Consider the following 56,277-nt stretch of genomic DNA (forward strand, 5'->3'; position numbering starts at 1 on the left):
GCAGCGGGAACAGCACGATCAGCGCGACGACGACCATCGCGAGGAACAGGACGGGGCGCCGGGTCGTCAGCCGGATCATGCGACCGTCGTCCGGAACGTGATATCGGCGGCGACCGTGCGATTGCCGCTGTCGGTGATCGCCAGCCGATCGACCAGCACCCCCTGCCCCTCCAGCCCGCCGATCCAGGCGAGCAAGGCGCCACCGCGCGCGGAATTGATGTGGACGTGCAGCTTCGCCCCTTCCGGCGCGACGCTGTCGAGCGTCAGCCCGGCGGCGCCGGCCGATTGCCGCACGATCGCCTCGATCGGGCCGGCCGCCGCTTCCGGGCGCGTCCGGCGCAGCGCTCGCACGGCATCGACCTGCGCACGCGTCTGCGCCAGCCGGATCGCCGCATCGGCGTTACGCTGCCGCGCCGACGACAGCGCCTCGGCGATCGGCCGCGACAGGCCCCAGACGAGCGTCACCGCGGCCAGCCCGATCATCGCGAGGATCAGCCATTTCTCGCGCCGGCTGCGGCCGTCGAACCAGGGACGGAACGTGGCGATCATCGCGGGCTCACCGTCAGCACGCCGGTGATCCGCCCGGCACTGCCGGTGAAGGTGCCGGCGTCGGCGACGAAACCGACCGCGGCCAGCCGGTTCTGGACATCGGCGATCTGGCCCTGGCTCTGCACCGCGAGATTGACACGCAACCGGCCGCTCGCATCGAACGCCATCCCCGTGACCTCCGCTCCCGGCACCGCCGCGACGGCGGCGGCGACGCTGGCGGCGGTCTGGCTGAACCCCGCGCCGCCACCGCGCAGCCGCGTCAGGCGATCGGTCAGCTGCTGCCCGGCATCGGTCACCGTCACGCCACGCGGCAGGCCCTGTTCCGCCAGCGCGTCGGCCTGCGCCTCCAGCGACGAAGCCGACAAATTGTAGCGCAGGATCTGCACCAGCGTGATCGCCAGCGTCACGCACAGGATCGCCGCGCCCAGCCACGCCAGCCGCCGCACCAGCAGCCATTCGATCGCCGCGCGCTGTTGCAATGCGAATGCGCCCTGCCGCAGGTCGAGCGCCGGGTCGGCGACGGCCGCCGCCACCGACGCCTCCAGCGCGGCCCGGTCGAGCGTCGCGACCGGGGCATCGCCGACGATCATGTCGGTCAGCCCCGGCTCCTCGGCGAACCCGCTCGACGTGCCGCGCAGCACGCGGCCATCGCCCAGGTCGCCGACGACATAGCCCTCGTCGGGGCGCGGCAGGAGCATCGGCGCGGGGATGATCGACCGCGCCACGAAACCGGCATTCGCCAGCAGCGCCAGCCATTCGACCATGCGAACGTTGGCGACGACGCCGATCGGCGACGCGACCACGCCTTCCTCCCGCCCAACCGCGACGTGCAGGTCGCCGAGCGGCGTGACGCTCGCTTCCGCCACCAACAGCCGGGCGGCGGCGATCGCCTGTGCCAGCGAGCGATCGGGCAAGTCGGCCCAGTGCAGCGTCACCGCGTCGGCGGGCGCGATCGCGACGATGCGCGTCTCCGCCGGCTGGTCCGGGCTCGGCAACCCCTCTCCACTGGCGGCGAGGGCGCTGTCCCGCGCGAGCAGCCAGCGCCACGGCGCATCCGGCGCGGCGGGCAGGAACAAAGCAAGCGTGTCGCTCATTCGCCGTCGCTCCACACGCGCCGCACGATTCGCGTCGGCAGGCGGCGGGCATCGACCAACGCGATCTGGCGCAGAGCGATGCGGCCGAGCGAGACGTCGCTGGTCACCCGAAACCACTTCGTCGTGACCGACGTGGTGGCGGCGGCATCGCCGGCATTGGCGCTGGCGAGCGGACCGCGGCTCCAGAACTCGCCCGCGCTGCTCCAGCCGAGCGGCGGTCGCGCCGCCAGCGCCTGGCGAACCTGATCGATCGAGACGCCACCCGGAGCCATCGCCGCGATCAGCGCGGCACGCTCGGGTTCGATCGTGTTCACGTTGATCGGTGCGGGATCGGTGTTGGGCAGCGCGCAGACATATCGGCGCAACCGGGTGTAAGCGTCGGGCGTGACCCCGGCAACGGCGCGGATCTCGCTCGCATCGACCATCATCGTGTTGGCGGTGCGATAGGCGGGCGTGCGGCCGGCATAGACCGCATCCTCCGCACCGCCGGGATTGGGGCTGCCGTCGCTGTCGATCCAGTCGGCGGTCGCCGCGGCGATACCGTCGCTGCCGGGGACGCCGATCAGAGTGAGCAGCCGCGCGAACTGCATCACCGCAGCGGGGCGCGTCACGTAATTGCCGTTCGGGTCCACCGTGACCAGGCTGTTGAGGTTGAAGCAATTGCCGGCATCGCGCACGCGTGCCGTCGCGATGCCGTCGGGGATCGGCAGCGGAAACGGCGTGTCGCTCCATCCGCCCGCCAGCGACACGCGCGACGGGTTCTGCTTGAGCACGGTATCGATCTTGACCAGCGCCATCGTGCCAGCGGCATCCGCCCAGGCGCGCGCCTGCGCCATCGACACGGCATTCGCGCCTTGCCGCGTCGCCAGATTGAGCCGCTCGAGCGTCGCCGCCGCGACCGCGCCGACCACCGCGACCAGCAACAGCACGGTCAGCAGCGCCGCGCCGCGCTCGCCTGGGCGATCAGCCCGCATTGATCGCCCCCGCGTTCACCGGATTGCCCGTACCAACCGCGAACATTTCGCGAAAGACCGTCCCGTCGCTTCGCGTGATCGTCAGTTCGATCGCGTCGGGCAGCTGCGTCCCCGGCTTGCCCTGCCAATTGTCGGTCCAGGCACCGCGCAGGCGATAGCGCAACGCGACGCTGGCGACGCGCGACAGCATCGCCGCCGGCGGCAACGGTCGTGCCCCGTCGAGCATCGGATAGGCGATCCGCCCGACCGTGCCGTCGTCGCCCAGCACATATTCGACCTTCTGCACGTCGGCCCGCGCCGCGCCGTCGATATTGTCCCAGCCGCCCCGCACCAGCCGCAGGAACGACGCGCCGTTGCCACCCTCCAGCGCGGGACGGACGTTACCGCCCATGTCGCGTGTCGTGCGCGGCATCGCCTGGGCAAGATCGCCCGCCAGGACGTTGTCGAACCGGTAGAGCGCGGCGATATCGTCGAGCTTGCGATTGGCCACGCCCTGCGCCCGCACGCTGAACGCGAGCAACGACGCCCCGGCCGCCGCGAGCAGACCGAAGATCAGCAGCGCGATCAGCATCTCGACCAGCGTGAAGCCGTTGTGGGCGGGGCTACCGTCGATCACCGTCCCGCTCCTGGCGTCGCGGTCGGCAGAGGAGCCGGCGTCGGCACGGGCATCGGCGGGCTGTCGCGCACCATGGTCAGCTTGGCGGCGGTGCCGGCGGCATCGGCGACCGCGACGTCGATCCGATAGACGCGATCGCCGTCGCCGAGCGGCGACACGATCCGTGTCCAGCGCCAGGAACGCCCGCCATTGGTCTCGCTGCCCTGTTCCGTCCCCAGCACCGGCACCCGGGCCGAGGTCATCGCCTCGACCGCGACGTTGCGCGCGACGATCCCGGCGAGTTGCGACCGGTCGAGCGCCGCCGCCCCGCGAAAGCTCGCCCCTTCCAGCCGGATCAGCGCCAGCGCCGCCAGGCTGAACACCGCCAGCGCCACCATCATCTCGACCAGCGTGAAGCCGCCGCTGCGCTCAGCCATCGACGCGCACCACGCCGTTCGCACCGATCGACACGCGCACCGACTGTCCTTCGCGGCGCAGTTCGATCCGAAGCGGGCGGTCGGCCATGCCGGTCGCGTCGAACACCACCCGGTCGCGGCCGTCGCTCGTCGTCGGCACCGCCGCGACGCCGTTCGACCATTGCGCGACCCGCAGCGGCTTGTCGTCGATCGGTTGCCAGCGTCCCGCCACGCGCTCGTCGAAGCCATAGCCGGCGGGGGTCACCCACACGCTGACCGGACGCGCGCCGACGATCGCGGCGTCGTGCGCTGCTTGCGTACGTGCCGCGAACCGCTCGGCATTGTCGCGGATGCGCCCGCGCGGATCGGGCATCGCGAGCACGACCGCGCCCGCCGCCAGCGCGACGATCACCAGCACGATCATCAGTTCGACCAACGTGAAGCCGCGTTGCGCGAAACGGCGCGTCGATTCGACCGAGGCGCCGACGCGCGTCACCTACTGCCAGCTACCGATATCGGCATTGGGCCCCTCGCCGCCTTCCTTGCCGTCGGCGCCGAGCGACCAGACGTCGAACGCGCCGTGCTGGCCCGGTGAGGCGTAAAGGTAGGGGTGACCCCACGGATCCTTCTCGATCTTCTTGATATAGCCGCCGCGCTGATACGCCGAGGGATCGGCGAGCCCGGCCGGCGGCGACACCAGCGCCTGCAACCCCTGGTCCGTCGTCGGATAGCTGCCGATCTGTAGCTGATAGGCGTTCAGCGCGCTTTCCATGGTCGAGATGTCGGCCTTCGCCTTGGTCACCTTCGCCTTGTCGCCGAACGGCACGACGTTGATGACGACGATCGCCGCGAGCAGGCCGATGATGACGATCACCACCATCAGTTCGACCAGTGTGAAGCCGCGTTCGGCGGAACGCCCAAAAGACGTGAAGCCGTGTTCGGCGGAACGCCCAAACGACCTGAAGCCCTCCTCATCGCCTCGATTTTTTCGATTACGCATGGTCACCTCATTGTCCGGCAAGGGTTTCGAGTTGCAGGATCGGCAGCAGGATCGACAGCACGATCGACGCGACGATGCCGCCCATCACGACGATGATGATCGGTTCGAGCAGCGACAGCGCGGTCGCGGTGAAGCGGTCGAACTCGCGCTCGAGATAATCGGCGGCGCGTTCGAGCATTTCGTCGAGCCGCCCCGACGCCTCGCCGGATGCCGCCATATAGGTCAATAGCGGCGGGAACACGTCCGACCGCCGCATCGCCGCCGACAGGCTGCCGCCGCCACGGATCGAATCGACGATCTCGTCGGTCGCGGCGCGCAGGCGCAAATTGTTGATCGTCCCCGCCGTCAGCGCCAGGCCGTCGAGCAGCGGCAGGCGGCTCGCCACCATCGTCGCCAGCGTCCGCGCCATCCGCGCGGCATGGAGGTCGCGGATCAGCCGGCCCAGGAACGGCAGGCGCAGCAACGCGCTGTCGAACGTCAGCTTGACCGCGGGATTCCTGAGCGACCGCCAGATCGCGACGCCGATCGCGGCGATCAGCAACAGCATCAGCCACCAGTAATGCGCCATCACCCACGACACGCCCATCACCGCGCGCGTCAGGAACGGCAATTGCTGGCCGACATTGTCGAACTGTTCGACCACCTGCGGCACGACGAAGATCATCAGCGAAGCGACGACCAGCACCGCGACCAGCGCCAGCACGGTCGGATAAGCGAGCGCGGTCAGGATCTTGCCGCGAATCTCCGCCTGACGTTCGAGCAGGACCGACAGCCGTTCGAGGATCGTCGGCAGCGTCCCCGACCCCTCGCCCGCCGCGACCATCGCGCGGTAGAGCGGCGGGAAGCTCTTGGGCTCGCGCGCCATCGCCTCCGACAGGCGCCGGCCCTCGACGACGCCGGCATGGACCTTCTCGACCACCGTGCGGACATTGGCCTGTTCGGTCTGGCGCGTGATCGTCCGCAGCGACTCTTCGAGCGGCGCCACGCGGTTGAGCGTCGCCAATTGGCGCGTGAACAGCGTCAGCGCCTTGCCGTTCATCCGCGGCGCACCGCCCATCTCGAGCCGGAACGCCGTGCGCGTGCGCGGCGGCGGGCCGACACCCGGCTCGATCCGCACCACGTACATCCGCCGCCGGTCGAGCGTGTCGCGCGCCGCGTCGATGTCCGGCGCGGCGATATGCCCCTTCTGCTCGCGGCCGCCAGTGTCGATCGCGATATAGTCGAAGTCAGCCATCGCCCACCAGGTCGGCGACCTCGACGCGGGACACGCGCACGGCTTCCTCGGGCGTGGTGAGCCCGTCGCGCACCAGCCGCCGCGCCGCACTCGCCAGATTGTCGCTGCGCGCGAAGGCGTGTCGCGCGATCGCGACTTCGTCGCCGCCTTCGTTGATGAGCCGCCGGATCGTCTCGTCGACCCGCACCGCCTCGAACACGCCGATCCGGCCCTTGAACCCGGTCTGCGCGCACTGCTCGCACCCGCGCGGCTCATAGACGAGCGAGCCGATTTCGATCCCCAGCAGCGTCGCCAGCGCCTCGTCCGCCGCGACGGGGCGTCGGCAATGTTCGCACAATTTGCGCACCAGCCGCTGCGCGATCACCGCGCGCAGCGTCGAGGCGAGCAGGAACGGCTCGACCTTCATGTCGCGCATCCGCGTGATCGCGCCGACCGCGTCGTTGGTATGGACGGTGGACAGCACGAGATGCCCGGTCAGCGACGCCTGCACCGCGATCTCCGCCGTCTCGCGGTCGCGGATTTCGCCGACCATCACGACCTCCGGATCCTGGCGCAGGATCGCGCGCAGCCCGGCGGCGAAGGTCAGCCCGACCTTCGGGTTGACCTGCGTCTGGCTGACCCCCTCGATCGCATATTCGACCGGGTCCTCGATCGTCAGGATGTTGCGCGTGCCGTCGTTGAGCAGGCGCAGGGCGGCATAGAGCGTGGTGGTCTTGCCCGATCCGGTCGGTCCGGTGACCAGGACGATGCCGTTCGGTTCGGCGAGCGCGCCGCGCAACAGCCGATCGCTCGCGCTCGCCATGCCGAGCTGTTCGAGGTCGATCCCGGCATTGTCCTTGTCGAGGATGCGCAGCACCACGCGCTCACCCGCCCGGCTCGGCAGGGTCGAGACGCGCACGTCGAGCAGCTTGCCACCCAGCGTCAGGCCGATCCGGCCGTCCTGCGGCACGCGGCGCTCGGCGATGTCGAGCCGCGCCATCACCTTGATGCGGCTGACCACGACGGGCGCGACGTGCGGCGGCATGCGCAGCGTCTCGCGCAGCACGCCGTCGATCCGCATGCGGACGATCAGGCCGGTCTCGTAGGGCTCGATATGGATATCCGACACGCCGTTGCGCGCGGCATCGGCGATGATGCCGTTGATGAGCCGGATCGCCGGCGCGTCGTCGGCGGTGTCGAGCAGATCGTCCGCGGTCGGCAGGTCGCTCGCCAGCATGTCGAGCTCGCCGATGCCCAGCGACCCCGCCGCCATCGCCGCCGCCTGCCCGTCCATCGCGTAGAAATCGCCGAGCAGCCGGTCGAACGCGTCGGCCGGCACCGTTTCGACCCTGAACGACCGCCCGAGCGCACGGCGCAGTTCGAGCAGCACTTTCGGATCGGCGCCGTCGCGCAACGAGACGATAGGCTCGCCCTGGCCGGGATCGAGCACCACGCCGAACCGCCGCGCGAACAGGTATGGCACGCCGACCATCTCGGTCATCGGCAATGGCGGGTCGGACGGCGCCGGCGCTGGCGCTACCTCCGCCTCGACCACGTCGCCGATCCGGATCACGTTCATTGGCGCCGGATCCGCGTGGTGGTCGTCTTGACGGTCGGCACCGAGATGCGCGGATTCTCGATATTGCCGGGGATCGGCGCCGACGGGATCGGTGCGGCCGCGCCCATGTAATCGCGCACCAGCTGGTCGATCGACGGCTCCTCGTCGGGCCGCTGCCCGGCCTCCTGCAACCGCAGATAGCCGTAGCGCTGCTCGGTCGTGCGGCGCAGATCCTCGGGCGTCTTCATGATGCTGGCGCGGATGAAGACCATCAGGTTGGTCTTGCTGCGCGACTTGCCCTTCGACTTGAACAGATTGCCGAGCACCGGAATGTCGCCAAGCAGCGGGATCTTCTCGATCGTGTTGCGCTCCTCGTCGCTCAACAGCCCGCCGATCACGGCAATGCGGCCGTCGTCGACGATCTGCACGGTCTCGAGCTCGCGCTTGTTGAGGATCAGGTCCGAATTGTCGCTGCTGACCGGCCCGGCGATCGAACTGACCTGGAGCCGGAGATAGAGCTTCACCGATCCGCCCGAATTGACCTGCGGCCGGACGTCGAGCGAGATGCCGACATTCTCGCGCTGGGTCGTGCGGAACGTGTTGTCGAAATTGCTCGACAGCGCCTGCCCGGTGGTGATCGGGATTTCCTGCCCGACCAGGCTGTGCGCCTGCTGGTTGTCGATCGTGATGAGGTGCGGCACCTGCAACAGGTTCGACGTGGTGTCGCTCTTCACCGCATTGATGATCGTGCCGAAGATCGTGTCGCCGATCTTCCCGCCGAACCCGCCGAACCCGCCCGACGAACTGAGGATCGAGCTGATCGCCGATTGCGCGAGCGTGTCGCTGGCGGTGTTGTTGGTGGTCGTGACGGTCGTCGTGCCGTTGACCGTCGTGGTTGTCGTCGCCAGCTGGCGCGCGCCGATGGCGCCGGCGATCTGGAGGATGTTGGGCGCGGAGTTGGAGAAGGTCGACGCCGCGAACGCCCCGCCGGTGATGTTGCCGAGCACGAACTGCGTGCCCAGCCGCGAGGCGGTCGTGTCGGACACTTCGGCGACGATCGCCTCGATCAGTACCTGTTCGCGGCGCGTGTCGAGCTTGGCGATGACGTCGCTCAACTGCCGCTGGACGTCGGCCGGCGCCGCGATGACGATCGCGTTGGCGCCGGTGAAGCGCGTGATGACCGCGGCGCTGCGTCCGCCCAGGCCGGTGATCGCGGGGGTGCCGCCGGCCGTGGTGGTCGCCTGCGCGACTTGCGTGGCCGCCGCGATCGGCGCGGTGACGGTGGTGCCGGCGGTGGCGCCGTTCCCCGACTGGTTGCCGTTGAGCGTGTTGGTCGAGGGGGTCAGCCCCTGCGATTCAGGCGGCTGCGTGACCGGCTGGCCGACCAGTTGCTGCAACACCGGCAGCAGCTGCGCGGCATCGGCATTCTCCAGGAACACGACGCGGATTTCCTGGCCCTGGCTCGCCTTGCGGTCGAGGTCGAGCGCGATCGCCGACAGCCGCGCGACGGTCTTCGCATCGCCGCGGATAAGGACGGAGTTCGAGCTTTCGACCGCGACCACGCTGGCGTTGAACGTGCCGGTGCTGGGCACGCCCGCGCTGCCGCCGCCGCCGAGCAACGAGGTCAGGACGGTCGCGATCTCCTTGGCGCTCGCATGCTGCAACGGCACGATTCGCGTCGCCGCCCCGTCTGTGTCGAGCCGGCGCAGCACCTCGCGCACGCGGCGAACGTTGTCGGCGAAATCGACCACGACCAGCGAGTTGCTGCCCCGATTGGCGCTGACCGACCCTTGCGCGCTGACCAGCCCGCGCACGCTGTCGAGCGCTTGCGTCGCGTCGATCGAGCGCAGGCGGATGATCTCGGTCACGAAGGCATTGCGATTGGCACCCGCCGACCCGACCCGGGTCGGCTGCGCCGCTGCGCCTTCGACCGGCTGGATGCGGAAGGCGCCGTTGCTCGTCGGCACCGCGACATAGCCGTTGGCGCGCATCGTCGAGAGGAAGGTCTCGAAATATTCCGACTTGCTCAGTGGCCGTTCGCTGACGACGGTCACCTTGCCCTGGACGCGGCTGTCGATGATGAAGGTGCGACCGGTGACGCGAGCGGCATCGGCGATGTACGCGCGGATGTCCGCATCGCGCACGTTGACCGTCGTCTGCGCGACCAGCGGCTCGGCAAGGGCCAGCGCCATCAGCGCGGCGGCAAGGATCGGCTTTCTCATTGGCCCCTTATCGTGACGGCGAGCGGCAGCGTCTGCTGGCCGCGCTCGACGGTAATCATCAGATCGCTACCCGGTTTGAGACCCGCCAGCGCGCGCTCGACATCGGCCGGGCCGTTGAGCTGGACCCCGCCCGCCACGGTGATGACGTCGCCGTCGCGCAAGCCGATCGAATGGAATGCGGTGCCGTTACCCTGGGGGTGAACGATCAGTCCGGCAATCCGGCCATCGGCGATCCGTGGCGAGAATGCGATGTCCGATCGGACCTGGCTGGCCGTGACGGTGCCCGGGTCGACCGCGCGGGTGTTCGGCACGCCCGGCGCCGGGGCCGACGCGGGGTTGGCCGAGGCGGGACCGCCCGATTGATCGATATAGAGTTCCTCGGGCACGCCGCCGCGCTCGATCGTGACGTGGTCGAACGCCACTGCCTTCAACCGCACGCCCGGCACGATCTCCTCGCCGACGCCGACGCTGTTCTGGACGCCGTCCGGCCCGGCGATGATCGCCGACGCCTGGCCCGACGCATCGTCGAGGCGCGTGCCGTAGAGCGTCAGTTGCAGCGACGTCACCGTCGTCGCCGGCGCGCCTGCGCCCGACACGCGGAAGAACGGATCGATCGTCGACAGGATCGAGCCGGGCGCCCCCCCGACCCCTGCCGGCGCGATCCGCCAGTCGCCGAGCGGACCGAGCGGCGTCACCATCGCATAGAACAGCCGCGCGCACTGCACTGCCAGCACCGCGAGCAGCACCAGTTCGCCCAGCGAATAGACGTTCACGGCCGGCAACCGGCGGAGCAGAGCCCGCGCGCGAGGATTGAATTTCAATCGCATGATGCGCTCGCCATCCCTCCGGCTAGCCCCGCAACGTATCCGAAGTGTGTCATCGTGGTACGTTTAGCCGAACGAGCGGCGCTGGCGACAACCATTTTTACCCCAGCGCGAAATCGGTTTTCGTGTCGAGTCTCAAAAGAGTCATCGAACCGTTACCCAACCGTCACCGTCCTTTCGCCGACCTGTCGCAATCCCGGCCTAACCGCCGCGACAGACGCACCGCGCCGGGACCGATTCCGGACGTGACGGTCGTCGCAAACGGGTTGTCGAGCGCAATGACGCGCCGACCGGGGAGATACAAAATGACGTTCGACCGAGGCTTTCGCCGTTATCTGCTGCTGGGCGGCGCCGCGCTGGCGCTGACCGCATCGCCGGCCATGGCACAGGAGGCCGCGAGCGGCCCGGCCGCGCCGACCACCGCTCCCGCCGCCGACGCGCCGCAGGAAGCCGGCGCGTTGCAGGACATCGTGGTCACCGCGACCAAGGTCGCGACCAACCTGCAGAAGACGCCGATCTCGATCAGCGTGCTGAGCACCGAGGCGTTGCAGGATCGCCACGTGCAGAGCCTGTTCAACCTGGCCGACGGCACCGTCCCGTCGCTGCGCGTCGCCACGTTCGAAGCTCGCCAGTCGGCGCTGACCATCGGTATCCGCGGCATCGTCCCCTACGACCAGAACCAGACCGCGCGTGACGGCGGTGTCAGCGTCTATATCGACGGGGTCGCGCTGGGTAAGACGCAAGGCCTCAACGCCGCGCTGTTCGACATCGAGCGGATCGAAGTGCTGAAGGGTCCGCAGGGCACGCTGTTCGGCCGCAACACCGAAGGCGGCGCGCTGTCGCTGGTCACCCGCGCGCCGACCGGCGAGTTCGACGGCCGCATCTCGGCCGGCCTGGGCAATTACGGCAGCCGCAGCAGCGAGGTCCATATCGACCTGCCGGCGTTCGCCAATGTCGCGATCAAGCTCGACGGCGTCTATCAGCACCAGGATCCGACCGTGAAGGACCCACTCGCGGGCTCGACCGGCTGGAACTATTACGACCGCAAGGGCGGCCGCATCGCCGCGCGCTGGAAGCCGGTCGACGGCTTCACCGCCGACATCGCGTACGACTATGCCAAGGACGACAACACGCCGCAGTTCAGCCAGCTGCTGAGCTACAACCCGAACGGCTATCAGGTCGGCACCTACACCAACCCGGTGAGCGGCGCCGTCGGGACGCAGCTATACCTGCCGACCGCCGTGAACGGCGCGGCAGTCACGTGCGGCGGCACCAGCGCCACGGTCTGCATCGCGCCGAAGGGCCCGCTGGTCAACGTCCACACCCAGCGTCAGACCAGCGCCGATATCGGCGTGCCGCAGCAGCCGAGCGTCGACATCACGCACGGCGTCTCCGCCAACCTGCGCTACACCGCGGCGCCGTGGCTCGAACTGCGCTCGATCACCGCATGGCGCGGCGTTTCGACCGACCAGTGGGACAATTCGGGCGGTCCGGCTCGCGTGACCTTCCAGCCGTCGGTGTCGGCGACGACCGGCCTGTTCAGCCGCTACAGCCTCTCGTTCCTGCGCCAGCACCAGTTCAGCCAGGAATTCCAGGCGGTCGGCAGCTCGAACGGCTTCAACTACGTGCTCGGCGCCTATTACTATACCGAGCACGCCACCGAATACGCCGCGACGCCGTCGAGCAACCAATGGAATGGCGACGGCACCGGCTACGTCATCCGCAGCCCGATCGTGACGGGCACGGTGACCTCGGGCAATTCGGGCTACCAGCCCTACGCGCCGTCGTGCAGCAACACGCTGGCATCCACCGTTCCGCAGTTCACCAACAGCTGCCAGTTCATCACGCGCGCCAGCGAAGCGTACGATCACAACTACTCGGTGTTCGGCAACCTGACCTACACGCCGGACGGAATGGACTCGCTCCACTTCACGGCCGGCGGTCGCTGGACCAAGGACAAGCGCCGCGGCCGGCTCTACGTGGTCAACAATACGCCGCAGGGGTTCACCTTCTCGAACAGCATCAGCCGGTTCGACCCGATGTTCAACGTCGCGATCGATGCGACGCAGGACGTCCATCTCTACGCCAAGTACTCGACCGGCTTCCGCGCCGGCGGCGCCAACGACCGCTCGCAGAGCTTCAACCAGTTCGGGCCGGAATCGGTCAAGTCGTACGAAGTCGGCGCCAAGATGGACTTCTGGGATCACAAGGGTCGTCTGAACCTTGCCGGCTACATCATGGACCGCAAGAACACGCAGTTCGACTTCGATATCTATGATACGCAGGCGGGCAGCCCGACGTTCAACAGCCACATCGAGCAGACGGTGAATGCGGGCAACACCAAGATCCGGGGTATCGAAGCGGATCTGACGTTGCGCCCGGTTCCGGAACTGACGCTGAGTGCCTCGTACGCCTACACCTACTGGAAGGCACCGTCGGCGGTGAACCCGACCTTGGGCGGCCCGGCGCAGCAGCTGTACATCGTCTACACGCCGAACAATGCGGCGTCGGGCGCGATCGATTACGAGGTGCCGGTAGCCGCTGGCGATACCAAGGTGCGCTTCCACCTCGACGCCAACTATGCGAGCAGCCAGTACAGCTTCCAGCTCGAGCCGACCAAGACCGACCCGAGCTTCGTGATGAACGGCCGCATCGCGCTCACCGACATCAATGTCGGCGACCGCAACAAGGTGACGCTGGCGTTCTGGGTGCGCAACCTGCTCGACCATACGTACATCTATCGCCGCTCGGCCGCGAACTCGTCGCCGGTGCTCAACTATTGCGGCAGCAACGGCCTGAACGGCACGGCGGCCTGCACGCCGAACACGCTGATTTCGACCAACTATGGCGGTATCCTCGGCGATTACGGCAACCTCAACCCGCCGCGGACCTGGGGTTTCGAGCTCAGCGCAAAGTTCTGATCTTCGGATCGGAGCCCAAAAGGGGGAAAGGCGGTGCGCGCAAGCGCGCCGCCTTTTTTGCGCAGTCGGCGAGACGAACTAGCAACGCTAGTTCGCACACCGACCAGCACGGCCGACGGCGCCAAAGGCGCCGGTCGACGACGCGGCTTCGCCGCGGCGCCAGGCGAGATGACGCCGTAACGGCGCTCACGATTGCCGACGGCCTCGCGGTCCCGCTACGCAGCCTTCCCCGGACGGCATACGATATCGGCCACACGGAAACGCGCCGCGGCAGAGCCGCGTCGTCGGACCTCGACAGAGCCGAGGCCGGCCGCGCTGGCGAACGTGCGGATCAGCTACGCTCATCCGTCTCACTCGTTGCGCGATGGTGGGCGCGACAGGGATTGAACCTGTGACCCCACCCGTGTGAAGGGTGTGCTCTACCGCTGAGCTACGCGCCCGATCGCCTGCCCCATTGCGGAGCCGCAAAAGGAAGGGGCGACGTCCAGCGTCGCCCCGATGTCGTCGCCTTAGGACGATCGGCGGGCCGTTGTCCAGCCCGTAAATGGGACCCATGACGGGGACTCGAACCCCGCAAACGATGCGTCGCCGAGACGCCCCGCCCCCGCCGACCGGGTCAGGGTCGCAAGCTCAGTTGACCGAGTCCTTCAGCCCCTTGCCCGCCTTGAACTTCGGCTGGCTCGACGCCTTGATTGTCATCGGCTCGCCGGTGCGCGGATTGCGGCCGGTCGAGGCCTTGCGCTTCGACACCGAGAACGTGCCGAACCCGACCAGGCGAACCTCGTCGCCCTTCTTGAGCGCGCCGCCGATCACGTCGAACACGGCCTCCACGGCCTTGGATGCATCGCCCTTGCTCAGGCCCGCCGTGTCGGCGACCGAAGCGATCAGCTCCTGCTTGTTCATCGGACTCGAAACCCCCGTTTTGAGTTTGTTGTTCTGAAAGAGACTCGCCTCCTTCCGGAGACAGGCGGCGCAGTAAGGCGATGGACTCGGGTCGAGTCAAACCGTTTCCATCGCGCCATCGTCTCGTCGCAGGATTATGCGGCAGACCGTTTCGGCCCTATTCCGGTCGATCTGCCGCCTGATCGAGATCAGTGATGCATTTCACCCGCGGGTGCGATCGGCGCCGGCGGTTGCGCCGCCAGCTCGTCCGCCTCGGTCCAGTCGATCGCTTCGAGCGGACCGGTCAGCGCCAGCCGCAGCACCTCGTCGACATGCTCGACCGGCACGATCGTAAGACCCTCGCGGATGTTGGCCGGGATTTCGGCGAGGTCCTTCTCGTTCTCCTTGGGGATCAGCACCGTCTCGATCCCGCCGCGCAACGCCGCGAGCAGCTTCTCCTTCAGCCCGCCGATCGGCAGCACCCGCCCACGCAGCGTCACCTCGCCGGTCATCGCCACCTCGCGCCGCACCGGCACGCCGGTCAGCGTCGAGACGATCGACGTCACCAAACCGATCCCGGCCGACGGCCCGTCCTTCGGCACCGCGCCTTCGGGCAGGTGGACGTGGATGTCCTTGCGCGCGAACAGGCTCGGCTTGATGCCGTAGGACGGCGAGCGTGCCTTGATGAAGCTCATCGCCGTCTCGGCGCTTTCCTTCATTACGTCGCCCAGCTTGCCGGTCAGCTTGATCGCGCCCTTGCCCGGCACGGTGACACTCTCGATCGTCAGCAATTCGCCGCCGACCTCGGTCCACGCCAGGCCCGTCACCGCGCCGATCTGGTGCTCGGTTTCCGACAGACCGTGACGGTACTTCTGCACACCGGCATATTCATGAAGGTTGTCGGGCGTGATCGTCACGCTGGTCGCCTTGCCCTCCAGGATCTGGCGCAGCGCCTTGCGTGCCAGCTTCGCGATCTCGCGCTCCAGCGTGCGCACGCCGGCCTCGCGCGTATAGCGCTGGATCAGCGCGCGCAGGCCCGCATTGGTCAGGACGAACTCGCCGTCCTTCAACCCGTGCGTCTCGATCTGCTTGGCGATCAGGTGGCGTTCGGCGATCTCGACCTTCTCGTCCTCGGTGTAGCCTTCGAGCCGGATGATCTCCATGCGGTCGAGCAACGGCTGCGGCAGGTTGAGCGTGTTCGCCGTCGTCACGAACATCACGTCCGACAGGTCGATGTCGATTTCGAGATAATGGTCGTTGAACTTGTTGTTCTGCTCCGGATCGAGCACCTCGAGCAGGGCCGACGCAGGATCGCCACGGAAATCCTGGCCCAGCTTGTCGATCTCATCGAGCAGGAACAGCGGGTTCGACGCGCCGGCCTTCTTCAGGTTGGTGACGATCTTGCCCGGCAGCGAGCCGATATAGGTACGGCGATGGCCGCGAATCTCGGCCTCGTCGCGCACGCCGCCCAGCGACTGGCGGATGAACTCGCGCCCCGTCGCCTTGGCGATCGACTTGCCGAGGCTGGTCTTGCCCACGCCCGGCGGGCCGACCAGGCACAGGATCGGGCCCTTCAGCTTGTTGGTCCGCGCCTGCACCGCCAGATATTCGACGATCCGGTCCTTGACCTTCTCCAGCGCGTAATGGTCCTCGTCGAGCACCGCCTGCGCCGCCGCGATGTCCTTCTTCAGCTTCGACTTCTTGCCCCACGGCAGTCCGAGCAGCACGTCGAGATAGTTGCGCACGACGGTCGCCTCGGCCGACATCGGCGCCATCGTCTTCAGCTTCTTCAGCTCGGCGGTCGCCTTGGTCCGCGCTTCCTTCGACAGCTTGAGCGTCGCGATCTTCTGGGTCAGCTCGGCGATCTCGTCGCCGTCGCCTTCCTCACCCTCGTTGCCGAGTTCGCGCTGGATCGCCTTCAACTGTTCGTTGAGGTAATATTCGCGCTGAGTCTTCTCCATCTGGCGCTTGACCCGCGACTTGATCTTCTTCTCGACCTGCAAGACGCCGAGCTCGCCTTCCATGAAGGCATAGACCATTTCGAGCCGCTTGGAGAGGTCGAGCTCGACCAGCAGCGCCTGCTTCTCGGCGACCTTGATCGCGATGTTGCCGGCGATCGAATCGGCCAGCCGCGACGCGTCGTCGATCTCGCCCATCTGTACCGCCGTCTCGGCCGGCAGCTTGCGGTTGAGCTTCGAATAATTCTCGAACTGCTCGACCACCGACCGCATCAGCGCGGTGACTTCCATGGTCGGCGCGACGTCCTGGTCGATCCGCTCGACCTCGGCGGTCAGATGATCGCCCGTCCCTTCCAGCGCCACCAGGTTGGCGCGCGCCTTGCCCTCGACCAGCACGCGCACGGTGCCGTCGGGCAGCTTCAGCAATTGCAGGATCGTCGCGATCACGCCCATGTCGTAGACGTCGTCGCGACCGGGATCGTCCTGACCGGGATCGAGCTGCGCCACCAGGAAGATTTCCTTGTCGGCGGCCATCGCGGTTTCCAGCGCGGCAACCGACTTGTCGCGGCCGACGAACAGCGGCACGATCATGTGCGGAAACACCACGATGTCGCGCAACGGCAGAACGGGGAAGGATTGGGTCGTCATGAACACTCCGGGAGCGCCGGACAGCGGCGCGTTTGCCCATCTATATGGGAAGCGTAAGCGTTCCATCAATCGCTGGCTGATCGCGGCGGCCGGTGGCGCGCTGGCGGCATCCGCGAGCGCGCAAGTCGCGTTGCCCAGGAAGGGCGAGCCGCCGCTGACCGCGCAGACGCAGCGGTCCGGCGGACCGATCGATCCCGATCAGGCCAAGCTCCAGTTCGACACCGCCGATCTGTCGTTCGAAATCCTGCCGACGACCGAGCAGTTGCGCGGCAAGGCGGTGCTGACCTTCACCGCCAGGGCGCCGCTCGATGTGCTGGTGATAGACCTCGACCGCAATCTGGGACCGCAAGCGATCGCGATCGACGGCAAGCCCCTGCCCCGCGCCGCGTTCGCCAATCCGGAAGGACGGCTGACGATCAAGCTGCCACGCCGCTATGCGACCGGGCAGAAGGTGGTGGCGACGATCACCTATGGCGGCACGCCGCACGTCGCGGTGAAGGCGCCGTGGGACGACGGCGTCGTCTGGTCGAAGACGCCCGACGGCCAATTGTTCTTCGCCACCACGACCGAGGGCTATGGCTGCGACATCCTGTGGCCGTGCCTCGACTTCCCGCAGGGCGAGCCCGGCCGCGTCGACCTCCACATTACCGTGCCCAAGGGGCTGAAGGCGCCGTCCAACGGCGTGCTGCGCGGCGTCGACACGCTGCCCGACGGGCGGACCATCTGGAACTGGTCGGTCAAGCACCCCAACACCTACGCGATCGCGCTCAATGTCGCGCCCTACGAGGTGATTTCGGGCGAGTATAAGAGCCGCTTCGGCAACACGATCCCGATGTATTACTGGTATCTGCCGGGCGAGGAGGCGAAGGCGAAGGCGCTGTTCGCCGAATTCGCGCCGACGCTCGATTTCTACGAGGCGAATGTCGGCCCCTATCCCTTCGGCGACGAGAAGATGGGCGTGGTCGAGACCCCGCACATGGGCATGGAGCACCAGACCATCAACGCCTATGGCAACGGCTACAAGAAGGCGCCGGAGGGGTTCGACTGGCTGTTCCAGCACGAATTCGGCCACGAATGGTTCGGCAACCAGCTCACCGCGGCCAATTGGGACGATTACTGGCTGCACGAGGGATATGAGGAATATATGCAGCCGGCCTACGGGCTGTGGCGCGAAGGCTTCGCTCGCTACGCCACGATGATGGACAGCCAGCGCAACAAGATCGAGAACAAGGTGCCGATCGTCCGCGGCCGCTGGATCACCGAGGAGGAAGTGTACGAGGCCGACAAGGGCGGCCCGGGACAGGACATCTATTACAAGGGCGCGTGGATGCTCCACACGCTGCGCTGGCTGCTCGGCGACAAGGATTTCTGGGACGTCACCCGGCTGGAAGTCTATGGCCGCCCCGACCCCCGCCCCGGCAATTTCGCGCCGCGCTACGGCTCGACCGCGGAATATGAGGGGTTCGTGAAACGCGTCACCGGCAAGGACTATCGCTGGTTCTTCGACGTCTATCTGCGCCGCGCGGCGCTGCCCGATCTGGTCGAAGCGCGCACCGGAACCACGCTGACCCTGATCTGGATGACACCCGACGACCTCCCCTTCCCGATGCCGATCGAGGTGATGGTCGACAACAAGCTACGCCGCATCGACATGCCGGGCGGCACCGCGACGATCGCCGTCCCCGCCGACGCGCACGTCGTAGTCGATCCCTATGCTCGCGTGCTGCGGCGATCGAAGGCGGTCGAGGATTATCAGGCCGGGTTGCGCAAGCCGTCTTAGGCTGCATGATCGCAGTGATGCACGATCGCTAGAGAGGCGCCGATGATCGCTCAAATCCCGCAAGATCCGGTCGGCTGGCCCAGCCTGCTGGTCATCGCCCTCGGTTTCGCGGCGTTTTTCGTCGCGCTCCTGGTCGCGCGATCGCGCGTCAGGGCGGCTCCTGCGGCCAACGTTGCGCAGATGGCGCCGATGACGCGGCTGTGGATCATTGTGCAGGGCGTTGGGATCGGCATTGCCGGGTTCGGCCGGATCGACGCGGCGCTCGACCCCGCCTCGCCGCGGGCGATCGCCGAAGCGATCGTCGTCGCGACCCTGATGTTCGGCGCGGTCGCACTGTTCAACGCCTCGTCCCGCGCGATGGGCAAGAACTGGGCGATCGTCGCCCAGACCCGCAGCGACCATCTGCTCGTCGAAAGCGGCCCGTTCAAATGGGTGCGCAACCCGATCTACGTCGCGATGTCGTTCTTCATGTTCGCGATGGCGATCGCGTTCGGCCACACTCGCAACCTGATCGTCGCGATACCGGTATTCGCGCTCGGCACCTGGATGCGCGTGGCGCGCGAGGAATATCTGCTTCGCACGCAATTCGGCGCGGCTTACGACGCCTATGCCAACCGCGTGAAGCGGTTCGTGCCAGGGGTTTTTTGAGGTTGTCGAGCGACCGGTTGGTTGCCTAATCGGGCGGTCGCAGCATCGACCAGAATTTCGGGCCGCCCTTCGGCACGTGCCACTCGCCGGTGACCGCGAAGCCGAGCGATTGATAGAGGCCGACATTGCTTTCGGTCGCGGTCTCCAGATAGGCGGGCATGCCATCGACCGCCACGCGGGCGAGACCTTCGCGGATCGAGCCCTTGCCGAGCCCCTGCCCCTGCGAACCCGGATCGACCCCGGCGATGTGGAGGTACCAGTGCCGCTGCGGCGGGGCATGCTCGTCGATCGCATCGGCGACGCGCAACGCGCGCGGGATCGCGGTGCCGAGCGCGCCGATCAGCGGCAGAGCATGGCGGAGCATGTAAACGAGGCTCGGCGGCGTGCGGCCCGGCGCCTGCCACAGGGTCGCCGCCTGCGAGTGGCCGGTGACGAGGCGCATCCCGGCCGAATCTTCATCTAACAACAGCGCGAACAGCCGCGGCAGGCGTTTCGTACGCACCACGGGATCGGGAAAGACGTACGACATCGCCGGATCGTCGGCGAACGCCCGCCCGAGCATCGCGGCGATGGCGGTGCGGTCGGCGGCGGTTGCCTCTCGGATCGCCGCCGCCGTCACGGATCAGGCCGCGTCGCCCGCCTTCTTCTTCTCGGCATAGACGCGGATCGGTTCCTTCGACCCGAGCACCACGTCCTTGTCGATCATCACCTCGTCGACCCCGTCCATGCCGGGCAGGTCGAACATCGTGTCGAGTAGAATGCCCTCCAGGATCGACCGGAGCCCGCGCGCGCCGGTCTTGCGATCGATCGCCTTCTTGGCGACGGTCGATAGCGCGTCGTCGGTGAAGCCGAGCTTCACGTCCTCCATGTCGAACAACTTCTGGTACTGCTTGACCAACGCGTTCTTCGGCTCGCTCAAGATCTTGACCAGCGCCGTCGTGTCGAGGTCTTCCAGCGTCGCGATCACCGGCAAACGGCCGACGAATTCGGGGATCAGGCCGAACTTCAGCAGATCCTCGGGCTCGACGTTCTTGAGCACTTCGCCGGTACGCCGCTCCTCGGGGCTCGCGACGAACGCGCCGAAACCGATCGACTTGCCCTGCTGGCGATCGGCGATGATCTTCTCGAGGCCACTGAACGCACCGCCGCAGATGAACAGGATGTTGGTGGTGTCGACCTGCAGGAACTCCTGCTGCGGATGCTTGCGGCCACCCTGCGGCGGCACGGAAGCGGTGGTGCCTTCCATCAGCTTGAGCAGCGCCTGCTGCACGCCCTCACCCGACACGTCGCGGGTGATAGAGGGGTTCTCGGCCTTGCGCGAAATCTTGTCGATCTCGTCGATATAGACGATCCCGCGCTGTGCCCGCTCGACGTTGTAGTCCGAGGCCTGGAGCAGCTTGAGGATGATGTTCTCGACGTCCTCGCCGACGTAACCGGCCTCGGTCAGCGTCGTCGCATCGGCCATCGTGAACGGCACGTCGAGGATGCGCGCTAGCGTCTGCGCGAGCAACGTCTTGCCGCAGCCGGTCGGACCGACCAGCAGGATGTTCGACTTGGCGAGCTCGACATCGGCGCCCTTGGCGCCGTGGTTGAGCCGCTTGTAATGGTTGTGCACTGCCACCGACAGCACGCGCTTGGCGCGGCGCTGGCCGATCACGTAATCGTCGAGCACGTCGCAGATTTCCTGCGGGGTCGGCACCCCGCCGTCCTTCTTGCTGACCAGCGCGGACTTGGTTTCCTCGCGGATGATGTCGTTGCACAGCTCGACGCATTCGTCGCAGATGAACACGGTCGGGCCGGCGATGAGCTTGCGGACTTCGTGCTGCGACTTGCCGCAGAACGAGCAATAGAGCGTGCTCTTGGAATCGCCGCCGCTGAGTTTCGTCATTCAAACTTTCCTTCGCCCCGACGGGGGCTTGAGCGTCGGGCAGTGTAACCCGACGCTCTTCATTACCACAATCACCAAAATAAGGCGTTTACGACGATCGCCTTTCGCCAGCGTTTACGCCGCCTGCGCTTCGTCCGCGGGCGCCGGGCGCTTGTCGAACACCTCGTCGACCAGCCCGAACGCCTTCGCTTCCTCGGCCTCGAGGAAATTGTCGCGGTCCATCGCGCGTTCGATCACCTCGATCGGCTGGCCGGTATATTTCGCATAGAGCGTGTTCATGCGGTGCCGGATACGCAGGATTTCCTTCGCCTGGATCTCGATGTCCGACGCCATGCCCTGCGCGCCGCCCGACGGCTGGTGGATCATGATCCGAGCATTGGTCAGCGCGACGCGCATGCCCGGCTCGCCCGCCGCCAGCAGGAAGCTGCCCATCGACGCCGCCTGGCCGATGCACACCGTGCCGACGCGCGGACGGATGTATTGCATGGTGTCGTGGATCGCCATGCCCGCCGTGACGACGCCGCCCGGCGAGTTGATGTACATGAAGATGTCCTTCTTCGGGTTCTCGGACTCGAGGAAGAGCAGCTGCGCGGTGATGAGCGAGGCCATATGGTCCTCGACCGGTCCGACGACGAAGATGATCCGCTCGCGCAGCAGCCGCGAATAGATGTCGAAGCTGCGCTCGCCGCGGTTGGACTGTTCGATGACGATCGGCACCAGCCCGCCGGTCACGGGATCGATCTGGAAGCCGGGAGGCGTGAACTGGCCGGTTTCGAACGGATTCATCATGGGAAGTCTCTTGGTCCTTATGCCCTGGTCCGCCCTACATCGGCGCTCGGGATGCGGGGCGCAAGGGGGCGGCTTGGTGAACGGAAGTTGGCGAAGGTGACGCGGCGCGGCCGGTCGACGCGCCGCCGGATGCAAGCCGTGCCGGCGGAGCATGACAGGGCAAGTCCAACATTGCCAGCCCGCTTGCGCCGGGACGCGGCCGTCGCCACCTTGTCGGAAAGGGAGAACGGTCATGAGCACAGTTCTGGTCACCGGCGGGTCGGGGTTCGTCGGCGGGCACGTCATCCTGCAATTGCTGGCGGACGGCCACATCGTGCGGACGACGGTGCGCAGCCTGGCGAAGGAAGCCGCGGTCCGCGACGCGCTGGCACAGGCGGGGGCGAGCGGTCTCGACCGGCTGAGCTTCTTCGCCGCCGACCTCGAACAGGATGCCGGCTGGGCGGAGGCGGTCGCGGGATGCGACTATGTCCAGCACGTCGCCTCTCCCTTCCCGATCGCCCAGCCCAAGGACGAGAACGAACTGATCCGCCCCGCCGTCGACGGCACGCTCCGCGTGCTCCGCGCGGCGCGCGACGCGGGCGTGAAGCGAGTCGTGCTGACCTCGTCGTTCGCCGCGATCGGCTATGGCCATGGCGACCGCGATGCCGACTATACCGAGGCCGACTGGACTGATGTCCAACAGCCCGCGGTTCAGCCCTATATGAAGTCGAAAACGCTCGCCGAACGCGCGGCGTGGGACTTTATCGGCTCGGAAGTTGGCGCCCCCGAGCTCGCGGTGGTGAATCCGGTCGGCATCTTCGGCCCGGCGTTGAATGGCGACCTGTCTACCTCGGTCGAACTGGTGAAGCGCGTGATCGAGGGCAAGCTGCCCGGCGTGCCCAGGCTCTACATGGGGGCGGTCGACGTGCGCGACGTGGCGGGGATGCAGGTCAAGGCGATGACCGCGCCGGAGGCGGCGGGCCAGCGGTTCCTGGCGGTCGCCGGCCCGGCGCTGTCGTTCCACGAAATGGCGGAGATACTGCGGCAGGGCCTGGGTCCGCGCGGCGCCAAGGCGAAGCTGCGGGAATTGCCCGACTGGCTGGTGCGGCTGGTCGCGATCGTCAATCCGCTGGCGCGCGAGGCGATCCCACGGCTCGGCATCCGCGCCAATGCCAGCAATGCCAAGGCGCGCGAAGTGCTGGGCTGGCGCTTCCGCTCGAGCGAGGAAGCGATCGTGGCGAGCGGGGAGAGTTTGTTCGCGCTCGGGCTGGTCGCCGAATGACTGCGTCCCTCCCCAACCGCCTCCCCGGCGAAGGCCGGGGTCCAGTTGCGACTGGCCTGATACTGGGCCCCGGCCTTCGCCGGGGTGGGATGAGCTGTCGATGAGCAGTCCGGACTCACCTTGGCACGCCCACATCTATTACGAGGCCGATGAACGCGCCGCTGCGATGACGCTGCACGACAAATTCGAGGAGATGACGGCGCAACCGGCCTCGCCGATCCTCTTCACCGGTAGCCTGACGGATCGCTCGGTCGGCCCGCATCCGATCCCGCAGTTCGAGATTCATTTCCGAGCGCGCGACCGCGATGCGATCGCGGCGACGATCGAACAATCGGGCCTGCGCGCGCTGATCCATCCGCTGACCGACGACGACCTCGCCGACCATACCAGCCTGGCACAGTGGATCGGCGAGCCGATCGCGCTCGACACCAGCGTGCTCGACCCGCCCGGGGTCAACCAAGGTGTCGCGCGGTTCGGGAAGAGCGACTTCTGACGGCGCGGGCGTCCGCGCCGACGCATCAATGCACCGTTTCGTGCAGGATTTCCCGCGCCCGCGCCGCGATCTCGTCCATCCGTTCAGCCGGAATCGCGAAATAGTTCATCGACCGGCGCGGATATTCGTGGCTGTCGATGAACACGTCGAGCGTCGCGGCGCGCGCCGCGCGCGAGATGCGGTCGGGGAAATAGATGCGGTAATCGCGCTCGTCGAACCAGCGCCACATCGCTTCCTTGGTGTAGCCGAGCACGTCGCCCGGGCCGCTTTCGAACATCACCACCGGGCGACAGCGGGCGATCACGCCCTCCGCCCCGCGCAGCACGCCGAGTTCGGCGCCCTCGACGTCGATCTTGATGACGTCGACATCGTCCTCGGTGATAAACGCGTCCATCCGCGCGACCGGCACGACGATCTCGGTCACGTCACCCTGCCGCTGCGACAGCGAACTGTACCCGCTCTGCGCATTGTCGATGAAGAAGCGCGTCTCGCCGTCACGGTCGAGCAGCGCGACGTTGTGCACCGTCACGGTCGGGAATTTCCTGCGCAGGTGCACGGCCTTGGCCGGGATCGCCTCGAACGCGATCACCTTGCCGCGCGAATTGCGCGCGACTTCGCCCAGCACCGATCCGATATGCGCGCCGACGTCGACGAACGTCTTGCCCGGCGTGCGCAGGTGCGTGATGAGTTGACTGGCGATCGAATTGTTGCGGCGATCGCCGATTTCCAGCGACCCGTCGAACGCGGATCGCACGAGTTCCCAGCGATCCCGCAGCCGTACCGCCGCACTGCCGAGTCCGGTACCGGCCAGCATTCGTTTCAGCATCCGGCCCCCACTAGCCTCCCGACGGCGCGGCCCTCCCCCAGGGCCTGGTCAACGGCGCCTATGCTTTATCTTATGTTAACCGCAAGTTAAACTCAGGCGAGCGGATCGAATACTTTCACGCACCCGGCGCGACATGCGCGAGATACGCCAGTCGCCGCACCTCGCGTCGCCCGCGCACCACCGTGTCGAGGATCAGCCCGGCGAACCCGTTGAGCGCCGCCAGCAGGACGAGGCCCATCGCCAGGATCGCGGTCGGGAAGCGCGGCACCAGATGCGTGTGGTAATAGGTGATCGCGAGCGGGATGCCGAGCATGACAGCGACCAGCGCGAGCAACCCGCCGATGATGCCGAAGAACAGCAACGGCCGCTCGATGCGATAGAGCGTCGCGATCGTCTTCATGATCCGCCAGCCGTCGCGATAGGTGCTGAGCTTCGACTCCGACCCTTCCGGCCGCGCGAAATAGCGCGTCTCGACCTCGCCGACCGGCATGCGCAGCTCGAGCGCGTGGACGCTGATCTCGGTCTCGATCTCGAACCCGCCTGACAGTACCGGAAAACTCTTCACGAACCGCCGCGAGAATACGCGATAGCCCGAGAAGATGTCGGTGAAGCTGCGCCCAAACAGGCCGGCGAGCAGCCCGGTCATCGCGCGATTGCCCATCACGTGCCCGCGCCGGTACGCCTCCGCCGCCTCGTGCACGCGGGTGCCGACGATCATGTCGAGCTTTTCGTCGATCAGCTTCGCAACCATCGCGGGGGCGGCGACGGGATCATAGGTCGCATCGCCGTCGGCCATGACGTAGATGTCGGCATCGACGTCGGCGAACATGCGACGGACGACGTTGCCCTTGCCCTGCATCCGCTCGCCGCGAACGATCGCCCCGGCCTCGCGCGCGACCGCGACCGTGCCGTCGCGGCTGTTGTTGTCGTACACGTAGATCGCCGCGCCCGGCAACGCGGCACGGAACCCCGCGACCGTCTGCGCGATCGCCGCCTCCTCGTTGTAGCAGGGCAGCAGGACTGCGATGCGTGGTTCGGACACGACAACCCCCAATCGTCACCCCGGACTCGTGCCGGGGTCCACCGGGAGGATCAGCGCAAGGCTAGCACCTCTTGCGCCCAGCTTGCGGCACCGTCGACCCCGGCACAAGGCCGGGGTGACGGATCGGCGTTATTTCTTCGCCGGCGCCTTCTTCGCGGCCGGCTTCTTGGCGGGCGCGTCGTCGAGCTTGGCGGCGTCGGCCTTGGCGGGCGCCTTCTTGGTCGCGGCTTTCTTCACCGGCTCGGCTTCGACCAGCTTGTCGTCGGTCGCGGCGGGCTCGGCGGCGGGCTTGTCGGCCTTTTTCGCCTTGGCGGCCGGCTTCTTCGCCGGCTCGGCGGTGTCGGCCTTCGCTTCGCCCGCATCCTTCTTGGCCGCGGCCTTCTTCGCCTTCGGCTTGTGGTTGTCGTGGTCGTGCGTGTGGGTGCCGGTCGCGAAGCCGTCGTCGCTCTCGATCGCGGCCTCCAGTTCCGCACGCGTCACGTCGCGATCGCTGATCGCGGCCTTGTCGAACAGGAAGTCGACGACCTTGTCCTCATAGAGCGGCGCGCGCAGCTGGGCGGCGGCCATCGGCTCCTGCTGGATGTACTGGATGAAGCGCTTCTGGTCCTCGGGACCGTATTGCTGCGCGGCCTGCGCGATCAGGCGGTTCATTTCCTGCTGGCTGACCTCGACGCCGTTCGCCTGACCGATCTCCGACAGCAGCAGGCCCAGCCGCACGCGACGCTCGGCGATCGCGTGATAGTCGTCGCGCTCCTTCTCCATCTCCGCCAGCGCGGCGGCGGGATCGGGCTCGTGCGTCGCTTCGTGCTTCAGCTGTTCCCAGATCTGATTGAACTCGGCCTCGACCATCGACGGCGGCACCGGGAAATCGTGGCCGGCGGCGAGCTGGTCGAGCAGCTTGCGCTTCATGTACGTCCGCGTCAGGCCGTTGAGCTCCTGCTCCACCTGCCCCTTGAGCAGGCCGGTCAGCTGCTCCAGGTCCTTGAGCCCGAGCGACGTCGCCAGCGCGTCGTCGATCTTAGTCTCGCCCGCGGTCTTCACCGACTTGACGGTCAGGTCGAACGTCGCCGGCTGGCCCTTCAGGTTCTCGGCCGGGTAATCGTCGGGGAAGGTGACGTTGATCGTCTTTTCGTCGCCCGTCTTAACGCCGATGACCTGGTCCTCGAACCCGGGGATCAGGCGACCGCTACCGATCTCGACGCCCATGTCGGTGCCGGTGCCGCCCTCGAACGCGACGCCGTCGGCGGTCTTGCCGACGAAATCGACCGTGACGAGGTCGCCCGACTTGGCCTTGTAGCCGTCCTTGGCGTCGTTCCACGTCTTCTGCTGCTCGGCGAACTTCTGGAGCTGCGCCTGGACCGCGGCGTCATCGGCCGGCACCGTCAGCCGCTCGAGCTTCAGGTCGTCGATCGACGGCGTCGGCACGTCGGGCAGGACTTCCATCTCGATCGTCAGGCTGGCGTCCTTGCCGGCCGCATATTCGTCCTCGAGCGCGACCGACGGCTGCATCGCGGGACGCAGGCGGTTGTCGGCGATCAGCTTCTGGATGCCTTCCTGGATCGCCGAGTTCAGCGCGTCCTGCGCCAGCGATTCGCCGTGCATCTTGCGGATCAGGTTGGCGGGCACCTTGCCGGGGCGGAAGCCGGGCATGCGCACTTGCGGCGCGACCTTCTTCACCTCGGCATCGACCTTCGCGTCGATCTCCTTGGCGGTGATGGTCAGGGTGTAGGCGCGCTTGAGGCCCTCGTTCAACGTCTCGACAGTCTGCATCTCTGGCCTTTTCAAATTTCGTAGAGAGCGCGGCGACCCCTTCGCTTGCGCTCGGGAGTTGCGTTGCCGAAAGCGTGCCCCGCACGCTTTCGAGTCAACGCAACTGGTGCGGGCGAAGGGACTCGAACCCCCACATCTTGCGATGGCAGGACCTAAACCTGCTGCGTCTACCAGTTCCGCCACGCCCGCATGGGACACCGCCGGTGTGGCGCGCGCTCTAGCCAATGCAAGGGGCCGGGGCAACCCGCATCGCGCGGATGCGTTGAAGCGGCTGAAAGGAAACCGAAATGGCCACCCAGCCGCCCCCCGAACTGCCGCCCCAGCCCAGCCAGCCCGGCCAACCCGACGCGCCCCCGCCGGAGATCAGCCCGCCCGGCCCCGACATCGACATCCCCTCCCCCGGCGAACAACCGACCGGCCCCGCCAACCCGCAAGGATGACCGACATGACCGACCGCGACCAACATCCCGACAGTCCGCCGCGGGATGAGAAACGTGACAAGCAGGGCAGCGTCGAGCAGGCGCTAGATAATGCCGACAACGCCTCCCGCGGCGAGGTGCGAAACCAGAACGACGACGCGCAATGACCGATCGCCCGCGACGCACTTGCTGCGTCGCGGGCGATCACCCTATCGCTTGCGCAAATCCACGATCCGGTCGCGGTCATATTCCAGTACGCCCGGGATCGGCGCCATCCGGCTGATCGTGACACCGTAATAGTTCGGCAATTTACCGACCGCATAGAAGTCGGCGGGTACGACCGGCAATGCCGCCACGCGCATATCCGGCTTCATGTCGGCGGATGGCGCGGAGAAGAATGCCGCGTCGCTGACCTGCATGGGTGCGGACGAATCGCCGTCAGGCCGCCTGCCCGGCAGATTTTCCCGGGCCCGCACGATGCCGAGATCGACGATCTCGCCCGCCTTTGCGGTAAAGCCGACGCTCCCCATGCAGAAGCATGTCCCCGCCACGCCCTGCCCCGGATTGACCATCAGCGGGCCGTACACGCGGTAATCCCCCGGCGCGACCGCCTCCAGATAGGTCGATGCACCCCCGTCGCCCTTGGCAAAGCGATTCAGCGGCCCCATCGCGACATCGGCCATCAATCCGAAGGGCGTGAACTCGAAATTGGCCTCGGTCGGCTCGACCGGCTTGTCGGGCAGCACCATGCCGGCCTGACCGTTGCGGCCGGACTTCGCATCCTGCACCGCCCGCTCATACGATGCCTGTTTCCGAACATATTTGTCATGGGCCTTGGCGAAGGCGTCGGCGCGAAGCTTGTCGTACGCCGCCTGATCCTCCGCACTGGGAATCCTCATCAGATACAGCGACATCGGCATGTCGGACCGCAGCATGATGTAGGCCTTGGTCTTGTCGAACGCGACCGTCGGGCTGTCCTTGACGACGGCGGCGCCGACGAACACGGGCGGCTTGTCCTTCGCCAGCGCCGGCAACGCGAGCGCGCAGGCGGCGAGCGCCGCGATGACGGTCATCTTCACAGCCCCAGATCCTTTCCCTGGACGACACCGGTCGATGCGACAGCGGCCTGTTGCCGAAGATAGACTTGGCGCTTCTCCTCGCTCACGCTGCCCAGCCCCTCCTCGAAGTTGAACGGCTCCCACACCGCCTTCGGCAGGCCGTAGCGGCCATAGCCCTTGAAATGCATGCAGGTGCGCATGTTGGTGCGGCGCGCCCGCCGCTTCTCACCCGACCCGAAGATCGCCGCCACCATCACGTTGGCGAGTGCGCCGCCGACCGCGCCGGCCATCGTGTATGTGTAGGGATAGGGCGCCTGCTGATACGCGATGCCGCTCTGCAATCCTCGCGCATAGCCGTCGCATTCGGCGAGATCGGCATAGGCCGTCGCGAAGGTCGTATTGTCACGGTGAAAGACGTAATATTTGTCGAAGTCCGCCGCTTCCGTCCCGTCTCCCTTGAAATCGAGCTTGGGCATCGTCACGGCGCTGCCGTCGCCCGCGGCGTCACCGCCCTTGGGCAGGCCGAACGGCGAGACGCTGTCCGGCAGATATGTGCGCGTGCCCGCGACCGCCGCATCCTGCGCGAACGCCGGCGACGCGCACAGCATCGTGGCCGCCGCGATCGCGGCGCAGTCTGGCGCTTTCATGTGCTTCCCCCTTTGCGTCATCGGCGAATCGCGATGACGTGCCCTCAGCCTATCGTGGCCGGTGGCCGAGGCAAGCGCGCGGGTTCAGGGCGTCCTCACCCGCCGCGCCGTCATCAGCTTCACCGGCGCGACCGGTACCTCGCCCTTGAACGATCCGCGCAGCGTCTTGGTCGGGCTGTCAGGGGCGTCGAAGATCTTGAGGACGACGTCCTGCCCTTCGACGACATGGCCCCAGGCGGCATAGCCGAGCTTGTCGGCGGGGTCGGCGCTGCCGGCGTCCATGCCGGGCTGGTCGCCGAGCATGATCGTGAACTCGCCGCGCGCGGTGCCGGGGGCGTTGCGCGGCGAGGACAGGGTGAAGTCGGTATGCTTGATCCCGGTCTGCGAGGTCGGCTCGTGCTTGATCGGCGGCAGCATCCGCTTGAAGTCGCCGTCGACGCCGAACTGGACGAAGCCGAAATGGTCGGCGACCTTCGACACCCGGTAGAACGTCACGCCGTCGAGCCGCTTCTGCTCGACATAGCGCAGGAAATTGCCAGCGGAGACGGGCGCCCGGCGCGTGTCGGCCTCGATCACGAAGCGGCCGACGCTCGTCTCGACCGCGACGCGCGGCAATGGCGGGGCCGGCGTGGTGGGGAGCGGCGTGGGCGACGTCTGCGCCAACGCCGGCAATGCCAACAACCCGGCAAGTATCGCCACCATCCTCGTCATTCGCGAACTCCTCTCGCGGCGAAGCCTAGGCCGCGGCGAGCAGGACCGCAACGATCAGACCGGGCGCCATTCGTAGTGCACGACGACCTGTCCGGGTTTGTCGGCGCGGGGGCCGATCGAGATCAAAGCCATCCCCTGCCGCTCGTAGAAGCGTCGCGCGCGGATATTGTCGGGTTGCGTCCAGAGCGTGAAGCCGCCGGGCATCCGGTGCCGGGCCTCGGCGAATAGCGCCCGGCCGACACCCCTGCCCTGCCACGCCGGTGCGACGAACAACTGGTCGAGCATGGGCGGGCGGATGGCCAGCATTCCCGCAATATGCCCGTCGATGGTCGCGATGGTGAGCATCCACCCGCGCGCGAGTTCCTCGTCGATCCGCGCACGCAGTTGCGGCACGTCGGGACCATCAGCATCGCTCAGCCCCGTCGAAAGCCAGCTCGCATGCCAGATCCGGGCGACCTCGTCATGGTCGCCGGGTGCGGCCGCGCGGATGGCGATGGAGGTCAGCCCAGCGCCTTCTTCAGCAGCTCGTTGACCACCTGTGGGTTGGCCTTGCCCTGCATCGCCTTCATCGTCTGGCCGACGAAGAAGCCGAACAGCGCTTCCTTGCCGCCGCGATATTGTTCGAGCTGGCCGGGATTCTTCGCCAGCACGTCGGCGATCACCGCCTCGATCGCACCGGTGTCGCTGGTCTGCTTCAGGCCGCGTTCCGCGACGATCTTGCCCGGCGCATCGCCGGTTTCCAGCATCACCTCGAACACCTGTTTGGCGAGGCTCCCCGACAGCGTGCCGTCGGCGACCAATGCGAGCAGCTCCGCCGCCTGACCCGGGCCGACCGGCGACTCGCCGATATCCTTGCCCAGCCGGTTGAGCGCACCGAACAGTTCAGACGACACCCAGTTCGCCGCCGCGACCGGCTTCGCGCCTTCGTCCAGCAGCGCGTCGAACCAGCGCGCCGTCTCGACCTCGGCGGTCAGCACGTTCGCCTGATACGGCGTGATCCCCGCCGCTTCGTACCGCGCGAGCTTGGCATCGGGCAGTTCGGGCAGGCTCGCCCGGCAGTCGGCCAGGAACGCCTCGTCGAGTTCCAGCGGCAACAGATCGGGGTCAGGGAAGTAACGGTAATCCTGCGCATCCTCCTTCGACCGCATCGACCGCGTGGTGCCGGTGTCGGGATTGAACAGCCGCGTTTCCTGAACGATCGCCCCGCCGCCCTCAAGCACGTCGACCTGGCGCGACGCCTCGTGCTCGATCGCCTGCATCACGAAGCGGATCGAGTTGACGTTCTTTGTCTCGGTTCGCGTGCCGAACGCTTCACCGGGGCGACGCACCGACACGTTGACGTCGGCGCGCATCGATCCCTGGTCCATGTTGCCGTCGCACGACCCGACATAGCGCAGGATCGAGCGCAACTTGGTGAGATAGGCGCCAGCCTCCGCCGGCGAGCGCATGTCGGGCTTCGACACGATCTCCATCAGCGCGACGCCCGATCGGTTGAGGTCCACGTACGACCGCGTCGGATGCTGGTCGTGCATCAGCTTGCCGGCGTCCTGCTCGACATGGATGCGTTCGACGCCGATCCGTTTGGTCGGCTCCGCCTCGCCCTCCAGCGCGATCTCGATCGCGCCCTCGCCGACCAGCGGGTGGTAGAGCTGGCTGATCTGGTAACCCTGCGGCAGGTCGGCATAGAAATAGTTCTTGCGGTCGAACCGCGACCAGGTGTTGATCTTCGCGTCGATCGCCATGCCGGTGCGCACCGCCTGGCGGATGCATTCGCGGTTCGGCACCGGCAGCATGCCGGGCATCGCCGCGTCGACCAGCGACACTTGCGTGTTGGGTTCGGCACCGAACGCGGTCGCCGCGCCCGAGAACAATTTGGCGTTCGAGGTGACCTGCGCGTGGACCTCCAGCCCGATGATGATTTCCCACTCGCCCGTGGCGCCACGGATGCGGTAGGTCGAGGGAGCAGCGGTGCTGAGAACGTCGGTCATGGCCGCGCAGATAGACACTGACGCCGTCGCTCTTCAAGCATTGTAGCTCGGGCCTCGCGGCTCACGCTGCCGCGGGCTGCTCGAACAGCGAGAACCCGCGCGGCAGGCGACGGGGTCGCTCGCCCTGCATCTGGCCGTCGACCGCGGCGATCGCGGCGATCAGGTCGGCGGGGCGATAGGGCTTGGCGAGGCAGCCGTGCGCGAAGGCGCGCCCGCCATCGGGGCATTCGCCGGTCGCGAAGATCACCGGGACGCCGCGTTGATGGGCGTGCCGCGCGAGATCGATGCCGCTGCCGTCGGCCAGGTTGACGTCGGCGAGCACCAGGTCGATCGCCTCGCCCTCCAGCACTTCGAGCGCCAGCGCCAGCCGATCGACCGTCGCGACCACTTCATAGCCGCCGTCGCTCAGCACATATTCGTTGTCGAACGCGATCAGCGGCTCGTCCTCGACGATCAGCAGCCGGGTGATGAGCTTCTTCCTGCGACCGAACACCATCGCCTCGTCCATCCCTGCCGGACAATCACCTTGCCGGTCTTGTCGTTACGCTACCGTCGCTTAACGCGCGGCAACGAGTCCGGGTGCAATTTTTCGCGTCACCCATGACGAAAAGGTATATTGGCGCGGCGATGCCCGGACCCAAGACCCCAGCCAACGCCCCCGCCGCAAAAAATTCCGACGATCAGCGGATCGCCAAGATGCTGGCGCGTGCCGGCGTCGCGTCGCGGCGCGAGATCGAACGGATGATCGCGGAGGGGCGCATCGCGCTGAACGGCGTCGTGATCGAAACGCCCGCGACGCTGCTGCCATCGCTCGACGGCGTGACCGTGGACGGCAATCCGGTGCAAGCGGCCGAAGCGGCGCGGCTGTTTCTCTATCACAAACCGGCCGGACTGCTGGTGACCGAGCGCGATCCGCACGGACGGCCGACGATCTACGACCGCTTGCCCAAGGGCTTGCCGCGCGTGGTGCCGGTCGGGCGGCTGGATTTGAATACCGAGGGGTTGTTGCTGCTGACCACCGACGGCGGGTTGAAACGGCAGCTCGAATTGCCCGCGACCGGGGTGGAGCGGGCCTATCGCGCGCGCGCCTATGGCAACGTGACACAGGCACAGCTGGAGGAGCTGATCGAGGGCGTCGAGATCGACGGCGTCCGCTATGGCTCGATCGACGCCAATATGGAGCGGCGGACCGGCGCCAACGTCTGGATCGAGCTCGTGCTGACCGAGGGCAAGAATCGCGAGGTGCGGCGCGTGCTCGAATATCTCGGGCTACAAGTCAGCCGGTTGATCCGCACGCGCTACGGCCCCTTCGTGCTGGGCGACCTGCCCCCCGGCACGGTCGGCGAGGTGCGCGGGCACGACATCGACTCGTTCCGGGCGAACCCGACACGCAAGGACCTGCCGCAACCGGCGCGCAAGCGTGAGCACGCGATAAGGCCGGTGGCGCCCCGCGCCGCTACGCCCAGGCGCGAACCGGAGCGGCCCTCGGTACGCCCCGCCAAGCCAGCCCGCCCAGTCAAGGCGAAGGAGCCGCGCCAACGGGCGGACGGCACGCTCGCGGTGCGCTCGACCGGCGCGCGCGCCGACCGTGCGCGCAGCCATCGCGCGACGAGCGGCGACGCATCCGCCAGACCGGCCGGTCGTCCCACGCGCGGCCCCGCCGGCGGGCGCGGCAAGCCCGGCGCGCGACCGCCACGGTCTCGCAAGTAATGCGCATCGTCGCCGGTCAGTGGCGTGGGCGGCCGCTGGTCGCGCCGAAGGGCGACGCGACTCGCCCGACCGCGGATCGGACGCGCGAGGCGCTGTTCTCGATGCTCACCAGCCGGATCGGCAGTTTCGAGGGGCTCGCCGTTGCCGACCTGTTCGCAGGGTCAGGCGCGCTAGGGCTGGAAGCTTTGTCGCGCGGTGCGGCGACCTGCACCTTCGTGGAGCAGGACAAGGCCGCGCTCGACGCGTTGCGCGCGAACGTCGCCAAGCTCGGCGCGACCGCGGATATCCGGGCGCAGTCGGTGCTGTCGCTCGGTCCGGCGACCAAGCCGCTCGACCTCGTGATGATGGACCCGCCCTACGGCACCGGCGCCGGCGCGGTGGCGCTCGACAAGCTGGCGCGGCTCGGCTGGATCGGCCCGGCGACCTGGGTGAGCATCGAAACGGCGCGCGACGAGCATGTCGAGGTGACGGACTTCGCGATCGATGCCGACAAGCTCTACGGCAAGGCGCGGGTGACGGTGCTGCGGATGGCGGTCGGTAACGACGCCTAAAATCTAGCCGCCTCCCCGGCGAAAGTCGGGGTCCAGCATCGGCGTCCAGGCAATGGCGCGATGCGCTCTATTACAATCGCCATCCCAACTGGGCCCCGGCTTTCGCCGGGGTGAGCGCTCCTATACTGGCGGTGTTCTAGGCCGCCGCCTTAACCTTCTTCGGCACGGGGTTCGAGAACACCATCTCGTTATCGACCGACCCGAACTTCAGCGCCATCAGGTCCTTGGCGTAGTTCTGGTGGACCTTCCACGGCTTGCGCGTGCCTTGCTTGGGCAGGACGTCGCGGGCGCGCTGGACGTAGCCGGAGGTGAAGTCGAGGAACGGCTCCTCCCCCACCGCACCGTGCGGGGTCGGCGTCGCCTGGCGCAGCCCGCGCTTCTTCATCGTGTTGAGCAGACGGCAGACATAGCCGCAGGTCAGGTCGGCCTTCAGCGTCCACGACGCGTTGGTATAGCCGAACGACGACGCCAGGTTCGGGATGCCCGAATACATCATGCCCTTGTAATTGGTCGTTTTCGACAGATCCTTCGCCTCGCCGTCGACCGTGAACTGCACCCCGCTCAGCAATTGCAGCTCGAGCCCGGTCGCGGTCACGATCACGTCGGCGGGCAGCGTCTTGCCCGACGTCAGCCTGATGCCGTCCGGCACGAAGCGGTCGATCGTGTCGGTGACGATCTCCGCCTTGCCGTCGCGGATGCTCGTGAACAGGTCGCCGTCCGGCACCAGGCACAGCCGCTGGTCCCACGGATTGTAGCGCGGCGTGAAATGCGTCTCGATATCGGCGTCGGGCAGCTGTTCGCGCACCATGCCGAGCAGGCGTTCCTTCGCCTTGTCCGGATGCTTGCGCATGCGGTTGAAGAAGAACATGCCGAGCAGGACGTTGCGCCACCGCACGATGCCGTAGGCGAGCTTCGCCGGGAGCTTGGTGCGGAGCCAGTTGGCCATCGCGTCCTCCGCCGGGCGCGCGACGATATAGGTCGGCGAGCGTTGCAGCATCGTGACGTGCGCCGCCTCCCCCGCCATCGCCGGGACCAGGGTCACCGCGGTCGCGCCGCTGCCGATGACGACCACTTCCTTGCCGGTATAATCCAGGTCCTGCGGCCAGAATTGCGGGTGGACGATGCGCCCGGCGAAATCCGCCGCACCGGCGAATTCCGGCGAATGGCCCTTGGCGTAATTGTAATAGCCCGAGCACATGAAGAGGAAGTTGCAGGTCAGCGTCACCGGCCCGCCGGGCGTCTCCGCCTCGACCGTCCACGTCGCGTCCGCGGTCGACCAGGCAGCGCGCTTGACCTGGTGGTCGTAGCGGATCTTGCGATCGATGCCGTGGTCGTGGGCGACCTGTTGCAGATAGGTGAGGATATTCGGCCCATCCGCGATCGCCTTGGGCTCGGTCCACGGCCGGAAGTGATAGCCGAGCGTGTACATGTCCGAATCGGAGCGGATACCCGGATAGCGAAACAGGTCCCACGTCCCGCCCAGCGCGGCGCGTCCCTCCAGGATCGCGTAGCTGCGGTCAGGGCACAGGGTTTGCAGGTGGTACCCCGCGCCGATGCCGGAAATCCCCGCGCCGACCACCAGGACGTCGAAATGCTCCATGCGCCTCACCTCTCCGCCATACCGGATATTCGATTGCGGCGCGGAAGGCAACTTACAGGCATGTCAGTAATCTCATCCGTCATCCCGGCGTAGGCCGGGATCGCCGGCGGTGGCGCAACGCGGCCAGCGGCCCCGGCCTTCGCCGGGGCGACGCCGGCATAATCAGAAATTCTTCTGATACTTCACGCTCGCGCCCGACCCGCCGAACGAGCTCATCTGCGACAGCACGCTCAGGCTCTTGGTCAGCGAAATCTCCAACTGCGTCGCGGTGAAGCCGCGGGCGTCGGTGATGATCTCGATATAGATGTTGCGCGTAATGTACTTGCCCGCGGCGAGCGCCGTCCCGCGCCCGGTGGCGTCGTCGGCGCCGAGGATGCGCAGGCGGTCGATCCCGACCGCGCCGCGCAGCTTGCCGAGCGGATTGACGCCCCCGCCCGACCCGCGCAGCGAATTGAGCGCGGCGGCGAGCTGAATCGCCTCGGTCGCCGACAGATTCTCCGGGCTCGATCCGAACAGCAGCCGGCTGAGCACCTCGTCCTGCGGCAGTTGCGGCGTCGAGGTGAAGGTGATCTGCGGATGCTGGCCGGTGCCGGCGATGTCGATGACGGCGGTGATGCCGTTGGTATCGGTCGTCGCCTCGATATCGAGATCGGGATCGGACAGCGCGTTGCCGCTGAAGCGGATGACGCCGCGCGCCAGGTCGAAACGCTTGCCGGCGAAGCTGTAGGTGCCACGCACCTCGTCCGCCCGGCCGTAGACGGTCGGCGCCGCGGTCGTTCCGCCGACGCGCAGGTCGATGCCCCATTCGGACTCGAGCCCCATGCCGCTGACGAACAGCTGGTTGGGCGCGTGGACGTGGAGGTCGAGCTTGAAGTTGCTCGGCGGCGCGGGGACGGTGTGCGGGCGCGGCAGGTCGCTCTTGCGGCGGACACCCTTCAGCTCAGGCACCTCGCCCTGCCCCTGATACACGACTTCGTAGCGTGCATCGGGGATGAGGATATCGCCCTTGATGAGACCGCCATTGGCGCCGTTGGTGACGCTGATCGTGCCGGTCGCGCTGGCGGCCAGCGCATCGCTGTCGGCAAGCGCGGCGTTGTTGAAGCTCGCCTGAAGGTCGATCGGGAAGCCGCTGTCCGCCGCCAGCCCGATCGAGCCGTGCGCGTCGACCGTGCCCTTGCCGGCCCGCGCATGCAGTTGCGTCAGTTCGAGCCGATCGTCGGTGAAGCGCCCGGCGATCTGCATGTTGGTCAGCTTCGTGCCGAACGCGGTGTTGATGTAGGTCAGGTCGTCCGCGCGGACGATACCGCTAAAATGCGGCGAGCCGAGCGTGCCGGAGAAGTCGGCCGCCACCGCAATCCCGCCCGACGCCTGCTGGTTCGCCAGCCCCGCGAGCGAGAACAGCACGCCGGCCGGACCGTTATACCGCACCCCGCCGGTCAGCGGCGAGGCGTAGAGGCGATCGGTCAGGCTCGCCCCCGCGCCGAGCGGCGCCAGCGTCGCCTGGAACCGGCCGACGGTATTCGCACCGCGCTTGACCAGCGCGCGGGCATCGCCCCCCGCCGCGGTCAACCGCGCGAGCAGGACGATGTCGACCGGCTGCGACACGACCGACGCGCTCGACCGGGTGAAGCCGGTGATCGTGAGCCGGGCGTCGACGTCGGGCACGGTCGCGGTCGGCGACTGGACGTAATCGACGCTGCCGGTCGCCGCACCGTCGATGTAGAGCCCGTTGGAGAAGGCGCTAACGATCGACAGATCGAGCTGGTCGAGCCGCGCCTGGATCGCGGTGGTGCGGCCGAACGTGCCGGCGATCCGCGCGCTGCCCTTGTCGAATACGATCTGGGTGGGGTTCAGCCGGTACTCGCCCGCCAGCGGCTCGATCCGCGCCGGGCTGGCGGTGTGGAACGCGATGCCGTTGGCCTTGCCCTGCAACGCGACCAGCCATTGCCTGGGCGACAGCCGCGCGTTCATCGCCAGGTTGAACGGCACCCCGCTCGACCCGTTGGCGACCGCCTGCGCGGTGCCAGCGCCATTCGCATAGTCGATCTTGGCGCGCGCCGAGGTGACCACGGTGTCGCCGTAGCGCAGGTTGGCGACCTGCACGTCGCCCAGCACGCGCGGCGCGTTGGGATAGAGGATGACGGTCGCGGTCGCGATCGCCCGGCCGATCGTGAAATCGGCCGCTCCCGGGATGCGCGCGTTATAGGCGTGCGCGGCGATGTCGGCCCGCTGCACGTCGCCCTGCGCCGCCAGAGTTGCGGTGCCGTTGACGCCCGATCCGCTGAACGCGAGCTTGCCCGCGAACGGCCCGGCGGCGGTCTGCTGCAACGTGCCGAGCAGGTTGACGCCGGCGACCTGCGTGCCCTGCCGCACCTCGACCGTCATCGTCTTGCCGACCTTGAGCAGCACGTTGGCGCCGAACGGCCCGTAATCGGTGCCGCCTTTCGCGACGATGGCATAGCCGTCGGCATTGCCGCGAATCGTCGCTTGCAGGTTGGCGAGCCCGATACCGACGCCGGGGCGCGGCGCGTTGACGACGATGACCGGCGCGGCGGCGCTGCCGGTGACGCGCGCGGTGATCGGACCGTACGCTTTCGAATAGCCGTCCGCGGTCACCGCCAGCGTGCCGTTGGGCAGGTACCGCCCGCCACCGCGATAGATGCTGAACTGCGGCGCGGTCAGTTTCAGGTTCTGGAAGGTGATGACGCCGTTCGTGTCGTAGCCGACGTCGCTCGACACCAATGCCTGCCCGCCGAGGAAGTTCTGCACGCCGTCGCTGAAGATGCGCCGCGTCTTCGCGACGACATGGCCCTTGATCCCGAAACCGCCCCTGGGCTCGGTCACCAGCTTCGCGTTGGTGGTCAGGTCGACGATGCCGACACCGTCGATGACATAGTCGTTGACCCGGCCCTTCAGCGCGCCGGTGTAGCGCCCGCTCGGCAAATCGGCGACGACGATCGCGGTGGCGTCGATCCGGTCCGACTTGATGCGCAGATTGTCGGACAGCAGCTTGCCCTTCGAATAAGCGAGGCTGCCGCCGATCGAGACGTTGTCGAGCAAGCCGCCGGTCGCCGCGTTCAGCCCGGTCACGCGACGCGCGCGAGCGTTGATCGGGACCATCACATGGTCGGCATCGACCGTCGCCTTGCCCGATGCGCTCAGCCCCTCGACGCCGGTCCCGTTGAACGACAGTACGGCGGCGGTCAGGCTGTAGCCGACCGTCGGCGTGACGAACGGGCCGTCGAGCGCCAGATGCAACGCGACGTCGCGGCCGGCCAGATTGGGCAGCATCGCGCCCGGCGTGAGCAGCCGAGCATCAAGCGTAAAATTGCCGAAACTGTTGGTGCCGAGGTCGATCAATCCGTTCGCCGCCACCGCCAGCGCCTGCGACGTCAACGTCATCCGCGTGTTCGCCTTGCGCTGGTCGAGCGTCGAATCGATATCGACCATCATCCCGCCCGCGGTCAGCCGCTCGACCGGTCCGGCCATGTACAGCCCCGGATGCGTCAGCCCGCGGATCGTGAAGCGCCCGTTCTGCGCGCCGAGATCGAGGTTGGCGAGGCTTTGCCCGCCCAGCGTCGCGAGACCCTTGCCGCGCCAGGATTTCCAGTCGCCCTGCCCACCGATCCGCACCTGGAGCGACGCCTTCACCCCGCTCATCGCCGCGACGACGCCGTCGCCCGGCGCATCGAGCACGACGTTGATGCCCAACCGATCCTTGTCGGGCACCGCATCGAGCCTCAGCCGCAGCTTGTCGCCGCCCAGGATGCCGGGCCCGCGCAGGGCGTCGGCATTCGCCACGATCTGCGCGCGGCGCTCGGCGATATGGACGCTGCCGTCGAACCGGATCAGGTGCGGATCGCCGGTCACCGACTTGGCCAGCACCAGCCGGTCGACGCGTAATTTGCCGATGTCGACGTTGATGTCGGGCAGGATCGGCGCGTTCGGATCGCCGGGCTTCAGCGCCGGCGCGCGCGTCATCGTCACCGTCTGCGCGCTCAGTTCGTTGATGTCGATGTGATTGCCGAAGAAGCGGAACGGGTTCCAGTCGAGCGTCGCCGAGGGCGAGGTCACGAACACGCCGTTGGGATCGCTGACGCGCAGGTCGAGCAGTTCCATCCGGCCATAGATCGACCCGCGGATTCGCCCGACCTTGATGTTCAGCCCGGTCTCGGTCGTGTAGCGCGCCAACTGCGACACGATGAAGCGGTGCCCCGGCGCGGTGTCGAGCACGACATAGACCAACGTCAGCAGCGCGAGCAGGCCGGCGAGCACGATCGCCAGCCAGCGCAGCACGCTTTGCCACCATGGCCGGCGGACGATCACGATCGTCTCGCCGGCGTCGTCGGCGGTCGCCTCGCCGGCCATCAGAACGCTTGCCCGATCGAGATGTAGAGCGCGATGCGGCTATCGCCCGGACGGCGGTTGAGCGGGGTCGCGACGTCGATGCGGATCGGCCCGAAATTGGTGTAGAAGCGCCCGCCGATGCCGGCGCCCAGCCGCCAGTCGTTGAACTTCGGCATGCTCGACGCATACGAATTGCCGCCGTCGAGGAACGGGACGATCCCGAAATTGCCGAAGCGATAGCGCGCCTCGAGCGCGAATTCGTTGAGGCTGCGCCCGCCGACCGGATCCCCGTTGGGATCGAACGGTCCCAGCCGCTGATAGCCGTAGCCGCGCACCGACCCGCCGCCGCCGCCATAATAACGCCGCGACGGCGCGAGGTCGTCGCGCTCGATCCCGACGATCGACCCAACCCGCACGCGTCCGGCGAGCACCAGGCTGGTGCTGACGGGGTAATACGCGCTCGCCTCCGCCAGGCTGCGCAGATACGGCCGCGCCGCGCCGCGCACCGACGTTTCCGGGCTCAGCGACAGCTTCACGCGATATCCGCGAGTCGGGTTGAGCAGGTCGTCCGACGTGTCGAACTGCCCCATCACCGGCAGGGCGGCGATGAAGTACGTCCCCCGCTGCCGGTCCATCGTCGCGAAATCGTAGGCGGTCTCGTTCGTCCCGGTCAGCTCGAAGCCGTAATAATAGGTGAACTTCTTCTGCCAGATCGGGGTCGAATCGTACGATACCCGCCCAATCAGCTGGATCGTGTTGGCGTTGAACGCATCGTAATTGGAGTGTCCGGCCGCCAGCGACAGCGTCAGCGTGCGGTCGCGTTGCAGCCAGTTGGAGCGGCGGAAGGTGACGCTCGCGCCCTGTTCCTGCGTGCCGCCGATCAGCGTACCGACGAACGCGCCCTCGGGCGGGAAAGCGTTACGCGCGGTGAACGTCCCCTCGGCGCGGAACCCCTGCCCTGTGCTGTAGCCGGCGGTGCCGGAGACCGAGCGCGTCTTGCCGATCGTCTGGTCGACCGCGATGTCGACGATCCGCGTGCCGTCGGGATTGTTGCGGCCGGTATCGACCGGCGCGACCGACACGGTCGAATACATGCTCGTCGCGACCAGCGCCTTGCGCAGGTCGTCGGTCAGGCGGGTGTCATAGAGGTCGCCCGGCTTGAACCGGCGCAGCACGCGGACATGCTTGGCGTTGAACGGCCGCCCGGTCACGACGACGTCGCCGAAGCGCGAGCGCGGGCCGAGATCGACCGGCAGCGTATAGTCGCCGGTGAAGGTCTTGTCGTCGAGCAGGATGTCGCGCGTGCCCAGCCGTGAGAAGGGATAGCCGGTCTGGCCGAGTTGCAGGCTGACGTTCGCCTCCGCCCCCTGGACGCGATCGGCCTCGATCGGATCGCCGGGGTTGAGGTTGAGGTTCTTGACGATCAGGTCGGTCGGCACGACCGGCCCGCTGTCGATCGTCACCGTGCCGAAGCGATAGAGCGGCCCCGGCGTCGCGTTGACCGTCACGCGCAGGCGGGTCTTGTCGGTCGGCACCGGCTCGATCGTCGAGATCGCGCTGCCGTCATAATAGCCCTGCGCCTTCATCAGGCGGATCGCGAGCGCTTCGTCCTCGCGCGCCCGGGCGCTGACCATCGCCTTGTTCGCCGCCTTGCCGCCTCCCTTCTTGAGCGACGACAGCGACTTGAAGCTGCCTTCCAGCCCCAGTTTGTCGAGCCCGACGACCGCGGTGTCGTAGCGGACCTCGGCAGCCTTGTCGGCGACGGTGTCGGCGACATCGTTGGGCTTCACATTGGGGTCGAGCGGCGGCAGCGGCTGGGCGAGTTCGGCGGGCGGCTCCGCGACCGGCGGCAAGGTGCCGGGTGCCACGTTCGGGGCGGGCGTCACCGGCGGCACCGTGCTCGCCGGCGGCGTGGCAGCGGTCTGCGGGGTGAACGGCGCTTCCTGCGGGATCGGTTCGAGCGGCGCGTTGATGTCGTTCGACAGCTTGGGCAGCGCGGCGTTGAAATCCTTGTCGTCGATTACCGGCGTGCTGCCCTGCGGATCGGTCGCCGGCGTCGGGATCGCGACGGGCTTTGATTGCTGCGGAGCGGCCTCCGTCGACGTGGGAGTCGGGGTCGGCGCGGCCTGCCCGGTCGCGGGCACGGCCATCTGCTGCGCGATGACGACGCCGGGGACCAGCGCGCCGATGGCCACCGCGACACAACGACTGGTAACGAAACGCGTCAACACGGCCCCTTTTCGGGGCTCTGGTTGCACGACCCCTCCAACACCGCCAACGCGCGACCGCGCATCGGGTTCATTCGAATTTTCCTGCCGCCTGCTCGATCCGGTCGAGCATCGCCGACAAGGCCGCGCGTTCCTCCGCCGCCAGCACGCCGAAGATCACCTTTTCGAACTCCAGCGCCTTGGGCGCGACCTGCTCGTAGAGCGCGCGCCCGGTCTCGGTCAGCGCCAGCAGGTGCGAGCGACGATCCCCGGCGTTGGGCGCCCGTACGACCAGCCCGCGATCGACCAGGGCCTGCGCCGCGCGGCTGACCGTCACCTTGTCCATCCGCGTCGCCATACCCAGCGCCTGCTGCGTCAGCGCACGCCCTTCCGCAATAACGGCGATCAGTCGCCATTCGGGAATCTTAAGTCCGAACATCCGGTCGTACGCGGTCGCGATCGCCGCCGACACGCGGTTGGACACGATCGACAGGCGGTACGGCAGGAAGGCGTCGAGCTTCAGGTCGGACATTCCCACCACGCTAGCGCCGCCCGCACGCTTCGTCACCCCGTCAAGGAACGAGCGGCGCGGTATCGTATTGAGGGTGGACCACCCCGTCGATCCGCGATATAGTTTCACCTGAAACCACTTCGGAGCGCAATCATGACCGACCGCCACGACAATCCGATGGGCCTCGACGGCTTCGCCTTCGTCGAATTCACCTCGCCCGATCCGGAGGCGATGGCGGGCTGGTTCGAGAAGCTGGGCTTCACGCATGTCGGCACGCACAAGTCGAAGAATGTCCGCCGCTACGCACAGGGCGAGATCAACTTCCTGCTCAACATGGACATGCAGGGTCAGGTCGCCGGTTTCCGCGAGGCGCACGGCCCTAGCGCCAACGCGATGGCGTTCAAGGTCGCGGACGACGAACAGGCGCTGAAGCTCGCGGTCGAGCGCGGCGCGGTCGCGGTGACGGGCAGCAACGGCCCCGGCGAACTCGATATCCCGGCGATCGAGGGGATCGGCGGCGCCAACCTGTATCTCGTCGATAGCAAGGACGACATCTGGGGTACCGACTTCGTGCCGACCGGCAAGGGCGTGGACGACAATTCGGTCGGGCTCGAGATCCTCGACCACCTGACTCACAACCTGCAACGCGGTCGGATGGATTACTGGGCGGACTATTACGAGCGCATCTTCAACTTCCGCCAAATCCGCTATTTCGACATCGAGGGGCAGGCGACCGGCCTGTTCTCGAAGGCGATGACCGCGCCCGACGACAAGATCCGCATCCCGCTGAACGAAAGCCAGGACGAGCATTCGCAGATCGAGGAGTTCATCAAGGACTATAAGGGCGAAGGCATCCAGCACCTCGCGCTGACCACCGACGACATCTTCGCGACGGTCGACAGGCTGCGCGCCAACGGCATCGTGTTCCAGGACACGCCCGACACCTATTTCGACCTGATCGACAAGCGCCTGCCGGGGCATAACCACGACGTCCAGGAAATGCGCAAGCGCAAGATCCTGATCGACGGCGCGCCGGAGACCGGCGGCGGACTGCTGCTGCAGATCTTCACCGCCAACATGGTCGGCCCGATCTTCTTCGAGATCATCCAGCGCAAGGGCAATGACGGCTTCGGCGAGGGCAATTTCAAAGCGTTGTTCGAAAGCATCGAACTCGATCAGATCAAGCGCGGCGTCGTGCCGGGCAAGGTCGAAGCGTAAAATCCTTCTCCCGCTGGGAGAAGGTGGCGCGAAGCGCCGGATGAGGGCAGCGATAGCGACCTGCCCTCACCCTTCCGCCGACTTCGTCGGCTCCCTCCCTCTCCCGACGGGAGAGGGAGTTTAGGCGAGGCACCATGGCTGACGCGAACTACATGACCGGCTTCGGCAACCACTTCGCCACCGAGGCCGTGCCCGGGGCCCTCCCCATCGGCCGCAATTCGCCGCAGCAGCCCGCCTTCGGTCTCTACACCGAGCAACTGAGCGGCACCGCCTTCACTGCGCCGCGCCACGAGAACCGGCGCACCTGGATGTACCGCTTGCGCCCGAGCGCCGCGCATCCCGCTTTCACGCCCTATGACGGCGCGCCGCGGTTCGCGCCGGGCGTGTCGAGGAAACCGCCCGCCCCCAACCGCCTGCGCTGGAAACCGCTGGCGGAGGCCGCCGACGCCGACTGGCTCGACAGCCTGACGACGATGCTGGTTGCGGGCCCCGACATCAGCAACGCTCCGCGCACGCAGGCCGGCGTCGCGATGCACCTCTATCACGCGACCCGCGACATGACCGATCGCGTGTTCGCGAGCGCGGACGGCGAATTGCTGATCCTGCCCGAACAGGGCGCACTACGACTGCTGACCGAGATGGGGCGGATCGACATCGCCCCCGGCCAGGTCGCAGTGATCCCGCGCGGCGTGCGCTTCCGCGTCGAGCTGAGCGACGGCCAGGCGCGCGGCTATGTCGCCGAGAACCACGGCCAGCCCTTCCGCCTCCCCGACCTCGGTCCGATCGGCTCGAACGGCCTCGCCAACCCGCGCGATTTCGAGACGCCGGTCGCCTGGTTCGAAGATGTCGAGCGCGACTATGCGCTGGTGCAGAAGTTCGAGGGGTCGCTGTGGACCACCAATCTCGGCCGCAGCCCGCTCGACGTCGTCGCGTGGCACGGCAATTACGCGCCGTATCGCTACGATCTCGCGAAGTTCAACACGATCGGCACGGTCAGTTTCGACCATCCCGATCCGTCGATCTTCACCGTGCTGACCTCGCCCAGCGACGTAGCCGGGACCGCCAATGCCGACTTCGTGATCTTTCCGCCGCGCTGGATGGTCGCCGAGGACACGTTCCGCCCGCCCTGGTTCCACCGCAACGTGATGAGCGAGTGCATGGGGCTGCTCTACGGCGCCTACGACGCCAAGGCCGACGGCTTCCGCCCCGGCGCGATGAGCCTGCACAACATGATGAGCGGCCACGGGCCCGACGTCGCGAGCTGGAAGGGCGCGAGCGAAGCCGACCTCAAGCCGCACAAGATCGACGGCACGATGGCCTTCATGATCGAAAGCCGCTGGGTGTTCCACTGCACCGACTACGCGCTGGAAACGAGCGCGCTGGACGAGGATTATGACGAAGTGTGGTCGGGGTTCCCGAAGGCGGAGGTGCCGTGAATTGGCGTTGGTATGCGCCCAGCCCCAAGCTTGGAAAGCTCAGGTTCATCCGACATCGATAGGCATGTCCGACACGAAATCGGGAGGTATTCATGCTGCCGTTGATTATGCTCGCCGCAACACATGCCGCTAGTTCCATACCGACATGCAGCAATCCCTCTCCAACAGCAGCTTTCGCGGTCAAGAAACTTCCGCAAGCCGTGCAAAAAGCTCTACCTTATCGCCTTGCCGATCCGGGCCAACCGTTCAATGTTTCCGATGCTATTGCCAAAGGCGATGAAGCTCGGCCATTTGCTCGTTTGATTTGCGGCTACCCCACTAAAGAGGGATATGTGATCGAGCGCGAACGGGGCGGTCGAGGATATAGTGTTGGTTCCATCCGGCTCGTCAAAACCGCGAGCGGTTACAAGGGCGTGTCCGGCTAGACGATACGGGCGCCAGCAATGCGGTGGATGTTCGATGTTCGCCACTGGCGTCGTCACTTCATCTGCCGCCGCGCACTCGCCATCGTCGCCTTCCCATACGGCGGCATGATCCCCGCGAGTTTCGCGACGTTGATCTTCGGCTGGCGATATACCGCCTTCGCATGGCTGAACGTCTTGAATCCGTCCTGCCCGTGATACGCGCCCATCCCCGACGGGCCGATGCCGCCGAACGGCAGTTCCTCGTTGGTGATGTGGAAGATCACGTCGTTGAGCGTCACCCCGCCCGAGATCGTGCGGTCGAGCACGCGGCGGCGCTCGGCATCGTCATGGCCGAAATAGTACAGCCCCAGCGGCCGGTCGCGGCGATTTACCTCGGCGATCGCGTCGTCGATGCCGCCGGCGTAGCGGCGCACCGGCAGGATCGGGCCGAAAATCTCCTCCTGCATGACCGTCATGTCGTCGGTCGCATCGCGAATGATGTGGAGCGGCATCTTGCGGCTGTTCGATCCGGCGAAGTCCTCATTGGCCGGGTTGACCGTCTCGATCGTCGCGCCCTTGGCGCGGGCGTCCGCCAGCCAGTCCTGCAACCGCTGATGATGCCGATCGTTGACGATCGACGTGTAGTCGGGATTCGCCAGCAGGGTCGGGTACATCGCCGACACCGCCGCCTTCAGGCCGTCGACCACCGCCTGCTCCTGGCCCTCCGGCACCAGCATATAATCGGGCGCGAGGCAGATCTGGCCAGCGTTCATCATCTTGCCGAGCGCGACCCGCTCGGTTGCCTGCGCGATGTCGGCGCCCTTGCCCACGATCACCGGCGACTTGCCGCCGAGTTCGAGCGTCACCGGCGTCAGGTTGTCGGCGGCGGCGTGGAGGATGTGGCGGCCGATCCCGGTTGCGCCGGTGAAGATCAGATGGTCGAACGGCAGTTCGGCGAATGCCTTCCCGACTTCCGGCCCACCGGAGAAGAAGACCAGTTCCTCCGCCGCGAAATAATCGGGGCAGACCTGCTCGAACAACGCGGCGGTACGCGGCGTGTATTCGCTCGACTTTACCATCGCGCGGTTACCCGCGGCCAGGATGTTGGCGAGCGGCGCCATCACCAGCTGCACCGGGAAGTTCCACGGCGCGATCACGCCGACCACGCCCTTGGGCTGATACTCGATCCAGCCCTTGCCGCCGAGCAGCCCGAGCGGAAACGTCACCGGCCGCCGCTCGGGTCGCATCCAGCGGTCGAGATGCTTGATGGCGTGCTTGATCGGCGCGATCGAAGCGGCGATGTCGGTGACCATCGACTGTTCGCGGCTGCGGTGACCGAAATCCTCGCTCAGCGCGTCGCAGAAGGCGTCGGCATGGTCGCGGATCATCGCGGCGGCCCGCGTCAGGCGATCCTTGCGGATCGTGGCGGAGACGGGGAGTTCGTCCTGAAACGCGGCACGCTGTGCGGCCAGAATCTGCTTCATTTCCATCCCCTGCCTCCCCGACTTATGACGCCCTCACGCGCACCCGATCATCCCGCCGACCGACACGACGATCGTATCCTGCCCCGCCCGGTCGATCCGCAGCGTCGAGTCCCCGACTCGCGCGCCGCCCGGCACGTCGTCGGCCGCCGCGACCTGGAGATCGAGCGTCGCGGTGACGTCGCCGCCGCGATACTCGTTGCTTTGCGAGAAGCCGTAGCCGCCGGTGCCGTGCTGCGCGGTCAGCGCGAAATCCTGCACCTTGCCGCCGATCGACAGACGCAGCACCGACGGATCGGCGACCGCCATCGCCACCAGCGCATGGCTTGGCCCGCGCGTCCACAGGAACGCGGCACAACCGCGCGCGGGCAGCTGCTGCGTCGGGATCGCGCCGATCGGCAGGCCGTCGACGCTGGTCGGCAGCGGCGGCGCGGCTGGCGCCTTCTTGTCCCGGGCGAGCGCGGGCGCGGCGACGAGCAGCAAGGCGAGCGGGATCAGCTTCATGCGCCATACGCTACCATGACGAGCCACACCGGGTAAGCCGCGATCGCGAGCAGCGCGCCGAGCGGGTAGCGATCGCTCGCCCCGACCGCCCGCCCGCGCAACCGGTCGATCGCGACGGCGCCCAGCCCCGCCACGCACGCGAGCAGCAACACGAACGGCAGCATCGCCCAGCCGACCCACAACCCGATCGCGCCGAACAGCTTGGGATCGCCACCCCCCATCCCTTCGCGCCCGCGCATGCGACGATAGGCGAACGCGATCGCCCAGAGCGACGCGAAACCGGCGACACCGCCGATCAACCGATCGCTCCAACCGGGCGGCACGATCGCGCCGGCCGCGAGGCCCGCCAGCGCCAGCGGCAGGACGAGCGCATCGGGCAACCACAACGCCAAGACATCGAGCGCGCCGAGCGTGAGGAGCAGCCAGCCGAACACCGCCCCCGCGACTCCCGCCCAGCCCGGCAGCGCGAATCCGCTGATGATGCCGAGGACCGCGCAGCCCAGCTCGATCTGCCAATGCATCGCCGCGATGCTCGCGCCACAACTCCGGCACCGGCCGCGCAGGATCGCCGCGCTCGCCAGCGGCACCAACTCCCACGCCGCCAGCCGCCGCCCGCACGCGTCGCACGCCGACCGGCCGCCGATCACCGACCGCTCCTGCGGCCAGCGGATCACCACCGTCGCCAGGAAACTCCCGACGATCGCGCCGAGGATGCCGAGCCCGACCGGCCAGCCCCACTCAGCCATCCGGCTTCTGGCGGATCAGGTAGCGGTAGACGCCGAACAGGTTGACCGCGAACAGCACGGCGTTCTGCGTACCCAGCGCGGCATCCTTCGACAACAGCGCGCCGACGATCCAGCAGATCGACGAGCCGACGAAGATGACGAACCCCCACCCCGTCACACGTCGCCCGGAATCGAGCGACGCCATCAGCGCGGCGACGATGCCGCTGATCGAGGCGGTCCATTTGAGGATGGTGATGATCGTCTGCATGCGACCGCACCTACGCGAAGCCGCCGCTCGCCGGCTTGACGCAGGGCAAATTGAATTGAGCGTCGCGCGCGCCTAGATCGCCACCAACCTGATGGGAGCCCCTGCCGCCATGAACGCCGATCCGATCGTCATCCTTTCCTACGCCCGCACGCCGATGGGCAGTTTCCAGGGCAGCCTGACCGGCGCCTCGGCGACGCAGCTCGGCGCGACCGCGGTCAAGGGCGCGGTCGAGCGCGCCGGGGTCGATCCCAAGGATATCGAACGCATCTACATGGGCTGCGTGCTCCCCGCCGGGCTCGGCCAGGCGCCGGCGCGGCAGGCGGCGATCCACGCCGGGCTCGGCGATCATGTCGAGGCGACGACGGTCAACAAAATGTGCGGATCGGGCATGCAGGCGACGATCATGGGGGCGGAGGCGCTGGCGGCCGGGTCGGTCGACCTGATCGTGGTCGGCGGCATGGAGAGCATGACCAACGCGCCGTATCTGTCGATGCGTCATCGCGGCGGCGCGCGGATCGGGCACGACGTGATGAAGGATCATATGTACCTCGACGGGCTCGAGGATGCGTACGAGCCCGGCAAGCTGATGGGCAGCTTCGCCGAGGATACCGCGCAGGAATATCAGTTCACGCGGCGGGCGCAGGACGATTACGCCATCGCCTCGCTGGAGCGCGCGCAAGCCGCCCAAGCCTCGGGCGCGTTCGATCGCGAGATCGTCGCGGTCGAAGTGGTGGGGCGCAAGGGTACCGACACGGTCTCGAAGGACGAGCAGCCGGCCAAGGGCGACGCGACCAAGATCCCGACGCTCAAGCCCGCATTCTCGAAGGACGGCACGATCACCGCGGCCAACGCCTCGTCGATCTCCGATGGTGCCGCGGCGCTGGTCCTGACGCGGCAGTCGGTCGCCGACACGCTGGGCAAGAAGCCCGTCGCGCGGATCGTCGCGCAGGCGGCGCATGCCCACGCACCGGCCAAGTTCACGACCGCGCCGGTCGCGGCGATGCAGAAGGCGCTCGACAAGGCCGGCTGGAGCGTCGCCGATGTCGACCTGTTCGAGGTTAATGAAGCGTTCGCGGTCGTCGCGATGATCGCGATGCACGACCTCGGCATCCCGCACGACAAGATCAACGTCCATGGCGGCGCGACCGCGCTCGGCCATCCGATCGGCGCGAGCGGCGCGCGCATCCTGACGACGCTGGTGTCGGCGCTCCAGACGCGCGGGCTGAAGCGCGGCCTCGCCTCGCTCTGCATCGGCGGCGGCGAAGCGACGGCGGTCGCGGTGGAACTGATCGACTAGTCGATCGTCTCGGTCGGATCGACGCCCCACAAGCGGCTGACCTCGACGAATCCGCCGCGGCCCATCACGTCGAGGTAGCACCAGCCGTTGCCGCACTTGCTGATGCGGCCGACCACCCCCGGCGCCGCGCGCCAGTTGACCTTGCCGGCGAAGCGGGGTGTGTCGCGCAGTTCGGCGATCTCGCCCTTGACCATCGCCGCGCGAGACTCGCTGACCAGGTTCGCCTGCATCCAGCCTTGCGTGCCGTCGGGATCCTCGACCTTGCGCCACTGCGCGCCCGACCCCTTTTCCTTGAACAGCTCGATCACCCGCACCGGCAGGCCTGGCCGAACATAGGACCAGCTGACCGGATAGGTGCGCCCCGGTCCGGTCCGCATCCGCACTTCCTTCGCCTGTAACGACGCGAAATACGGCGGTTTCTTGTCCACCAGCGCGGCGATCGCCGGCACCGCCAGCCCCGCCGCCGCCATCATCGTCACCACGCGCGCGATACGCTGCCGCATGTCTAATCCCCTGTTGACCAATCGAACGGCACCCTACCGTGTCCCACCGCCGCGCATCAACCGAGTTGACCTGCGTCGAAACGCTCGCCAAGCCTCGATCATGCCCAATTCGAGACGAAAACCGCGTGTGATCGTGACTCGCGAATTGAGCGATGCCGTGATGGATCGCATGGCCGAGCTGTTCGACACGCAGTTGAACCGCGAGGACGTACCGATGACGCGCGACGAGCTGATCGCCGCGCTGTGGGATGCCGACGTGCTGGTCCCGACCGTGACCGACGCGATCGACGACGAGGTGATCGAGGCGGCGGGCGAGCGGCTGAAGCTGATCGCCAATTTCGGCAACGGCGTCGACCATATCGACCTGAAGGCAGCGCGCGCGCGCGGTATCCTCGTGACCAACACGCCGGGCGTGCTGACCGACGATACCGCCGACATGACGATGGCGCTGATCCTGTCGGTGCCGCGCCGGCTGGCCGAGGGCGAGAAGCTGGCGCGGTCGGGCCAGTGGCGCGGGTGGAGCCCCGGCGCGATGCTCGGCCACCGGATCGGCGGCAAGACGCTAGGGATCGTCGGCATGGGCCGGATCGGCCAGGCGGTCGCGGCCCGCGCGCGGGCTTTCGGGCTGGCGATCCACTATCACAACCGCCACCGCCTGCCGGCGGCGCTGGAGGATGAACTCGGCGCGACCTGGCACGCTGACCTCGATGCGATGCTGGCGACGTCGGACTTCGTCACCATCCACACGCCGCACACCGACCAGACCGAGCAATTGATCGATGCGCGCCGCCTCGCCTTGCTCAAGCCCGACGCCTACCTCATCAACACCTCGCGCGGCACCGCGATCGACGAAGCCGCGCTGATCGACGCGCTGGAAGCCGGCCGCATCGCCGGGGCCGGTCTCGACGTGTTCGAGCACGAACCCGCGATCGACCCGCGCCTGCTCGCGCTGTCGAACGTCGTGCTGCTCCCGCATATGGGCTCGGCGACATACGAAGCGCGCATCGCGACCGGCGAGCGCGTCATTCGCAACATCCAGCACTGGTCCGACGGCCACCGCCCACCCGACCAGGTGCTTGAGGGCTGGGTCTGAGCGATTTCGTTCTCGTCGGCGCGCGGTTGCGCTTTCGCCCGTTTGCCGCCGACGAATTGCCCTTGCTGCAAGACCTCCACGCCGACCGCGCGGTGCAGCGTTACATCGAACCCGACGGCGTCGCATGGACGAACGAGGCTCTGGCGGCAAAACTCGCCTCCTATCGAGCGGATTTCCACGCGCATGGCTGGTCGAAATTCGCCGTCTTTGATGAACGTGCCACCTTCGTCGGACGCGCCGGATTCGCGCGCTTCGAGACGGGGGAACTCGAGCTCGGCTACACGTTTCGGCGCGATTGCTGGGGACGTGGCTACGCGACCGAAGCCGCGACGGCCCTGCTCACCTGGATTCGCGCCACCGCACCGAAGGAGCCGATCGTCGCGTTCGCGATGGTGGACAACGCCGCTTCGATCGCCGTGCTAACCAAGATCGGTCTGAGGCGCGAAGCCGACCGATTCGTCCACGGCGCGCCGCACGCATGGTTTCGGGACGTTAGGGCCTAGCTCAGCCCCGCCAGCCAGTCGGCGATCATCGCGCGGCCGGCGGCGACGGCGGGTGGGCCGAGGCGGTCGTGATCGGCGCGAAGGGCGTCGGGCGTCTTGCCGACTTCCGCGATGTCGGCGGCGTCGTTGGTCAGCCAATGGTCGAAGCGCTCGTCCTCGCCCATTTCGGCGTGGAACTGGAGCGCGAGCAGGTTACGGCCGCGCGCGAAGGCCTGCGCGTAGAGCGGCGTCGTCGCCAGCAGGTCCGCGCCGGCGGGAATGTCGAACGTGTCGCCGTGCCAGTGCAGCACATCGGTCCCCGCCAGATGACGGAGCGGCCCCGCCGTCCCGGCCGCGGTCAACGTCAGCGGCGCGAAACCGATCTCGCGCGCCGGCCCCTTACGCACACGCGCGCCCATCGCCGCCGCGATCAGCTGGCTGCCGAGGCAGACGCCGAGCGTGGGACGATCCGCCGCGATCCGCCGCCGCAGCACCGCGATCTCGTCGTCCAGCCACGGAAAGCGGTCGTTGTCGTACACGCCCATCGGCCCGCCCATCACGACGACCAGATCGGGCGCGAGGATATCGAGCTTCGCACACCCCGCATGATGCGCCGCGACGCGTTCGATTTCGTAGCCGGCCGCCTCGACCGGCTCGCGGTATCCGGCAATGCCTTCGTGATCGACGTGGCGAATGACCAGCGCGCGTTTCATTCGCGTGAAGCTAACCCGTGATGGTTAGCGCGCCATTAACCGCCATGCCCGCGCTCAGTCCCCGGTCAGGATACGATCGATCAACTGCCCGACGGTGGGCACGAAGCCGTTCGAATAGAACGGGTCCTTCTTGAAATTATACGCGCCGTGGCCGGCGAACATCAGGTTCTGGTCGGTCGGGCCGCCATGGGCGATGTCCTGCAACGTCTTCTGGATGCAGAAGCTGCGCGGGTCGGCGAGGCGACCGGTCGAGTTGGTCTCGCTGTCCGCCCAGCTCGAGAACAGGCATTGCGACAGGCAGCCCATGCAGTCGGCCTGGTCCTTGCGGATTTCCGCTTTCTCCGGCGGCGTCACGAAGACGAGCGTGTTGTCGGGCGTCTTCAGCGCATCGGTGAAGCCGTGCCCGAACCATTCGCGCGCGCGCAGCAGGTCGTTGCGCGTCACCCAGAAGTTCTTGCCCTTCACGCCCACGTCGAGCTGGAAGGTATGGTCGCCCGCTTCCTGTGTCGAGAAGGCGATCTGCCGCTCCGACCGCGCCTCCAGCGCGCGCAGGAACGGATTCTTGACGGCGCTCGAATAGAAACCGGTCGGCGAGAAACGGTGCAGCAGCACCTCGCCCGGCTCGATATCCATCAGCTTGGCCTTCCAGCCGTCCGGGATCGGGCTTTCCCGGGTCAGCAGCGGTCGCGTGCCGAACTGGAAGGCGATCGCGCCGAGCTCCGGATTGTCGATCCAGTCGTTCCAGTCGCGCAGATACCAAACGCCGCCGGCCATCACGATCGGCACCTCGTCCGGAATACCGCCCTCGCGCATCGTCTCGCGCAGTTCCTTGACGCGCGGATACGGATCCTGAGGCTTCAGCGGGTCCTCGGCGTTGGACAGGCCGTTATGCCCGCCCGCGAGCCACGGATCCTCGTACACCACGGCGCCGAGCAGTTCGGCGACCTTCGAATAGGCGCGCTTCCACAGCGCGCGGAACGCGCGCGCCGACGAGACGATCGGCAGGTAGTTGACGTTGTAGGAGGCCGCGATCTCGCTGAGCTTGTACGGCATGCCGGCGCCGCACGTCACGCCCGCGACGAGGCCCCGCGTCCGCTCCAGCACGCCGTGCAGCACGCGTTGCGCGCCACCCATTTCCCACAGCACGTTGATGTTGATCGCGCCCTTGCCGCCGGCGATGTCGAACGCCTTTTTGACCTGCTGCACCGCGCCTTCGATCGCATAGTCGATCAGTTCTTCGTGACGCTGGCGGCGCGTCAAAGCGTGATAGACCTGCGGGATGATCTTGCCCTCGGGATCGTAGCTGTCGGCATTGACCGCGCTGACCGTGCCGATCCCGCCGGCCGCCGCCCACGCACCGGCCGAGGCGTGGTTCGTCGCCGCCACGCCCTTGCCGCCTTCGACCAACGGCCACACCTCGCGGCCGTTGTAGAGCATGGGCTTCAGGCCTTTGAACACTTCGATCTCCTGGGACGATAACGCGCAGCTATAGCGGATGACGCCGGCTAAGCGAGCAAATACGACTTAGGCCAGCACGCCCGGACGACCCATCGCGGTTTCGTACAGGTCGCGATAGGCGGCGATCATCACCTTCTCGTCATAGTCGGCGACGGCCTTCGCGCGATTGGCCTTGCCGACGGCGCTGCGCGCGGCCGGATCGACGGCGAGCGCCTGCAACGCGTCGCGCAGCGTCACTTCGTTTTCGAACGGCTGGACGTACGGCCAGTTCTCGCGCGAGATCATGTGCGCGATGTCGCCGACCTGCGGCGCGACGATGGGCAGGCCCGCCGCCATCCCCTCGACCACCGAGATCGGGAACTGCTCGCTCAGCGACGACAGCGCCATGATGTCGAACAGCCCGACGAAGCGATGCGGATCGGGCAGGAAGCCGGGCATGACGAGTTGGTCGGTCAGCCCCATCTGGCGCGCCGCGAATTCGATCGCCGCACGTTCCGGCCCCTCGCCGACGATGACCAGCCGGATGCGCGCCGAACAGCCGCCGACCGCGCGGACCAATGCGGGCAGGTTCTTGACCGCACGCAGCCCGGCCAGCGCGCCGACCACGACTTCGCCCGGCTTGCGCTGGAAACCGGGGATCGCCTTCGGGTCGGGCTGTCGCGCGTAGAGCGCGGTCGCGATGCCGTTCGAGATGCGGTGGAGCTTGGGCGGGGTCAGCTTCCACCGTTGCCGCGCGATCTGCTCCAGCGTCAGCGAGGGCACGACGACCGCATCGACCGCACCGAACGCGATCCGGCGATAAAGCGTGCGCCGCGGCTTCAGGCGGGCCGCCTCGTCCACGTTGAAGCCGTCCTCGTGATGGACGATCGGCGGCGCGCCTTTGGCGAAGGCGCGTTTCGCCATCACCGCGTCGATCGCCCCCCAATTGTAGCTGAGCACCAAGTCGAAGCGGCGCATGAACTTCGCGATCGTCTCGAACCGGCCGACCGAGGGGCCACCGGTCAGCGGCGGCGGGTCCTGCGCGATCTCGTATTTGATACCCTTCGCGATCGCATCGCGGGCCGACAAGGCACCGGGCACGCCGGACACGATCGTGTGCCGCGCCCGGTCGCCGAACGCGTTCATCAACCGGACCGCGCGCGCTTCCTTGCCGCCGAGATCGAACGACGAATGCATGTGCAGAATGTTGATCGGCTGGGGCATGGATCGGCCCTACCCAGCTTGGCGCGCCGGGATCAAGTCGCGGCGAAGACGCTCTTGGGCACATGCGTTATCCGGCACGCCAGATCGGCCTCGCCGCTCGCCACGACATAATGGTCGCCGGCGTCCGCGATGCCGGTCGTGAACACGACGTTCTTCAGATACATCAGGTCGTCAATCGGCTGCGTCAAATCGGGTCGCGCTTCGAGCAGCGGGTCGTGGCTGGTGTCGATCACCGTCGACGGATCGTCGCGGTCGAGGATCGACCAATAGGTGCGATAGATGCCGACCATCTCCGACGGCTCGACCCCGTGCCACAGCGTCAGCCAGCCGCGGTCGGTCGCGACCGGCGGCGCTCCCCCGCCCATCCGCGCGGTCGCCAGCGTCGCCGCATG

54 protein-coding genes and 2 tRNA genes (2 of these 56 only partly in view) are annotated in these 56,277 nt (G+C 67.4%); 15 read left to right on the plus strand and 41 right to left on the minus strand.

Annotated features, from left to right (window positions below; translation table 11 throughout):
- The 12 genes from gspN to J0I47_RS05765 all read right to left on the minus strand — a co-directional run.
- A protein-coding gene (gene gspN, locus J0I47_RS05710) for a type II secretion system protein N (RefSeq protein WP_294045485.1) crosses the window boundary here: on the minus strand, positions 1-79 show its start. It extends 641 nt beyond the left edge of the window; 79 of the gene's 720 nt are visible here — the first part of the coding sequence; its start codon is at positions 77-79; the stop codon falls past the left edge of the window.
- Entirely contained in the window at positions 76-549 is a 474-nt protein-coding gene (gene gspM / locus J0I47_RS05715) for a type II secretion system protein GspM (protein ID WP_294045487.1), read from the minus strand. Before gspM ends, gspN begins: the two co-directional genes overlap by 4 nt.
- Positions 546-1,643 carry a type II secretion system protein GspL gene (gspL, locus tag J0I47_RS05720; protein WP_294045488.1) on the minus strand — a complete coding sequence of 366 codons (1,098 nt, stop codon included), beginning with the start codon at positions 1,641-1,643 and terminating at the stop codon, positions 546-548. The genes gspM and gspL overlap by 4 nt, the downstream gene beginning before the upstream one ends.
- The gene (gene gspK / locus J0I47_RS05725) at positions 1,640-2,617 is read right to left on the minus strand and encodes a type II secretion system minor pseudopilin GspK (protein ID WP_294045489.1); all 978 of its coding nucleotides are present in this window, start codon (positions 2,615-2,617) and stop codon (positions 1,640-1,642) included. The genes gspL and gspK overlap by 4 nt, the downstream gene beginning before the upstream one ends.
- On the minus strand, positions 2,607-3,233 hold the full coding sequence (gspJ, locus tag J0I47_RS05730; protein ID WP_294045491.1) for a type II secretion system minor pseudopilin GspJ: 627 nt from the start codon (positions 3,231-3,233) through the stop codon (positions 2,607-2,609). The genes gspK and gspJ overlap by 11 nt, the downstream gene beginning before the upstream one ends.
- Positions 3,230-3,649 carry a type II secretion system minor pseudopilin GspI gene (gene gspI / locus J0I47_RS05735; protein ID WP_294045493.1) on the minus strand — a complete coding sequence of 140 codons (420 nt, stop codon included), beginning with the start codon at positions 3,647-3,649 and terminating at the stop codon, positions 3,230-3,232. The genes gspJ and gspI overlap by 4 nt, the downstream gene beginning before the upstream one ends.
- Complete coding sequence (locus J0I47_RS05740) at positions 3,642-4,124, minus strand: GspH/FimT family pseudopilin (protein ID WP_294045494.1); 483 nt, start codon at positions 4,122-4,124, stop codon at positions 3,642-3,644. The genes gspI and J0I47_RS05740 overlap by 8 nt, the downstream gene beginning before the upstream one ends.
- Complete coding sequence (gene gspG, locus J0I47_RS05745) at positions 4,125-4,628, minus strand: type II secretion system major pseudopilin GspG (RefSeq protein WP_294045495.1); 504 nt, start codon at positions 4,626-4,628, stop codon at positions 4,125-4,127.
- Positions 4,629-4,635: 7 nt separating this feature from the next.
- Positions 4,636-5,862 carry a type II secretion system inner membrane protein GspF gene (gene gspF / locus J0I47_RS05750; RefSeq protein ID WP_294045496.1) on the minus strand — a complete coding sequence of 409 codons (1,227 nt, stop codon included), beginning with the start codon at positions 5,860-5,862 and terminating at the stop codon, positions 4,636-4,638.
- Positions 5,855-7,342, minus strand: coding sequence for an ATPase, T2SS/T4P/T4SS family (locus J0I47_RS05755; protein ID WP_294045892.1), 1,488 nt, complete (start codon positions 7,340-7,342; stop codon positions 5,855-5,857). The genes gspF and J0I47_RS05755 overlap by 8 nt, the downstream gene beginning before the upstream one ends.
- Before the next feature lie 74 nt (positions 7,343-7,416).
- Positions 7,417-9,621, minus strand: coding sequence for a type II secretion system secretin GspD (gene gspD, locus J0I47_RS05760; protein WP_294045498.1), 2,205 nt, complete (start codon positions 9,619-9,621; stop codon positions 7,417-7,419).
- Positions 9,618-10,448: a type II secretion system protein N gene (locus J0I47_RS05765; RefSeq protein WP_294045499.1), complete on the minus strand. Its 831-nt coding sequence runs from the start codon at positions 10,446-10,448 to the stop codon at positions 9,618-9,620. Before J0I47_RS05765 ends, gspD begins: the two co-directional genes overlap by 4 nt.
- 302 nt (positions 10,449-10,750) lie before the next feature.
- Here J0I47_RS05765 and J0I47_RS05770 point away from each other — a divergent pair, with 302 nt between their 5' ends.
- Complete coding sequence (locus J0I47_RS05770; protein ID WP_294045500.1) at positions 10,751-13,366, plus strand: TonB-dependent receptor; 2,616 nt, start codon at positions 10,751-10,753, stop codon at positions 13,364-13,366.
- Between the two features lie 365 nt (positions 13,367-13,731).
- Here the strand turns inward: J0I47_RS05770 and J0I47_RS05775 are convergent.
- The 3 genes from J0I47_RS05775 to lon form a co-directional block, all read right to left on the minus strand.
- Positions 13,732-13,806 (minus strand) — tRNA-Val (locus J0I47_RS05775).
- Between the two features lie 190 nt (positions 13,807-13,996).
- On the minus strand, positions 13,997-14,269 hold the full coding sequence (locus tag J0I47_RS05780; protein WP_294040435.1) for an HU family DNA-binding protein: 273 nt from the start codon (positions 14,267-14,269) through the stop codon (positions 13,997-13,999).
- 188 nt (positions 14,270-14,457) lie between these two features.
- Positions 14,458-16,854, minus strand: a complete 2,397-nt coding sequence (gene lon / locus J0I47_RS05785) for an endopeptidase La (protein ID WP_294045502.1) — start codon at positions 16,852-16,854, stop codon at positions 14,458-14,460.
- On the opposite strand from lon, the gene J0I47_RS05790 reads away from it, so the two are divergent.
- Both J0I47_RS05790 and J0I47_RS05795 read left to right on the plus strand, forming a co-directional pair.
- Complete coding sequence (locus J0I47_RS05790; RefSeq protein ID WP_294045503.1) at positions 16,853-18,634, plus strand: M1 family metallopeptidase; 1,782 nt, start codon at positions 16,853-16,855, stop codon at positions 18,632-18,634. The genes lon and J0I47_RS05790 overlap by 2 nt on opposite strands.
- 42 nt (positions 18,635-18,676) lie before the next feature.
- Positions 18,677-19,282, plus strand: a complete 606-nt coding sequence (locus J0I47_RS05795; protein WP_294045504.1) for an isoprenylcysteine carboxylmethyltransferase family protein — start codon at positions 18,677-18,679, stop codon at positions 19,280-19,282.
- Between the two features lie 25 nt (positions 19,283-19,307).
- Here the strand turns inward: J0I47_RS05795 and J0I47_RS05800 are convergent, their stop codons facing one another.
- The 3 genes from J0I47_RS05800 to clpP form a co-directional block, all read right to left on the minus strand.
- Positions 19,308-19,901: a GNAT family N-acetyltransferase gene (locus J0I47_RS05800; RefSeq protein WP_294045506.1), complete on the minus strand. Its 594-nt coding sequence runs from the start codon at positions 19,899-19,901 to the stop codon at positions 19,308-19,310.
- 3 nt (positions 19,902-19,904) lie between these two features.
- A complete protein-coding gene (gene clpX / locus J0I47_RS05805) occupies positions 19,905-21,170 on the minus strand; it encodes an ATP-dependent Clp protease ATP-binding subunit ClpX (protein ID WP_294045508.1) in 1,266 nt (421 codons plus the stop codon).
- Between the two features lie 114 nt (positions 21,171-21,284).
- Positions 21,285-21,959 (minus strand): ATP-dependent Clp endopeptidase proteolytic subunit ClpP, encoded by a 675-nt coding sequence (gene clpP / locus J0I47_RS05810; RefSeq protein WP_294045509.1) that lies wholly within the window; start codon positions 21,957-21,959, stop codon positions 21,285-21,287.
- Positions 21,960-22,191: 232 nt separating this feature from the next.
- On the opposite strand from clpP, the gene J0I47_RS05815 reads away from it, so the two are divergent.
- Entirely contained in the window at positions 22,192-23,220 is a 1,029-nt protein-coding gene (locus J0I47_RS05815; protein WP_294045510.1) for an aldehyde reductase, read from the plus strand.
- 100 nt (positions 23,221-23,320) lie between these two features.
- Positions 23,321-23,713 carry a DOPA 4,5-dioxygenase family protein gene (locus J0I47_RS05820; RefSeq protein ID WP_294045511.1) on the plus strand — a complete coding sequence of 131 codons (393 nt, stop codon included), beginning with the start codon at positions 23,321-23,323 and terminating at the stop codon, positions 23,711-23,713.
- Between the two features lie 25 nt (positions 23,714-23,738).
- On the opposite strand, the gene J0I47_RS05825 is transcribed toward J0I47_RS05820, so the two are convergent.
- From J0I47_RS05825 to J0I47_RS05840, 4 genes are all read right to left on the minus strand, one after another.
- Positions 23,739-24,539 (minus strand): FkbM family methyltransferase, encoded by an 801-nt coding sequence (locus tag J0I47_RS05825; RefSeq protein ID WP_294045512.1) that lies wholly within the window; start codon positions 24,537-24,539, stop codon positions 23,739-23,741.
- Between the two features lie 115 nt (positions 24,540-24,654).
- Positions 24,655-25,581 carry a glycosyltransferase family 2 protein gene (locus J0I47_RS05830; RefSeq protein WP_294045514.1) on the minus strand — a complete coding sequence of 309 codons (927 nt, stop codon included), beginning with the start codon at positions 25,579-25,581 and terminating at the stop codon, positions 24,655-24,657.
- Between the two features lie 129 nt (positions 25,582-25,710).
- A complete protein-coding gene (gene tig, locus J0I47_RS05835) occupies positions 25,711-27,351 on the minus strand; it encodes a trigger factor (RefSeq protein WP_294045515.1) in 1,641 nt (546 codons plus the stop codon).
- 104 nt (positions 27,352-27,455) lie between these two features.
- Positions 27,456-27,540 (minus strand) — tRNA-Leu (locus tag J0I47_RS05840).
- A gap of 98 nt (positions 27,541-27,638) precedes the next feature.
- Between J0I47_RS05840 and J0I47_RS05845 the strand changes: the two genes are divergently transcribed.
- On the plus strand, positions 27,639-27,791 hold the full coding sequence (locus tag J0I47_RS05845) for a hypothetical protein (protein WP_294045516.1): 153 nt from the start codon (positions 27,639-27,641) through the stop codon (positions 27,789-27,791).
- A complete protein-coding gene (locus J0I47_RS05850; protein WP_294045517.1) occupies positions 27,788-27,937 on the plus strand; it encodes a hypothetical protein in 150 nt (49 codons plus the stop codon). The genes J0I47_RS05845 and J0I47_RS05850 overlap by 4 nt, the downstream gene beginning before the upstream one ends.
- Positions 27,938-27,979: 42 nt before the next feature.
- On the opposite strand, the gene J0I47_RS05855 is transcribed toward J0I47_RS05850, so the two are convergent.
- The 6 genes from J0I47_RS05855 to J0I47_RS05880 form a co-directional block, all read right to left on the minus strand.
- Positions 27,980-28,843 (minus strand): hypothetical protein, encoded by an 864-nt coding sequence (locus J0I47_RS05855; RefSeq protein WP_294045894.1) that lies wholly within the window; start codon positions 28,841-28,843, stop codon positions 27,980-27,982.
- 2 nt (positions 28,844-28,845) lie between these two features.
- Positions 28,846-29,475, minus strand: a complete 630-nt coding sequence (locus tag J0I47_RS05860) for a hypothetical protein (protein ID WP_294045518.1) — start codon at positions 29,473-29,475, stop codon at positions 28,846-28,848.
- An 84-nt stretch (positions 29,476-29,559) separates the two neighbouring features.
- Positions 29,560-30,186: a peptidylprolyl isomerase gene (locus tag J0I47_RS05865; protein WP_294045520.1), complete on the minus strand. Its 627-nt coding sequence runs from the start codon at positions 30,184-30,186 to the stop codon at positions 29,560-29,562.
- Between the two features lie 54 nt (positions 30,187-30,240).
- Positions 30,241-30,579, minus strand: coding sequence for a GNAT family N-acetyltransferase (locus J0I47_RS05870; protein ID WP_294045521.1), 339 nt, complete (start codon positions 30,577-30,579; stop codon positions 30,241-30,243).
- Positions 30,580-30,686: 107 nt separating this feature from the next.
- Positions 30,687-32,174, minus strand: a complete 1,488-nt coding sequence (gene gatB / locus J0I47_RS05875; protein WP_294045522.1) for an Asp-tRNA(Asn)/Glu-tRNA(Gln) amidotransferase subunit GatB — start codon at positions 32,172-32,174, stop codon at positions 30,687-30,689.
- A gap of 61 nt (positions 32,175-32,235) precedes the next feature.
- Positions 32,236-32,670 (minus strand): response regulator, encoded by a 435-nt coding sequence (locus J0I47_RS05880; protein WP_294045896.1) that lies wholly within the window; start codon positions 32,668-32,670, stop codon positions 32,236-32,238.
- A 131-nt stretch (positions 32,671-32,801) separates the two neighbouring features.
- On the opposite strand from J0I47_RS05880, the gene J0I47_RS05885 reads away from it, so the two are divergent.
- The gene (locus J0I47_RS05885) at positions 32,802-33,884 is read left to right on the plus strand and encodes a pseudouridine synthase (RefSeq protein WP_294045524.1); all 1,083 of its coding nucleotides are present in this window, start codon (positions 32,802-32,804) and stop codon (positions 33,882-33,884) included.
- Complete coding sequence (rsmD, locus tag J0I47_RS05890; protein WP_294045525.1) at positions 33,884-34,435, plus strand: 16S rRNA (guanine(966)-N(2))-methyltransferase RsmD; 552 nt, start codon at positions 33,884-33,886, stop codon at positions 34,433-34,435. The genes J0I47_RS05885 and rsmD overlap by 1 nt, the downstream gene beginning before the upstream one ends.
- A 136-nt stretch (positions 34,436-34,571) precedes the next feature.
- On the opposite strand, the gene J0I47_RS05895 is transcribed toward rsmD, so the two are convergent.
- The 4 genes from J0I47_RS05895 to J0I47_RS05910 all read right to left on the minus strand — a co-directional run bounded on the left by J0I47_RS05895 (position 34,572) and on the right by J0I47_RS05910 (position 43,121).
- Complete coding sequence (locus J0I47_RS05895; protein ID WP_294045526.1) at positions 34,572-36,035, minus strand: NAD(P)/FAD-dependent oxidoreductase; 1,464 nt, start codon at positions 36,033-36,035, stop codon at positions 34,572-34,574.
- Positions 36,036-36,197: 162 nt separating this feature from the next.
- The gene (locus J0I47_RS05900) at positions 36,198-40,403 is read right to left on the minus strand and encodes a translocation/assembly module TamB domain-containing protein (protein ID WP_294045528.1); all 4,206 of its coding nucleotides are present in this window, start codon (positions 40,401-40,403) and stop codon (positions 36,198-36,200) included.
- Positions 40,403-42,532, minus strand: a complete 2,130-nt coding sequence (locus J0I47_RS05905; protein WP_294045897.1) for a BamA/TamA family outer membrane protein — start codon at positions 42,530-42,532, stop codon at positions 40,403-40,405. The genes J0I47_RS05900 and J0I47_RS05905 overlap by 1 nt, the downstream gene beginning before the upstream one ends.
- 148 nt (positions 42,533-42,680) lie before the next feature.
- A complete protein-coding gene (locus J0I47_RS05910; RefSeq protein WP_294045529.1) occupies positions 42,681-43,121 on the minus strand; it encodes a MarR family transcriptional regulator in 441 nt (146 codons plus the stop codon).
- Between the two features lie 132 nt (positions 43,122-43,253).
- Here J0I47_RS05910 and hppD point away from each other — a divergent pair, with 132 nt between their 5' ends.
- From hppD to J0I47_RS05925, 3 genes are all read left to right on the plus strand, one after another.
- Positions 43,254-44,318 (plus strand): 4-hydroxyphenylpyruvate dioxygenase, encoded by a 1,065-nt coding sequence (hppD, locus tag J0I47_RS05915; protein ID WP_294045530.1) that lies wholly within the window; start codon positions 43,254-43,256, stop codon positions 44,316-44,318.
- Between the two features lie 134 nt (positions 44,319-44,452).
- On the plus strand, positions 44,453-45,754 hold the full coding sequence (gene hmgA, locus J0I47_RS05920; protein WP_294045532.1) for a homogentisate 1,2-dioxygenase: 1,302 nt from the start codon (positions 44,453-44,455) through the stop codon (positions 45,752-45,754).
- A 92-nt stretch (positions 45,755-45,846) separates the two neighbouring features.
- Positions 45,847-46,179 carry a hypothetical protein gene (locus J0I47_RS05925; protein WP_294045533.1) on the plus strand — a complete coding sequence of 111 codons (333 nt, stop codon included), beginning with the start codon at positions 45,847-45,849 and terminating at the stop codon, positions 46,177-46,179.
- Positions 46,180-46,232: 53 nt separating this feature from the next.
- On the opposite strand, the gene J0I47_RS05930 is transcribed toward J0I47_RS05925, so the two are convergent.
- The 4 genes from J0I47_RS05930 to J0I47_RS05945 are packed head-to-tail and all read right to left on the minus strand — an operon-like array spanning position 46,233 to position 49,136.
- On the minus strand, positions 46,233-47,648 hold the full coding sequence (locus J0I47_RS05930; protein WP_294045534.1) for a coniferyl aldehyde dehydrogenase: 1,416 nt from the start codon (positions 47,646-47,648) through the stop codon (positions 46,233-46,235).
- Between the two features lie 27 nt (positions 47,649-47,675).
- Positions 47,676-48,143, minus strand: coding sequence for a hypothetical protein (locus J0I47_RS05935; protein ID WP_294045535.1), 468 nt, complete (start codon positions 48,141-48,143; stop codon positions 47,676-47,678).
- The gene (locus tag J0I47_RS05940; RefSeq protein WP_294045536.1) at positions 48,140-48,889 is read right to left on the minus strand and encodes an A24 family peptidase; all 750 of its coding nucleotides are present in this window, start codon (positions 48,887-48,889) and stop codon (positions 48,140-48,142) included. The genes J0I47_RS05935 and J0I47_RS05940 overlap by 4 nt, the downstream gene beginning before the upstream one ends.
- Positions 48,882-49,136 carry a hypothetical protein gene (locus J0I47_RS05945; protein ID WP_294045537.1) on the minus strand — a complete coding sequence of 85 codons (255 nt, stop codon included), beginning with the start codon at positions 49,134-49,136 and terminating at the stop codon, positions 48,882-48,884. Before J0I47_RS05945 ends, J0I47_RS05940 begins: the two co-directional genes overlap by 8 nt.
- Before the next feature lie 109 nt (positions 49,137-49,245).
- Between J0I47_RS05945 and J0I47_RS05950 the strand changes: the two genes are divergently transcribed.
- Positions 49,246-50,433 carry an acetyl-CoA C-acyltransferase gene (locus J0I47_RS05950; RefSeq protein WP_294045539.1) on the plus strand — a complete coding sequence of 396 codons (1,188 nt, stop codon included), beginning with the start codon at positions 49,246-49,248 and terminating at the stop codon, positions 50,431-50,433.
- On the opposite strand, the gene J0I47_RS05955 is transcribed toward J0I47_RS05950, so the two are convergent.
- Positions 50,430-50,936, minus strand: a complete 507-nt coding sequence (locus tag J0I47_RS05955) for an SH3 domain-containing protein (protein WP_294045540.1) — start codon at positions 50,934-50,936, stop codon at positions 50,430-50,432. The genes J0I47_RS05950 and J0I47_RS05955 overlap by 4 nt on opposite strands.
- A gap of 100 nt (positions 50,937-51,036) precedes the next feature.
- Between J0I47_RS05955 and J0I47_RS05960 the strand changes: the two genes are divergently transcribed.
- Together J0I47_RS05960 and J0I47_RS05965 are read left to right on the plus strand one after the other, a co-directional pair.
- Positions 51,037-52,029, plus strand: coding sequence for a D-glycerate dehydrogenase (locus J0I47_RS05960; RefSeq protein WP_294045541.1), 993 nt, complete (start codon positions 51,037-51,039; stop codon positions 52,027-52,029).
- A gap of 26 nt (positions 52,030-52,055) precedes the next feature.
- The gene (locus J0I47_RS05965) at positions 52,056-52,532 is read left to right on the plus strand and encodes a GNAT family N-acetyltransferase (protein ID WP_294045543.1); all 477 of its coding nucleotides are present in this window, start codon (positions 52,056-52,058) and stop codon (positions 52,530-52,532) included.
- Here the strand turns inward: J0I47_RS05965 and J0I47_RS05970 are convergent.
- From J0I47_RS05970 to J0I47_RS05985, 4 genes are all read right to left on the minus strand, one after another.
- Positions 52,529-53,224 carry a glutamine amidotransferase gene (locus J0I47_RS05970; RefSeq protein ID WP_294045545.1) on the minus strand — a complete coding sequence of 232 codons (696 nt, stop codon included), beginning with the start codon at positions 53,222-53,224 and terminating at the stop codon, positions 52,529-52,531. The genes J0I47_RS05965 and J0I47_RS05970 overlap by 4 nt on opposite strands.
- A 54-nt stretch (positions 53,225-53,278) precedes the next feature.
- Positions 53,279-54,682, minus strand: coding sequence for a nitronate monooxygenase (locus J0I47_RS05975; RefSeq protein WP_294045547.1), 1,404 nt, complete (start codon positions 54,680-54,682; stop codon positions 53,279-53,281).
- Positions 54,683-54,748: 66 nt separating this feature from the next.
- Positions 54,749-55,885, minus strand: coding sequence for a glycosyltransferase family 4 protein (locus J0I47_RS05980; RefSeq protein WP_294045548.1), 1,137 nt, complete (start codon positions 55,883-55,885; stop codon positions 54,749-54,751).
- A gap of 32 nt (positions 55,886-55,917) precedes the next feature.
- A protein-coding gene (locus J0I47_RS05985; protein WP_294045550.1) for a glycosidase crosses the window boundary here: on the minus strand, positions 55,918-56,277 show its 3' end. The gene runs 762 nt beyond the window's last position; only the last 360 of its 1,122 coding nucleotides appear in the window; its start codon lies beyond the right edge, outside the window; it ends in the stop codon at positions 55,918-55,920.

It is taken from the genome of Sphingomonas sp., assembly GCF_017304635.1.
Classification (GTDB): Bacteria; Pseudomonadota; Alphaproteobacteria; order Sphingomonadales; family Sphingomonadaceae; genus Sphingomonas.

Excerpts from the sequence above, each read along its gene's own strand:
- J0I47_RS05880 (WP_294045896.1), bottom strand. The coding sequence starts at position 32,670 with ATGGTGTTCGGTCGCAGGAAGAAGCTCATCACCCGGCTGCTGATCGTC.
- J0I47_RS05900 (WP_294045528.1), bottom strand. The coding sequence starts at position 40,403 with ATGGCCGGCGAGGCGACCGCCGACGACGCCGGCGAGACGATCGTGATC.
- gatB (WP_294045522.1), bottom strand. The coding sequence starts at position 32,174 with ATGACCGACGTTCTCAGCACCGCTGCTCCCTCGACCTACCGCATCCGT.
- J0I47_RS05895 (WP_294045526.1), bottom strand. The coding sequence starts at position 36,035 with ATGGAGCATTTCGACGTCCTGGTGGTCGGCGCGGGGATTTCCGGCATC.
- rsmD (WP_294045525.1), top strand. The coding sequence starts at position 33,884 with ATGCGCATCGTCGCCGGTCAGTGGCGTGGGCGGCCGCTGGTCGCGCCG.
- clpX (WP_294045508.1), bottom strand. The coding sequence starts at position 21,170 with ATGACGAAACTCAGCGGCGGCGATTCCAAGAGCACGCTCTATTGCTCG.
- J0I47_RS05855 (WP_294045894.1), bottom strand. The coding sequence starts at position 28,843 with ATGACCGTCATCGCGGCGCTCGCCGCCTGCGCGCTCGCGTTGCCGGCG.
- J0I47_RS05925 (WP_294045533.1), top strand. The coding sequence starts at position 45,847 with ATGCTGCCGTTGATTATGCTCGCCGCAACACATGCCGCTAGTTCCATA.
- J0I47_RS05905 (WP_294045897.1), bottom strand. The coding sequence starts at position 42,532 with ATGGCCGTGCCCGCGACCGGGCAGGCCGCGCCGACCCCGACTCCCACG.
- J0I47_RS05770 (WP_294045500.1), top strand. The coding sequence starts at position 10,751 with ATGACGTTCGACCGAGGCTTTCGCCGTTATCTGCTGCTGGGCGGCGCC.
- J0I47_RS05815 (WP_294045510.1), top strand. The coding sequence starts at position 22,192 with ATGAGCACAGTTCTGGTCACCGGCGGGTCGGGGTTCGTCGGCGGGCAC.
- J0I47_RS05850 (WP_294045517.1), top strand. The coding sequence starts at position 27,788 with ATGACCGACATGACCGACCGCGACCAACATCCCGACAGTCCGCCGCGG.
- clpP (WP_294045509.1), bottom strand. The coding sequence starts at position 21,959 with ATGATGAATCCGTTCGAAACCGGCCAGTTCACGCCTCCCGGCTTCCAG.
- gspK (WP_294045489.1), bottom strand. The coding sequence starts at position 2,617 with ATGCGGGCTGATCGCCCAGGCGAGCGCGGCGCGGCGCTGCTGACCGTG.
- gspM (WP_294045487.1), bottom strand. The coding sequence starts at position 549 with ATGATCGCCACGTTCCGTCCCTGGTTCGACGGCCGCAGCCGGCGCGAG.
- J0I47_RS05910 (WP_294045529.1), bottom strand. The coding sequence starts at position 43,121 with ATGTCCGACCTGAAGCTCGACGCCTTCCTGCCGTACCGCCTGTCGATC.
- J0I47_RS05845 (WP_294045516.1), top strand. The coding sequence starts at position 27,639 with ATGGCCACCCAGCCGCCCCCCGAACTGCCGCCCCAGCCCAGCCAGCCC.
- tig (WP_294045515.1), bottom strand. The coding sequence starts at position 27,351 with ATGCAGACTGTCGAGACGTTGAACGAGGGCCTCAAGCGCGCCTACACC.
- J0I47_RS05885 (WP_294045524.1), top strand. The coding sequence starts at position 32,802 with ATGCCCGGACCCAAGACCCCAGCCAACGCCCCCGCCGCAAAAAATTCC.
- J0I47_RS05755 (WP_294045892.1), bottom strand. The coding sequence starts at position 7,342 with ATGACCGAGATGGTCGGCGTGCCATACCTGTTCGCGCGGCGGTTCGGC.
- J0I47_RS05950 (WP_294045539.1), top strand. The coding sequence starts at position 49,246 with ATGAACGCCGATCCGATCGTCATCCTTTCCTACGCCCGCACGCCGATG.
- J0I47_RS05980 (WP_294045548.1), bottom strand. The coding sequence starts at position 55,885 with ATGCCCCAGCCGATCAACATTCTGCACATGCATTCGTCGTTCGATCTC.
- J0I47_RS05865 (WP_294045520.1), bottom strand. The coding sequence starts at position 30,186 with ATGACGAGGATGGTGGCGATACTTGCCGGGTTGTTGGCATTGCCGGCG.
- J0I47_RS05930 (WP_294045534.1), bottom strand. The coding sequence starts at position 47,648 with ATGGAAATGAAGCAGATTCTGGCCGCACAGCGTGCCGCGTTTCAGGAC.
- gspI (WP_294045493.1), bottom strand. The coding sequence starts at position 3,649 with ATGGCTGAGCGCAGCGGCGGCTTCACGCTGGTCGAGATGATGGTGGCG.
- lon (WP_294045502.1), bottom strand. The coding sequence starts at position 16,854 with ATGACGACCCAATCCTTCCCCGTTCTGCCGTTGCGCGACATCGTGGTG.
- gspD (WP_294045498.1), bottom strand. The coding sequence starts at position 9,621 with ATGAGAAAGCCGATCCTTGCCGCCGCGCTGATGGCGCTGGCCCTTGCC.
- gspG (WP_294045495.1), bottom strand. The coding sequence starts at position 4,628 with ATGCGTAATCGAAAAAATCGAGGCGATGAGGAGGGCTTCAGGTCGTTT.
- J0I47_RS05780 (WP_294040435.1), bottom strand. The coding sequence starts at position 14,269 with ATGAACAAGCAGGAGCTGATCGCTTCGGTCGCCGACACGGCGGGCCTG.
- J0I47_RS05825 (WP_294045512.1), bottom strand. The coding sequence starts at position 24,539 with ATGCTGAAACGAATGCTGGCCGGTACCGGACTCGGCAGTGCGGCGGTA.
- gspL (WP_294045488.1), bottom strand. The coding sequence starts at position 1,643 with ATGAGCGACACGCTTGCTTTGTTCCTGCCCGCCGCGCCGGATGCGCCG.
- J0I47_RS05765 (WP_294045499.1), bottom strand. The coding sequence starts at position 10,448 with ATGCGATTGAAATTCAATCCTCGCGCGCGGGCTCTGCTCCGCCGGTTG.
- J0I47_RS05945 (WP_294045537.1), bottom strand. The coding sequence starts at position 49,136 with ATGCAGACGATCATCACCATCCTCAAATGGACCGCCTCGATCAGCGGC.
- J0I47_RS05940 (WP_294045536.1), bottom strand. The coding sequence starts at position 48,889 with ATGGCTGAGTGGGGCTGGCCGGTCGGGCTCGGCATCCTCGGCGCGATC.
- gspF (WP_294045496.1), bottom strand. The coding sequence starts at position 5,862 with ATGGCTGACTTCGACTATATCGCGATCGACACTGGCGGCCGCGAGCAG.
- J0I47_RS05935 (WP_294045535.1), bottom strand. The coding sequence starts at position 48,143 with ATGAAGCTGATCCCGCTCGCCTTGCTGCTCGTCGCCGCGCCCGCGCTC.
- J0I47_RS05795 (WP_294045504.1), top strand. The coding sequence starts at position 18,677 with ATGATCGCTCAAATCCCGCAAGATCCGGTCGGCTGGCCCAGCCTGCTG.
- J0I47_RS05955 (WP_294045540.1), bottom strand. The coding sequence starts at position 50,936 with ATGCGGCAGCGTATCGCGCGCGTGGTGACGATGATGGCGGCGGCGGGG.
- J0I47_RS05960 (WP_294045541.1), top strand. The coding sequence starts at position 51,037 with ATGCCCAATTCGAGACGAAAACCGCGTGTGATCGTGACTCGCGAATTG.
- J0I47_RS05860 (WP_294045518.1), bottom strand. The coding sequence starts at position 29,475 with ATGAAAGCGCCAGACTGCGCCGCGATCGCGGCGGCCACGATGCTGTGC.
- hppD (WP_294045530.1), top strand. The coding sequence starts at position 43,254 with ATGACCGACCGCCACGACAATCCGATGGGCCTCGACGGCTTCGCCTTC.
- J0I47_RS05820 (WP_294045511.1), top strand. The coding sequence starts at position 23,321 with ATGAGCAGTCCGGACTCACCTTGGCACGCCCACATCTATTACGAGGCC.
- J0I47_RS05970 (WP_294045545.1), bottom strand. The coding sequence starts at position 53,224 with ATGAAACGCGCGCTGGTCATTCGCCACGTCGATCACGAAGGCATTGCC.
- J0I47_RS05790 (WP_294045503.1), top strand. The coding sequence starts at position 16,853 with ATGAACACTCCGGGAGCGCCGGACAGCGGCGCGTTTGCCCATCTATAT.
- hmgA (WP_294045532.1), top strand. The coding sequence starts at position 44,453 with ATGGCTGACGCGAACTACATGACCGGCTTCGGCAACCACTTCGCCACC.